Source organism: Streptomyces sp. NPDC001513 (assembly GCF_042894695.1).
GTDB lineage: Bacteria > Actinomycetota > Actinomycetes > Streptomycetales > Streptomycetaceae > Streptomyces.
The window spans coordinates 506,071-563,370 of sequence record NZ_JBIAVU010000004.1 but is presented as its reverse complement, the minus strand read 5'-3'; the positions used below and the strand labels follow the sequence as shown (position 1 = coordinate 563,370).

The following is a 57,300-nucleotide window of genomic DNA, read 5'->3' as shown; positions in this document are numbered from 1 at the left end:
CCGTCGCGGGGCTCATCTCCCGTGTCATGAACGCCCTCTCCCTCTCGCCGAACGAAGTGACCATGTTCGGCAGCTCCAAGGGCGGCAGCGCGGCCCTCTTCTTCGGGCTGAAGTACGGCTTCAGGAACATCGTGGCCAGCGTGCCCCAGTTCCAGATCGGAACCCGCGTCCACGAGGGCAACCCCGACGCGGTCCGGGTGATGATGGGCGAGGCGACGGAGCAGAACGTCCGCATCCTCGACTCGGTCCTCCCGGATCTGGTGCGCAGCGGCGCCAACCCCGCGGCGAACATCTACGTGATCACGTCACCCCAGGACGAGCAGTACGCACGTCAAGTGGAGCCGTTCATCCCGCTGTTCCAGGGGCGCGAGAACTTCAACTTCGTCTACAACGACTCTCCTCTCATCACCGACCACGGGAAGGTCACGCTGCGCAACCTCCCCACTCTGATCGGGCTGCTGAACCTCCTCGTCGAGGGCATCGCCCCACGGTTCGGCATGGTCCGCAACGGCTTCGAACAGCCGGAGCGCGACACGTCGGCCATCGACGCGTACCTGACGCAGACTTCCCTGGTGCAGAGCGGCGATGCCTTCCCCAAGCCGGTGGTGCTGACGCCGGCGCCGGAGGACCGGGTCCCCGCGAACACCGTCCGCTTCACCGGGACCGCCCGGGGCGCCGTCCGCGTCAGCTTCTGGCAGGACGGCAAGCACAAGGGCTCCGCCCCCGTCGCCGCCGACGGCACCTGGGTCTGGGAGCGCACCAGCCCGTGGCCCAAGGGGCGACACGTCGTCCGGCTCTTCGCCGCGGACGCGAACAACTACCAGACCGAGCGCGCCGAAGTGGTCTTCACCGCCGTCGAGCACGCCTCCGAGCCCCTGCCCGAGTACGTACCGGCGCCTGCGCCCCCGCCGAGGCCGGCCCAGCCCCTCGCGCTCTCGGTGACGGCCCCGGCCGCCCACCAGCAGGTGCAGGGCCCCGCCGTCGGCTTCGCCGGCTTCGCCCCCGGCGCCGTGCGCGTGGACTTCCAGGAGGGCGGCGTGACCCTGGGCACCTGCGAGGTGAGGTCCGACGGCAGCTGGGTCTGGGAGTCGGGCTGGGCCTGGAACGAGGGCGACCACTTCGTCGAGGCCATCGCGGTGGACGCGGTCGGCAACGCCTCCCCGTGGACGGCCGTCCCCTTCACCTCGGTGAACGGCTACACCGTGCCCGCCCAGCAGGGCAACTACTTCAACTCTCGCTACTGACGCCGGGATCGGCGGAGGAAGCGGAGGGAACGGAGGGAGTGGCCGACGGATCGGCGGCGGGACGACTCACCCGCATCACCAGCGGCCGGTGGTCGGAGGCCTTCGTGTCCACCACCTCGCATCCGGTGCGGGGCAGCAGCGTGAAGAGGTAGTCGATCTTCGTGCCGTCCTTGTGCGTGGCGCGGCCCTTGCGGGAGTCGCCCTTCTGATCGCACTCGCGGAACGTGTCGTAGGCCTCCGACGGCCAGATCCAGGCGGAGGTGTTCCGGCTGCCCACCGGCGGCGGAGCGTTGAAGTCCCCGCCGAAGACCGTACGGGAGTCGGTCGCCGCGGTGGCGAACAGCGAGCCCAGCTGGTCGTCGCGGAAGTCCCAGTCGGGGTGCTCGCCGTCGCTCTCCCGCAGCGACAGGTGCGCGTTGCACACCCGCAGCCCCTGGGCCGGGACCCGCGCGCACAGGATCCCGCGGTGCAGGCCCACCGTCGGCTGCTCGCTCGGGACCACCTCCACATCGGTGAGCCGGGAGGCCGCCAGCAGTCCGTAGCCGGCCTGGCCGCGCCCCTGCCCGGTGCAGTCGACGGCGGTGCGCCGGCCCGCCGCGTCCACGTCGGCGTACGGCTCGAAGACGGAGTGCCACTCCGGACCCAGGCGCACGGCCGAGGACAGCAGGTCCTCCGAGCACACCTCCTGCAGGAGCAGGACGCGTACGCCGGAATCGCCGACCAGGTCGCGCAGCTGCTGGAACTTGTCCTTCGGGCTGCCGGTCTCCTCACAGCCCCACTGCCGCACGCCGCACATGTTCCAGGTCGCGACGGAGACCTCGTCCCCGCTCCCGGCGCCCGGGAGCGGAGCCGGCGCCTGCGCGGACGTACACGCCACCACCGAGGTCAGCAGGCTCAGGGTCGCCGCCGCGCGGCCGAACCGGCGGCCGGACGGTCTCCGCCGGGTCTCCATGTGTCTTTCCATGCGGACATCATTGAGTATCCGCCGGTCAGACCGTGCATCGGCCCGGGTCTGAAGGGATGCGGGACGCGGAGAGTTCGCGCACCGTGGACATGTCGCTGAAGGGGATCAGCGCCTCGCCCACGATCTGGTAGGGCTCGCTGCCCTTTCCGGCGATCAGGACGACGTCCTCGGGACCCGCGGCCGACAGGGCGAACTCGATCGCCCGGCGGCGGTCGGCGAAGCGCTCGAAGGGGGTGCCGGTCGCCACGAGGCCCGGGGCGACCTGGTCCAGGATGGCCTCGGGGTCTTCGGTGCGGGGGTTGTCCGAGGTGAGGACACAGAGGTCGGAGTGGGTTCCGGCGATCCTCCCCATGTCGGCCCGCTTGGTGGTGTCACGGTCCCCGCCGCAGCCGAAGACGGTGACGACCCGGCCGCGCGCGAAACCGCGGATGGTGGTCAGGACCTTGTCGAGGGAATCCGGCGAGTGGGCGTAGTCCACGATCACGGAGGTGCCGAGCGGGGTCCGGAAGCGTTCGAACCGGCCCGGTACGGGAGGCATCCGGTGGAGTGCGTCGACCAGGGCGCCCAGGTCGTGGCCCAGGACGTGACAGGCGGCCACGGTGGCCAGCGCGTTGGCCACCGAGAACTTCCCCGGAACGGGGATCGACGCCGGATACGCGCGCCCGCCGTGGTGGAGGGTGAACCGCGTGCCGGCAGCGCTCACGGCGAGGCCGGTGGCCCGGTAGTCCGCCGGGGAGTCGATCGCGTACGTGGTCACCGCCCCGGGCATCATCGACCGGATCCCGGCGCCCACGGGATCGTCGGCATTGACCACGGCCTGCCGGCACAGGCCCTGGAACAGCCGGAGTTTGGCGTCCCGGTAGTTCTCCATCGTGCCGTGGTCGTCCAGATGGTCCTGGGTCAGATTGGTGAAGACGCCGACATCGATGAAGGTGCGGTCGACCCGGTGGGTCAGCAGGGCCATGGAGGTGGCCTCCAGCACCACGCTGCCGGCGCCGCGGTCGCGCATGCAGCCCAGCAGGTACTGCAGGTCCGGTGACTCCGGAGTGGTCAGCACCGAACGCGGCATCGGGATCGGCTCGTCGCCGATGCGGCTGCCGGCGGTCCCGATGACGCCCACCTTCGCGCCCTCGGAGATCCGCAGGGCGGACTCGACCATGTACGACACGGACGTCTTGCCGTTGGTACCGGTGATCGCCACCATGTCCATCTGCCGCCCGGGCTCGCCGAAGTACCGCGAGGTCACGACCGCGGCCGCCGTGCGGGTGTCGGGCACCCGCACGGCGCAGGCACCCGGGGGCCACACCGACGCCGGAAGCGTCGGCTCCCGGCCGTCGACGAGTACCGCGGCCGCTCCGCGGGCGAGGGCGGGCGACACGGCGTCCGGGCCGCCCTCCCGGTGCCCGGGCACGGCGATGAACAGCGAGCCCGGCATCACCCGATCCGCGTCGAAGGTCGTTCCGGCGGTGATCGACGTCGTCTCCGGGTCACCCCGGAGTACGTGGTGCTCCTGCCCGGCCAGCAACTCGCTCAGCTTCACAATGATCCCTTCGAGGGGGCTCGGCCCGGGCGTGCGGCCGTAGCCAGGCGGCAGCGCCGGCGGGTTGCCGGGAGGCTGCGGTGGTGATGTGGAGCGGGGCGATCGTCCGACGACAACAGGACGACGAGGTGGCTCGGCCCGGCAGGAGAGCCCCGACCACCGCGTGGAGCGGTGGCGCGCCGGGCGGAGGAAGAGGGGGGAGGGAGGAGAGCGCTAGCCGTGGCCGTGCAGGGCGACCCGACGGGTCTCGGGGGCCTCGGCGCCGGCCGCGGCGGAGGCGTGCCGCGCGCACTGCCTCGTCGAACCCATGCGACCCATGGCCCGAGTGTACGGCCGATCGGACGACGCGAACCCCACTCGGACGCGCCCGGACAGGGCCTAGGGTGGGGGCGTGGTGGCGAACGGGAGTGTGGGTGTGAGCGGTGACCGGGTGCTGTACGGGTGCATGGGCCTCGGCGGGAGCTGGGAGCCCGGTGCGTACGGGCCCGGCGACATCGATGCCGCCGAGGCGGCGATCTCCGCCGCGCTCGACAGCGGGATCACCGCCTTCGACCACGCCGACATCTACCGGCACGGCAAGGCCGAGGCCGTCTTCGGCGAGGTGCTCGCCCGCACGCCGGGGCTGCGCGAACGCATCACGCTCCAGACCAAGTGCGGGATCCGGCTCGGCGGCGCGGACCGCCCGGGGATCTACGACCTCCGCGCGGAGAGCATCGCGCGGCGGGTGGAGGAGAGCCTGACCCGGCTGCGCACCGACGTGATCGACGTGCTCCTGCTGCACCGCCCCGATCCGCTGGCGGACGTGGACTCGATCGCGTCGGCGCTGACGTCCCTGCACCGGCAGGGGCTCGTACGGAGCTTCGGCGTGTCCAACATGGGCGCCGCGCAGATCGCCCACCTCCAGGCGCGTCTCGACGTCCCGCTGGTGGCCAACCAGCTGGAGATGAGCCTGCACAGCCGCGACTGGGTCGAGGCCGGGGTGCTGCTCAACACGCCCGAGGCCGCGGCCAACGGCTTCCCGTTCGGCACGCTGGAGCACTGCCGCGATCACGGCATCCGCCTCCAGGCCTGGGGCGCGCTGGCGCAGGGACGGTTCACCGGCCGCGAGCAGACGCCGGCCGAACGGGCCACCGCGGAGCTGCTGGCCGAGCTGGCCCGGCGCAAGGGCACGACGCCCGAGACGGTGCTGCTGTGGTGGCTGATCCGGCACCCCGCCGGGATCGCGCCCGTCATCGGCACCGCCCGACCCGACCGGATCCGCGCCTGCCGCGACGCGGCCGTACGGGAGCCCGACCTCACCCACGAGGAGTGGTACGAGCTCTGGATCGCGGCCCGCGGGGTCCCGCTGCCCTGATCTCCGTACGCCGGCGCGGGGGTTATCCCCACCGGGGTCCGACATGCCTGCTGGATGGGACCCCGACGCGAGATCAACAAGGCTTGCGCCATGACGACTTACCCGAAGAAGGCCCTGCTCCTCACCCTCGCCGCGGCCTCCGTGGCCGCCGGCCTGACCACCGCGGGCGCCGCGACCGCCGCACCCGCGGCCGCCCGGCCCACGACGGCCGCCCCGCAGCTCCGTTGGCACGCCTGCGCCGATCCGGAGGTGCCCGCCGGCCAGGAGTGCGCCGAGCTGCCGGTCCCGCTCGACTACGCGGACCCCGACGGCCGGCAGCTCACCGTCGCCGTCTCCCGCATCCGCAGCGACCGCCCCGAGGCCCGCCGCGGCACGCTCGTCGTGCTCCCCGGCGGCCCGGGCGGATCCGGCGTACAGCGCCTCAAGCAGAAGGGCGACGCCCTGCGCCGGGAGCTCGGCGGCGCGTACGACCTCGTCGCCTTCGATCCGCGCGGTGTGGGCGCCAGCACCACCGCGACCTGCGGCCTCGCCCCCGAGGACCGCTACCTCACCAGCCTGCGGTCCTGGCCGGGCCCGAACGGCGAGATCACCGAGAACGTCGCCCGCTCCCGGCGCATCGCCGAGGCCTGCGCGCGCAACGGCGGCCCCGAGCTGCGCAGCTTCACCACCGCCAACCAGGTCCGTGACATGGACCGCTTCCGCGAGGCCCTCGGCGAGCGCAGGCTCTCCGCGTGGGGCACCTCGTACGGGACCTACGTGGGGGCCGTGTACGCGCAGAAGTACCCGCAGCGCACCGACCGCTGGGTCCTCGACAGCAGCGGCGACCCCGACCCGAAGCGGGTCGCCCGCGGCTGGCTGGCGAACATGGCGCAGGGCGCCGAGGACCGCTTCCCCGACTTCGCGGCCTGGGCGGTCCATCCCGACCGGGACCGGGACGGCCTGCGGCTTGCCGGGCGGCCGGAGGAGGTCGAGCCGCTCGTCGTGTCCCTCGCGGCCGCGCTGGACCGCGCACCGAGGGAATCGACGACCCCGGGCGTGCCCCTGACCGGCAACGGGCTGCGCCAGGCCCTGCAGAACGCCCTCTACAGCGACTCCGCCTTCGCCTCCTTCGCCCGGCTCGTCAAAGAGGCCGGGGACCCGGCGAAGAAGCCCGTTCTCCCGCGCGAGCTCGCCCAGCCCATCCCGGACCCGGACGCCGCGCTCATGGTCGCCGTCATCTGCAACGACGTGGCGTGGCCGAACGCGTCCACGGCCTCGTACCAACGCGCGGTCGACGCGGACCGTGCCCGCCACCCGCTGACGGCCGGCATGCCGGTGAACGTGCTGCCCTGCTCCTTCTGGAAGGACACTCCGGCGCAGAAGCCGACCAGGATCACCGACGACGGGCCGTCCGACATCCTCATGCTCCAGAGCCGCCGCGATCCGGCGACCCCGCTCTTCGGAGGCCTGAAGATGCGCGAGGCCCTGGGTGACCGGGCCCGCCTGGTGACCGTCGAACAGGGTGGCCACGGGCTGTACCTCGGCAACGGCAACGCGTGCGGCAATCGTGCCGTCACGGAGTTCCTGACCACCGGCAGGCGTCCGGCCAGGGACACGGACTGCGCGAACTCCGAGGCTGGAGACGCCGGATAGCCTTTGAATCGCAGGGAAATGGACGGTTACACCCAGCTGGACATCAGCTGAACATCTGTTACTGTGCCCGCGCTTGGTGTTCATCCATCGATCCGTCCTCCCCTCGCACGCCTCGCGTCCGAGGATGCTGCGAGGTGTCGCGTCCGTGCACAGCACTCCGTTCTCCCCGACCGAGGCCAGGTCCGCACGAGCCCGCATGGGCCTGTCCCCGACCCAGGTGGCCCACTTCATGGCCACCTGCGGCGCACCCGTCCACCCGCAGCTGGTCCTCGCCTGGGAGCAGGGCTCCGAGATCCCCACCGACCGCCAACTCTTCGCCCTGGCCGACGTCTTGTGGTGCGAAGCGACGGCGCTGATGGGCATCGAACCGCGCACCCTCGCCGAGCACCGGCTGGCCCGCCGGCTCACCGTGGAGCGGCTGGCGTACCGCATAGGCATGGACCCGACCGAGTACCGCGCGGCCGAAGCGGCGCAGCACTGGCACGGCGACGCCTGGCAGACCAGGGCGCTCGTGGAGGCCCTGGGCCTGTCCTTGCGCAAGCTCATCGGGATCATGGGCCGGGTGGACGAGCTGACGGAGCACCTGAGATCGGCCGTCGCCGGACGGTGGAAGGCGTACGTGGACCCGGTGGCGGAGATCGTCGTGGTGGACGCGACCAGCGTGGGGGACGCGCTGCGCACGATGCACGGGGAGTTCTCGCGGTTCTCGGAGCGGTACATGGGACACCTCGTCGCACGCAACGACGACGCCCGGCTGAAGGAGATCGCGGCGGAGCGCGCCGCCTACCTGCGCCGACTCGTCGACCACTTCTGGGAGTTGATCGGCGAGGAGGGCGAGGCCTCGCCGTTCCCGCTGGGCGGGCGCTGACGGGCCGCCTGCCACCGGCGGGCAGGCAGGTAGGCAGGCCGGAGCGGACCGGGAGGGTGGCCCTCGCCCCTCCCGGCCTCGCGGTGCCCCTGGACCGGGAGCCCGCTTCAGCGGGCGGGGTGCGCCCCGAACTCCGGTTCCGGCGCCCCGTCTTCCCCCATGCCGTCCCAGTCGATCTCCCTCGTGGTGCGGCGCGTGAAGACGTTGAAGAGCAGGTTCAGCGTGATGGCGGTGAGGGCGCCCAGCGTGATCCCGCTGTCGAGGACCGCCCGGAGGTCGTCCGGCATCCGGTCGAAGAACGGCGCGACCGTGGTCGGCAGCAGGGCGGCGCCGAGACTGACCGCCAGGATCAGGGTGTTGCGCTCCTCGCGCAGATCGGCCTTCCCCAGGATCTGCACGCCGACCGCGGCGACGATGCCGAACATGGAGAGCGCCGCCCCGCCCAGTACCGGGTGCGGGACCGAGGCGACGAGGCTGCCCGCCTTCGGCAGCAGCCCCAGCACGACCATGAACACACCGGCCGCGACGACCACGTACCGGCTCATCACCTTGGACATGCGCACGAGCCCGATGTTCTCGGCGAACGCCACGTACGGGAACGAGTTGAGGATGCCGCCGAGGACCGTCGCCGCGCCGTCGGCGCGCAGCGCCCGGGCCACGGTGTCGGCGTCGACCTTCTTGCGGGTGATCTCGCCGATCGCGTAGACGTCCCCGGTGGTCTCCACCATGGTGATCAGGACGACGACGAGCATGGCGACGATCGGGAGCAGCTCGAACCGCGGCATGCCGTAGTGGAAGGGCGTGGTGACCCCGAACCAGTCGGTCTCCCGCACCGCCGTGAAATCGGCGTCGCCGAAGAGCCAGGCGACCGCCGTGCCGACGACGAGCCCGAGCAGGACCGCCAGGCTGCTCAGGAACGGCTTGCCGATCCGGACCACGGCCAGGATGAACAGCAGGGTGCCCAGCGCGTAGGCGAGGTTCTTCGGATCCCCGTACGCGGGGGTGCCGATGAGGTGCGCACCGCCGGCGGCGTCCTGGAGGGCCACCGGGATCAGAGTGATGCCGATGATGGTGAGGATCGTGCCGATGACGACAGGCGGGAAGTACTTGACGAGCTTGCTGAAGAGCGGCGCGAAGAGGAAGGTCGCCATGCCCGCCGTGATCACCGCCCCGTAGACGACGAGGAGGCCGGCGGTACCGCCCCCGGCGCCCGTACCTATGGCGATCATGGGTGAGACCGCGGTGAAGGTGACGCCTTGGACCAGGGGCAGCCGGGCGCCGACCTTCCAGACGCCGAGGGCCTGGATGATCGAGGCCACGCCGCAGGTCAGCAGGTCCGCGTTGATGAGGTGGACGAGCTCCTGGCGGGAGAGGCCCAGCGCGTTCCCGAGCAGGACCGGGACGATGACCGCCGCCGCGTAGAACGCGAGGACGTGCTGGAAGCCGTACAGGGCGAGCCGGGGGATCGGGAGCAGCTCGTCGACCGGGTGCGCATGCGTGTGCGTGTGCGCGGGTGTGCGCGGTCGACGGGAGGACTGACGGGGCATTCGTGCCATCTCTGCCTTGCCTTCGCGAGGTAGGTGAATGAGAAGACAGCCGCCCTCCAGTCCTGGGTGACAGGACGAGGGCAGGCCGGCTCGTACCGAGCCGACGCCGGGCGGTGTTGCCGACGCCGCGTCGCTCTGCACTGCGTATTCATGTCCCGGGTGGGGGAGTGTCCTTCGATCGACGCATCGGATCCGTCTTTGATCTATGGATCCGAAGGGGGGATCGACCGAGGGCGCTCACCATAGCCAAAGGCGGTGTTTCCTCGCGAGTAACCTTCCGCGCGTATCAGCGGCGCAGCCGCAGGTCGGCGACGACGGGTCGGTGGTCGGAGGCGAGGGTCTCGGCGACGTGCGCCCCGCGGACGCCCACGCCCGCCGAAACGGCGATGTAGTCGATCCGCTTCACCGGCGTGCGGGCGGGATAGGTGGATGCGCGGGGATCCGCGTCCGTCATGTCGCGCCACAGCGGGGCGAGTTCGGACGCCGAGGGCGGGGCGTTGAGGTCGCCGAGGAGGACCTTCGGACCGGAGCCCCGCCGCATGATCTGCCGCATCTCGGCGACCTGCGTCGCCCGCACCGAGGGGTCGGCGCGGTGGTCGAGGTGGGTCACGTACACGCGCAGCGGTGCGCCCCGCACCCGCAGCGCCACCTCACCGAATCCGGGAGCCGGAGCTGGGGTGGGTGCCGGTGCGGAGTCCGCGGTCTGGGTCGACAGCCGGGTGATCCGGTGGTTCTCCGCGGCCAGGACGGGGTGCCCGGACAGGACGGCCACGCCGAACTCGCGCCCGCCGATGCGGTAGATCGGGGCGAAGGACACGCGCATCCCCAGGCGTCTGCCCAGCTCGTGCGCCGTGTCGAGCCAGCGACTGCGGTCGCCCCAGCGGACGTCCACCTCCTGCAGTCCGATCACGTCGGCGCGCAGGGCGCGCAGGACCGCCGCCTGCCGGTCCAGGTCGAAGACGCCGTCGGAGCCGATGCCCGCGTGGATGTTGTACGAGACCACGCGCACGGGGACCTCGCCCCCGATGGCCCGGGGCCGGGCCCGGTCCTGGGCCTGGACCGGGGAGGCGGCCGGCGCCGCCAGCAGCAACAGGGTCAGCAGCGCGGCCGGCAGCGCCCGGGCGACACCACGCGTCGGCTTCACCAGGCGACGGTAACCGACCGGACCCGCACCGTTCACGACCGTTCCTGCGCGTCGCGGCCGGATCGGGGAAAGCGGATGACTACCGTCCGCTCCATGAGGACTTCGCGCCGCGCGTTCCTGTCCGCGGCAGTGACGGGCGCCGCGCTGACGATGGCGGACGCCGGCGGTGCCGTCGCCGGCACCACGGACGGGCCGGACGCTCTGCTCGGCGCCATGGACCTGGCGCAGAAGGTCGGCCAGCTCTTCGTGGTACGGGTCCACGGGCACCGCGCCACCGCCCCCGACGCGGCGGACGAGCGGGCCAACCGGAGCCTGCACGGCGTCGCCGACGCCGCCGAGCTGATCGCCCGGTACCAGGTCGGCGGGATCGCCTACTACGCCTGGACCCGCAACATCCGCGACCCCCTCCAGGTCGCCGCCCTCTCCGCCGGCATCCAGCGGGCGGCGCTGGCACAGCCCGTTCCGGTACCGGTGCTGATCTCCACCGACCAGGAGCACGGCGCCGTCACCCGCATCGGGCCCCCGGCCGCCCTGCTGCCCGGCGCGATGGCACTCGGAGCCGCGGGAGCGCCCGCCGACGCCCGGTCGGCCGCCCGGATCGCCGGCACGGAACTGGCCGCGATGGGCATCCGGCAGAACTACGCGCCCGTCGCCGACGTCAACACCAACCCCGCCAACCCCGTCATCGGCGTGCGCTCCTTCGGGTCCGGCCCGAAGGCCGTCGCCGCGCTCGTCGCCGCCCAGATCCGCGGTTACCGCGACGCCGGAGTCGCGGCGACCGCCAAGCACTTCCCCGGCCACGGCGACACCGCCGAGGACAGCCACACCGGCCTGCCCGTCCTGGACCGCACCCGCGCCGAGTGGGAAGCCCTCGACGAACCCCCGTTCGCGGCCGCCGTCGCCGCCGGCGTCGGCTCGGTCATGACCGCCCACATCGTCGTCCCCGCCCTCGACCCCTCCGGCGACCCGGCCACCCTCTCCCACCGGGTCGTCACCGGCCTGCTCCGCGAACGCCTGGGCCACCGCGGCGTGATCGTCACCGACTCCCTCGGCATGGCCGGCGTACGCAAGAAGTACCGCGACGACGAGATCCCCGTCCGCGCGCTGCTGGCCGGCTGCGACCAGCTCCTCAACCCGCCCAGCCTGCCGCGCGCCCATCAGGCGGTGATCCGGGCCGTCCGTGCGGGCGAACTCACCGAGGAGCGCGTCGACCGCTCCGTCCTGCGCATCCTGCGGCTCAAGCAGGCGCTCGGCCTCCTCGACACCGTCCGGGGCCTCGGCGCGGGCCTCGGCTCGGTCGGCGGCGCGGCCGTCGGCGCGGTCGTCGGAAACCCCGCGCACCTGACGGCCGCGGACCGGATCGCCGAGCGCGCCACCACCGTCCTCACCAACCGGGGCGGCCTGCTCCCGCTCTCACCCGCCGGCCACCGCTGCCTGCTGGTCACCGGCGCCGACCCGGCCGCCCCGACGGGCGCGGGCACCGCCGCCGCGCCGACCACCGTGCTCGCCGAGGCCCTCGTACGGCTCGGCTTCACCGCGGCCGCCGCCCCCACCGGCCTCGCCCCCACCCCCGAGGGCATCGCGCGTGCCGAGGCCGCCGCCCGGGGCCACGACGCCGTGCTGGTGTGCACGTACAACCTCGGCGCGCACAGCGCCCAGCGCGCTCTGGTCGACCGGCTCACCGCGACCGGCGTCCCCGTCATCGCCGTGGCGCTGCGCAACCCTTATGACATCGTCCATCTTCCCGACGTGACGGCGAGCCTGGCCCTCTACTCGTGGAGCGACACCGAACTCCGGTCCGCAGCCCGGGTTCTCGCCGGCGCGGCAGCCGCCCGAGGACGCCTCCCCGTCGCCGTTCCACCGCTCTTCCCGCTCGGCCACGGCCTCCAATACCCATCCGTACTTGTGGGTACTGGGGCCGAATGGCGCCGGATTTGATAGTTCTGGACTGGTCCGGTGTGAGAATGCTGCGGGAAGGACACGGCATGTTCGATCTACTGCGCCCGGAGACCGTCGTGTGCCCCTTCTGTAAGGCCACCGCCGCCGACGGCGCGGTGCGGACCCTGCGGACCGGAGCCTGCTCGCTCTCGGTGACCTGGCACGCCGGCAACTGCCCGCACTACGCGGCCGACCGGATCCTCGCCGAGAAGGAAGGCTGAGCCCGGGCGGGCGTCAGGCCACGGCGCCGCTCGCCTCCGCCTCCCGGGCCGCCCGGCGGCGCAGCGCGTCCCCGTCGGTGTCCGCGTCGTAGGAGATCAGTTTCGGCAGCAGGGCGGCCAGCACCGCCACCGAGGCCACGCAGGCCAGACCGCCGCTCCAGAAGGCCGGCCGGGTACCGGTCCATCCGGCCATCGTGCCCGCCCGTACCTGGCCCAGCTGCGGGCCCACGCTGTACGAGAGCACCTCGATCCCCGCGAGCCGGCCCCGCAGCTCCTCGGGGATCGTCTGGTTCCAGATCGTGGCGCGCGCCAGCCCGCTCAGCATGTCGCCGGCGCCCGCCACCGCGAGGCACAGCAGGACGACCCAGATGCCGCCGGACGCACCCGCGGCCGCGATGGCCAGCCCCCAGACCGTCGCCCCGGCCACCACCAGCAGCCCGTGCCGCCGGATCCGGGACACCCAGCCGCTGGTCAGCCCCAACACCAGGGAACCCACCGCCCCCGCCGCGTACATCAGCCCCAGCGCCCACACCGCGTCCAGCTCGTCCGCGAGGAAGGGGAAGATCGCGTTCGGGAAGGCGAAGAGCATCGCCGCCAGGTCGACGGCGTACGTCCCCAGCAGCACGGGCCGGCTCCACGCGTACCGCGCGCCCTCGGCGATCCCGCGCAGCGACGGGCGCTCGGCGCCCCGTACCGGCGGCGCCGGACTGAGCCGCAGACACAGCACCACGGAGACGAGGAAGCCGACGACGGTGATGGAGTAGGCCGAGGCGTACCCGGCGTACGCGACGACCAGACCGGCCAGCGCCGGACCCGCGATCGCCCCGAACTGGTAGCGCAGCCCGTTGAGCGCGGCGGCCGCGGTCAGCTGGTCGTGCGGCACGATCCGCGCCATCAGCGAGTCCATGGCCGGCCGCTGGAGCCCGGCCAGCGCGGACACGCCGGCCGCGACCACGTACAGCGGCCACAGCAGCGGATCCGGCAGGGCCGCGTTCACCAGCAGCACCAGCGCGAGCACCCCGAGCCCGGCCTCGGTCAGCAGGATCAGCCGCCGCCGGTCGACCGCGTCGGCGAGGGCGCCCCCGTACAGCCCGAAGACCACCAGCGGAACCAGCTCCACCGCACCCATCGCGCCGACGGCCAGCGGCGAGTCGGTGAGGTGCTTGATCTGCAGCGGAAGCGCGATCATGGCCATGAAGGAGCCGAAGTACGTCACCGTCCCCTGGTAGAACAGCAGCCGGAAGTCACGACCGGACCGGAACGGGGCGAGGTCGGGCAAAAGGGTGGCCAGGCGGGAAGTACTCACGAGAGGCCATCGTCGACGTGCGCCCGCGCCCGCGCAAAGGGTTTTCCCCGCTCAGGCGCCGGACACGGGCCGCCGGAGCGCCCGCGGGCCCGCCCCGGACGGGCGAATCACGGGCCCCGCCCGTGGCAACGCGGGCGGGCGGTGGCATCCATGGACCATGCCGCCGGTGTCACCGTTCCTGCGTACGGCCGCGTCGTACGCCTGGCGCCTGCTGGTCGTCGGCGCCGCCGTCTACGCGGTCTTCGCCGTGCTGGGTCGCTTCCACGAGATCGCCGTGGCCGTCTTCCTCGGTCTCGTCGTCGCGGCGCTGCTGTGGTCGCCCACCGGGCGCCTCGCCCGCACGGTGCCCCGCACGCTCGCCGTCGCCGTGTCCCTCGTCGCCAGCGCGCTGCTGGTCCTGGGCGTCCTGACGCTCGTCGGCGAGGCCGTGGCGGGGGAGAGCACCACCTTGGCCCGGGAGTTCCGCCAGGGACTCGCCAGCATCGAGGCGTGGCTGGAGCGGCCGCCCTTCCGGCTGAACCCGCGCGCGCTCTCCGACGTCCAGTCCCGGATCGGCGAGTACCTCTCCAGCCACCGCTCCACGGTGCTCAGCCAGGCGGTCAGCGGAGCCGGGCGGCTGGTCCACGTGCTGACCGTCCTCGCCCTCGCCGTCTTCTGCTCGGTCTTCTTCCTGCACGGCGGCGACCGGCAGTGGTCGTGGTTCTGCGCGCAGCTGCCCGAGCCGGCGCGCGAGCGGGTGGCGATCGGCGGGCGGGCGGCGTGGCGAACCTTCACCGGCTACACCCACGGCATCCTGCTGGTCGCGGCGACGAACGCCGTCCTCGTCGGGGTCGCACTGTACTTCCTCGGGGTCCCGCTGGCCGTTCCGCTGGCGGTACTGGAGTTCTTCGCGGCCTTCATCCCCCTCATCGGCTCGCCGGTCGCCCTGGCCATCGCCGCGGTGGTCGCGCTGGCCGCGCAGGGGCCGCTCGTCGCGGCGATCGTGGTGGCGCTGATCGTGGTCATCGGCCAGATCGAGGGCCATCTGCTGCATCCGCTGGTGATGAGCCGGGCGGTGCGACTGCACCCCCTCGTGGTGGCGATCTCGGTGGTCGCGGGGGCCATCGCCGCCGGAGTGGTCGGCGCGGTGGTCGCGGTCCCGCTGGTCTCGGTGGTCTGGTCGGTGCACTCGGCCCTGCGCGCGGCCCGTCTTCCTGCACAATCGCCTGATGAGCGATGAAGACCCCTACCTCTGGTTGGAAGACGTATCCGGCGAGGCCGCCCTCGCCTGGGTCCGGGAGCGCAACGCCGAGACCGTGGAGGCGCTGACCGGCACCGCCGGGTTCAAGGTGCTCGAACAGGAGATGCGCGAGGTGCTGGACGACGACGGCCGGATCCCGTACGTCGTCCGCCGGGGCCGCCACCTCTACAACTTCTGGCAGGACGCCGACCACGTGCGCGGGCTGTGGCGGCGCACCACGCTCGAGGAGTACCGCACGGAGCGGCCGGCCTGGGAGGTGCTCCTGGACCTGGACGCACTGGCCGAGGCCGAGGACGAGAAGTGGGCCTGGGCCGGCAGCGGCGTCCTGGCCCCCGAACACCGGCACGCCCTGGTCATGCTGTCGCGGGACGGCGCCGACGCCTGCGTGGTGCGCGAGTTCGACCTGGAGACCCTGGAGTTCGTCGAGGACGGGTTCACGGTCGAGGAGGCCAAGACCCGGATCGGGTGGATCGACCACGACCAGGTCTGGATCGGGACCGACTTCGGCCCCGGCTCGATGTCCGCGTCCGGCTACCCCCTCCAGGTGCGCCGCTGGCGCCGCGGCACCCCCCTCGCGGCCGCGGAGCCGGTCTACGAGGGCCGGCCCACGGACCTGTCCGCCACCGCATGGCACGACGACACCCCCGGCTTCGAACGGGACTTCGTCCACCGCCAGATCGACTTCTGGAACAAGGAACTCTTCCTCCTCCCGGAGGACCCGGCCGGCCCGCCCCTGAAGATCGACGTACCGGACGACGCGGGCGCCTCCGTCCACCGGGAGTGGCTGACCGTCACCCCCAAGACACCCTGGCTCGGCCACCCCGCGGGAAGCCTGCTCGCCTTCGGCTTCGAGGCCTTCCTGGCGGGGGAGCGGGAGGCCGAGGTGCTGTTCACCCCCGACGAGCGCACCGCGCTCTCCGGATACAGCTGGACCCGCAACCACCTCATCCTCGGCACCCGCGCCGACGTCTCCTCGCGGATGGAGCTCCTCACCCCGGGGCCCGGCGGCTGGCAGCGGGCCCCGCTGCCGGGCGTACCGCCACTGTCCACCGCCTCGGTCACCTCCACCGACCCGGACGTGAGCGACGAGTACTTCCACCTCGTCTCCGGCTTCCTCCAGCCGTCCACCCTCCACCGGGGCACGGCCGGCGGCGACGGCGAGAGCCTCAAGCAGAGCCCGGCGCTCTTCGACACCGCCGGCCTCACCGTGCGCCAGTACTTCGCGACCTCCGCGGACGGCACGCGGGTCCCGTACTTCGTCGTGGGACCCGAGGACCGCCCCGGCCCCGGCCCCACCCTGCTCTACGGGTACGGCGGCTTCGAGATCTCCATGGTCCCGCAGTACAGCGCGCTCACCGGGCGGGCCTGGCTCGCGCGGGGCGGCACCTACGTCGTCGCGGGCATCCGGGGCGGGCACGAGTACGGGCCGGACTGGCACCGGGCGGCCCTCGGCGCGAACCGGGTCCGGGCGTACGAGGACTTCGCCGCCGTCGCCCGGGACCTCACCGCCCGGGACATCACCACCCCCGCCCAGCTGGGCATCGAGGGCGGCAGCAACGGCGGGCTGCTGATGGGCGCGATGCTCACCCGGGACCCGGAACTGTTCGGCGCGGTCGTCGCCCACGTGCCGCTGCTGGACATGCTCCGCTTCCACAAGCTGCTCGCGGGTTCCAGCTGGATCGCCGAGTACGGGGACCCCGACAGCCCGGCGGACCGGCCCCACCTGGAGCGGATCTCCCCGTACCACCAGGTCCGGGCGGACGGGCCGGCGTACCCGCCGCTGCTCCTGCTCACCTCCACCCGCGACGACCGCGTCCACCCGGGCCACGCCCGCAAGATGGCCGCCCGGCTGCGCGAGTTCGGGCATCCGGTCCTCTTCCACGAGCACCTCGGCGGGGGCCACGCGGGCGCCACCGACCACCGGCAGACCGCCTTCAACGAGGCCCTCGTCCACACGTTCCTGTGGGAGCGGCTGACTCCGTCGAATTGATTCGGTGCCGCCGGGGCCGTGCCGGAAAACGCCGTACGGCGCCCCGGGAGCGGGACCACTGGGGTCCGCTCCCGGAGCGCCGTACGGGCGGTTCAGCCGGCAGGTCCTGCCGGTGGGCCGGGCGTCAGTTCTTGGCGTAGAAGCCGAAGGTGTCGACGAGCAGGTCCGTGGACTGGTAGCCCATGTTCCAGAAGTCGATCACGTTGTTGACGCCGGAGCTCGCCTGGACCAGGTTCGGGACGGTCTTGCGGTAGGTCCAGTTGAGGTTGGAGGAGTTCGGCGGCGTCGGCCACGTCTCCCAGCCACCCTCGTAGGCGGCCCACGAGTTGGGGTCCGGGGAGACCGTCAGGAAGCCGGTGCCCTCGGGGTTGGTGACGGTGGCGTTGGTGACGAGCGCGGTGACGTTCGTGTCGCCGCCCGCGACCCGGCCGTAGATGTAGGAGCGGCCCTCGAGCGGGCTGCCCCACTCACGGGTGTCGAACCAGCGGCTCGGGGCGGTGCGGATCAGCGCGCTCTGGCTCTCGGGGCTGTAGTAGCCCACGACGTCGACGATCACGTGGGTGTCGGCTCCGGCACCGTTGCGGAAGCTGATCTTGCCGTCGGGGCCGATCGGGACGATGACCGAGTTGGCGATGGTCTGGCCCTGGCCGAAGTTCAGGTTCGACGAGGTCGGCGCCGGGCCGCCGGGGTAGACGGTCAGGTGGCCTTCCATGTTCGGCTCGTGGACGGTCACGTTGAGCGCGACGGCCGTGGCGGTCGCCGGGACGCCCGCGCGGCCGCGCACCGGGGTGTTGAAGGTGCCGTAGCCCGCGACCTTGCCCTGGCTGGTGCCGAGGCCCTCGCGGGTGTCGACGATACGGCTCGGCTCGAGCGAGGTGTAGCCGTTGGCGGCGGACTTGGAGAAGTAGCCGGTGACGTCGGCGATGAGGTCGAGCTCGCCCGCGCCGTGGTTGTAGATGTCCACGTAGCCGTTCTGGCCGACCGACGCGATCACCATGTTCGGGACGGTCTGCCCCGGGGTGTAGTTGACGTTCGACGTGGTCGGCACCTCGCCGCCCTCGGCGTACACGCGGACGTGTCCGTCCTTGGAGGGGTTGGTGACGGTGACGTTCAGGGCCACGGCGGTCACACCGGCCGGGATCTGCGCGGCGCCGCCGACCTTGATGCGGGCGGTCCCGAAGGCGGGCACCTTCTTCGCCGGCGCGCCGATGCCCGCGCGGGTGTCCAGCAGACGGGTCGGGGTGTGCGGGGTGAACTCGTTGCCCGCGGTCGCCAGGACGATCTGGTTGGTGCCGCGGACTCCGCTGCCGTCGACCAGGGAGACCTTGACGGTGTAGACGCCGGCCTTGGCGTACACGTGGTTCTCGGTCAGGTTGGTGGGGCCGTTGGCGCCCACCTGTATCTGGCTGCCGTCGCCCCACTCGACGAGCACGCCGAGCGCGGTGCCCGGGTCGCTGGTGACGGCGAGCCGCAGCTCCACGCCGTGGGCGCTGACGGTGTCGGCCTCCAGGGAGACCGTCGGCTCGGCGGCTGCGTCCGCGGCCTGCTTGTTGCCCTTGGCGGCCGGGTGGACCGTCTTCGAAGCGGGGCTGGAGGTGGTTCCCTCCTTGTACGCCTTGGCCGCGATCTTGTTCAGATCGAGGTCGGGAACGGACACCCCCCGGTGGTCCGTCCCCTTGGCTCCGTCCTGGCCCGTCGCGCTGGCGACGCCCGGGACGAGTCCGACACCGGCCGCGACGATTGCGGCGGTGGAAAGCATGAGTCGGCGATTACGCACCGGCCCCCCCATTTTTGTGTTTTTGAACATGCTCAGGTTTGACGCCTGCTCAGAGTACATATGTGCGATGTTTCTGGCCAGCGCTTTTCGGCGGTGAGGTGATCAAGGTGGGCGGGTGGCGCACCACCCCGACGGCTTGGGCCGTTCGCGCGTCCTTGTGATCCGTACGGGCTGTCCGCCCGCCCGTACGGATCACCCGGGGAAGCCGACGGCGGTCGCGCATGGTCGGCTGGCCACGGCCGGCCGCGGTCCCTGACGGCCGGTCACAGCCTCAGAAGGAGTCTCGGATGTCTCGTCGGCATGTCCCGGCCGTCATCGGCCTGGTGGCGGGCGCGCTGGTGACGGTCCCCGTCCCGGCCGCTCACGCCGCCATGGTGCAGGTCCGCTGTGCGGTGCCGGATCTCGTCGCGGCGATCAACGCCGCGAACGCCTCACCCGGACCGGACACGCTCCGGCTGGCGGACAAGTGCACGTACACGCTGACGGCGCCGGACCCCGTGCACCCCGGCAACGGGCTGCCGGTGATCACCGGGGAGATCACCATCGAGGGGCACGGCGCCACGATCAGGCGGGACGGGCGCGACCGCAAGGTGCCGAAGTTCCGGATCCTCTTCGTCGCCGGGACCGGAAACCTCACGCTCACCCGCACGACCGTGAGCGGCGGCTTCGCCACGGACTGCCCCGCGTTCCCCGATGTTCCGGGAATTGCCTGCGGCGGCGGCATCTCCAATGCCGGAACGATGAAGGTGACGCACAGCAGGTTCACCGACAACACGTCCCGATCCGACCTGTACGCCCAGGGCGGCGGCATCGACAACCCGGGAACGGGGAGCGTGAGCGAGACCGAGGTGAGCGGGAACCGCGTCGTCTACAGCGGCACGGACGTCGGCGGCGTCGCCGCGGGCGCCGCCATCGCGAACGACGGCCCGCTCACGGTCACCCGCTCCCGGCTGACCGGGAACACCGCGACCGTCACGAAGGCCAAGGAGAGCTTCGCCTTCGGGGCCGGCATCATCAGCTTCGCCGAGACGACCGTCGAGGACACCACCGTCAGCGGGAACCGGTCCTTCGCCCCCAGCGGGTTCGCCCGCGGGGCCGTGGCCAACGGCATTCCCGAGCCCGGCAGGCTGACCGTGACCGGCGGCGCCATCACGCGCAACACCTCCGACGCCCCGCACGGCTTCGCCCAGGGCGGGGGCATCGCGAACAACGCCCTCATGACGGTGACCGGGGTGGAGATCAGCCGCAACCGGGCGGTGGCCCACGGCGGCGACGCGCGCGGCGGCGGGGTCCGTCTCGGCCCCGTCGGCGCACTGGACCTGACCGACAGCCGCATCACAGACAACACCGTCGACGCGCCGAACGGCACGGCTCAGGGCGCGGGCCTCGACAACCCCGACGGCGGCGCCCTGACGGCCAGGCGCAACAAGGTCCTGCGGAACACCGCCACCGCGAAGGGCGGCACCGCCCAGGGCGGCGGCCTCTACACCGCAGGGGGTCCCGACGGCACCACCACACTGGAACGGAACACCATCACCCACAACCGGGCGGGCGACGGCGGCGGCATCTTCAAGGCGTCCGGAACCCTCACCCTGAACGGCGACGTCGTCCGCGACAACCGGCCGAACAACTGCAGCCCCGCCGGCGCCGTCCCGGGCTGCGTCGGCTGACCCCGCCCGCGCCCGGCCGGTCCTACCGGGCGCGGAGGTCCTCCACCCGCTTCTCGATCGCGGTGATCAGCGCCTCCACCCTGGCCTGGAAGATCTGCTCGTCCGTCACCTCGGCGAGCTGCGCGCTCAGTCGGGTGATGTTCGGGAATCCCTCCGCGTCGACCAGGCGGTACTCCCGGCTCCAGGAGGACTCGTCGGCCGCCCTGATGTCCGGGTCGAACAGCAGGTAGGCGGCGCGCTGGCCGACGTACGCGAGGAGCGAGTCGCCGACCATCCGGTAGTGGACGGCCGCCTCGGCGCCGTCGAGCCCGGCCTCCCTGACGGCGCCGAGGATGAGCTCGACCACCCGGAACTCGTTGGGCCGCCGGGTGGTCCGGCTGGCCATGGTCGATCCGACCACCGGGTACTTCAGCGCCACCTCCAGCGAGCCGTCGGCGAGCGCCCGCAGCCGGCCCTTCCAGTCGAGCCCGTCGGGGATGCTGTCGAGCACCTCGCCGAGCGTGCGGTCGGCGACGGAGAGCAGCAGCTCGTCCTTGTCGCGGAAGTGCCGGTAGATCGCGGTCGGGTCGGCGCCGAGCTCCTCGCCGAGGCGCCGGACGGTGAACGCGTCCGCACTGCCGCGAGCCGCGATGCGCAGGCTCGCTTCGATGATCGCGTCGGGTGTGAGCTGGCTGCCCGCGCGCTTGGACCGGGCGGGTGCGTCGGATGACTTCGGCATGGTGGGGCCAGTGTAACGATGTGGAACGGAGGCAGCGCAACACCGTTGACAACAATGTTGCGCTCCCGTTCACTCCTCCTCAACAAACAAGCCGTGCGGGTCTGCCCGCCGAGCCGGAGGATGCGTCGATGTCCAAGAACAGGCAGCGGGCCGACACCGTATTCGTGGGCGGGAAGGTCTTCACCGCGACCGGGCCGGCGCCGGTCGACGCCGCGGTCGCCATCGGGGGCGGACGGATCCTCGCCGTCACCGACGAGGCCGGCGTCCGCTCCCTCGCGGACGCGGACACCGAGGTGGTCGACCTCGCGGGCGGACTGCTCGTCCCGGGGTTCCAGGACGCCCACGTCCACCCCGCGGTGGCCGGCGTCCAGATGCTCGGCTGCGACCTGAGCGAGGAGCGCTCCGTCGACGGCTACCTGGCCGTGGTCGCCGCGTACGCCGGGGAACACCCCGGGGCGGCCTGGATCCGCGGCGGCGGCTGGTCCATGGACGTCTTCCCCGGGGGCACGCCGACGCGCGCCATGCTCGACGCGGTGGTGCCCGACCGGCCCGTCATGCTCACCAACCGCGACGGCCACGGAGCCTGGGTCAACACCCGCGCGCTCGCCCTCTCGGGCGTGGACCGCACCACCCCCGATCCGGCGGACGGCCGGATCGAGCGGGAGGCCGACGGAACCCCGGCCGGCACCCTCCAGGAGGGCGCCGTGGACCTGGTGGCCCGCCACGCTCCCATCGCGACGCCCGACGAGGCGCACGCCGGCCTGCTCGCCGCACAGGAGCACCTCTTCTCCCTCGGCGTGACCGCCTGGCAGGACGCCATGATCGGCGCCTTCCCCGGCAACCCCGACAACTACGGGGTCTACCTGCGGGCGGCGCGCGAGGGCTCTCTGCGCGCACGCGTCGTCGGCGCCCTGTGGTGGGACCGCGAACGCGGCCTGGAACAGATACCCGAACTGGAGGAGCGCCGCCGCACCGGACAGGTGGGCCGCTTCAACGCCACCAGCATCAAGATCATGCAGGACGGCATCGCCGAGAACTTCACGGCCGGCCTGCTGGAGCCCTACCTCGACGGCTGCGGCTGCGCCACCGCCAACTCCGGGCTCAGCTTCATCGACCCGGAGCTCCTCACCCAGGCAGTGTCCCTGCTCGACCGCTCGGGCTTCCAGCTCCACTTCCACGCGCTCGGGGACCGCGCCGTGCGCGAGGTGCTCGACGCCCTCGCCGTGGCCCGGGAGGCCAACGGCGCCAACGACAACCGCCACCACCTCGCCCACCTGCAGATCGTCCACCCCGACGACATCGCCCGCTTCGCGAGCCTGGGCGCGGCCGCGAACATCCAGGCCCTGTGGGCCGCGCACGAACCGCAGATGGACGAGCTGACGATCCCCTTCCTGGGACCTGAACGGGCCGCCCTCCAGTACCCCTTCGGCGACCTGCAGCGGGCCGGCACCCGCCTCGTCGCCGGCAGCGACTGGTCGGTGAGCAGCCCCAACCCGCTCTGGGGCATCCACGTCGCCGTCAACCGCGCGGTACCCGACGAGGCCCCCCACCCGTCCGGGACCTTCGAACCCCTGCCGCCCTTCTTCCCCGAGCAGGCGCTGACCCTCTCCCAGGCACTGACCGCCTACACCGCGGGCAGCGCCTGGGTGAACCACCTCGACGAGGTCACCGGAACCGTCGAGGCGGGCAAGTACGCGGACCTCGTCGTCCTCGACCGGGATCCCTTCGCCCACCCCGCCGAGGAGATCGCCGACACCCGGGTGCTCCGGACCTACCTCGACGGCGCACTCGTCTTCGCCGCGACGGACTGAGCACCGACCCACCGATCACGGACCCACCCATCACCGACCCACCCATCACGGACTGCCGGCGGACCGGGCAGTCACCGGCCGGGCCGCCACCGGCCGAACAGCACGAACCCCACCACGCTCACCCCTCAGGGAGCCAGACGATGTCATCAGCCACATCGGGATCGCCGCACCACCGCAGCAGCCGGATCCGCCACGCCCTGGCGACCGCCCTCGCGGCGGGCGCGTTGCTCGTCACCACCGCGTGCAGCGGCACCACGGGCGGACAGAAGGACGGAGCCACCGCCTTCGAGCTCACCGACGCGACGCCGGCCGCCACCGGCACCGTGGACTCCTTCACCTGGTCGATCTTCGCGGAGCCGACCACCATCGACTACGCCCAGTCCTTCGACTACCCGCCCAACCAGATCCTCGCCAACGTCTGCGAGAGCCTGCTCCGCTGGAACCCCGATCTGACGACCTCGCCGAACCTGGCCTCCTCGTACATCAACCCCACGCCCACCACCTGGGTCTACCAGATCCGCCCCGGCGTGCGCTTCCACGACGGGACCCCGCTCACCGCCGACGACGTCGTTGCCTCGCTGCGCCGCAACCTCGACCCGGAGACGGCCAGCGTCTGGGCCTACCCCTTCCGGAACGTGAAGTCGGTCGACCGCACCGGGCCGATGGAGGTCACCGTCACCCTGGCGCAGCCCGACTCCACCTTCAACAAGTACCTCGCCGCCAGTCCTGGCACGGTGGAGTCCGCCGCCACCCTCGCCAAGTCCGGCAAGGACTACGGCAATCCGCAGACCGGTGTGAACTGCACCGGCCCGTTCTCCTTCGGCTCCTGGACCTCCGGCCAGTCCCTCACCCTCAAGCGGTTCGACGACTACTGGAACCCCGCCCTCAAGGCCAAGTCCGGGCAGGTGAAGTTCGTCTTCCTGGCCGACGCGACCACCCGCGTCAACGCCTTCCAGAGCGGTGAGGTCGACGGCGGCTGGATGGTCCCGCCGAACGCCTACTCCCAACTGCGCGACACCCAGGCCGGGACCCTCTACTTCGGCCGCAACACCACCGTCGCCGACGAGGTCGTCGCCAACCTCAAGGGCCCCCTCGGCGACGCCCGGGTGCGCCGGGCCCTGCTGATGGCCATCGACCGCGAGGGCATCGTCAAGGCCGGCGCCGGCGGGGTCGGCGAGGTCGCCGACTCGCTCATCACCGACAACCTGTGGAACGAGGGGCCCGCCGCGAGCCGCGACGCCCTCCTCAAGGAACTCCCCACCTACCCGTACGACCCGGCCAAGGCCAAGGCGCTCGCCGCCGAGGCCGGAGTGAACGGCCAGAAGGTCGTGATCGCGACCAGCCCGCTGGACTCCCAGACGACGATCATCACGCAGGCCGTCGCCCAGGCCGCCACGGCCATCGGACTGAAGCCGCAGATCGACTCCGTCTCCGCGGAGAAGTACACGACGCTCTTCACCGACCCGGCCGCACGCGAGGGCATCGACCTCTTCCTCACCTTCTGGTACACCTCCATCACCGACCCGCTGGACATGTACGGCTCCCTGCAGACCGGCGCCTTCAGCAACTACGGCAACTGGTCCGACCCCGCCTTCGACAAGGCCGTCGACAAGGCGATCGCGAGCTACGACCCCGTCGAGCACATGGCCGCCAACGCCGAGGCCCAGCGGATAGCGATGCGCGAACTGCCCTGGCTGCCCCTCTACACCCAGCCCGTGAGCGTGTTCCTCGGCAAGCGGATCACCGGCGTCCAGCCGTCCATCGCCTACCTCTACTACCCGTGGGCGGCCGAGATCGGGGCGAAGGGATGACGGTCGCGGTGGCACGGGCCGGACGTGTGCTGCGCAAACTGGCCGGCATGGCGGCGACCCTCCTCGTCACCTCCTTCCTCGTCTTCTCCTCGCTGTTCCTGGCGCCGGGCGACCCCGCCTCCTTCCTCGTGAAGGGGCGCAGCCCCAGCCCGCAGGAACTCGCCGAGATCCGCCGCCAGTACGGCTTCGACGAGCCGTTCCTGGTCCGGTACTGGAACTGGCTGGAGGGCGTCCTGCACGGCGACTTCGGCCGCTCGTACCTGTTCCACCAGGACGTCTCCTCGGTGATCTGGTCGCGGCTGCCCGCGTCCATGCTGCTGATCGGCGTGGCGGCCCTGATGATCGCCGTGGTGGGCATCGGATCCGGCGTGGTGGGAGCACTGCGCCGGGGCACGCGGACCGACCGCACCCTGATGCTCCTGGTGACCGTGGGCGCCGCGGCGCCCGCCTTCGTCGCCGCGCTCCTGCTCAGGTCGGTGCTGGGCGTGCAGCTGGGCTGGTTCCCGACGATCGGGAACGGCGCCGGAGTCCTGGACCGTCTGCACCACGTCGTGCTCCCGGCCGCCGCCCTGTCCGTGACCTTCGTGGCACTGGTGACCCGGGTGACCCGCTCGGCGATGCTCGACGAACTGCGCCGCGAGCACGTCGAAGTGGCCCTCAGTCGGGGGACACCCCGCCGGACCGTCATCCGGCGCCACGTCCTGCGCAACGCCCTGGGACCCATCGTGACCGTCTCCGGGCTCCTGGTCTCGGGGATGCTCGTCAGCACCGCGATCGTGGAGACCGCCTTCGGGATGTCCGGAGTGGGCTCCCTGCTGGTGCAGTCGGTGGACCAGCTGGACTTCCAGGTCGTCCAGGCGATCGTCCTGCTGGTGGTGGCCGCGTTCGTCATGGTCAACGCCCTCGTCGACCTGGTGCACCCGCTGATCGATCCGCGCATGGCCGCGGCGGGGAGCGCACGATGACCGGACCCACCGCGCACACCGGGCCGGCGGCACAGGCCGCACAGCCCGCACACACCGCGCAGCCCGCCCCGGCCGCACCGGCGGCCAAGCGCCGTCGCGCGCTGACCCGGCTCCGTACCCTCGGCGGCAGCCGGCTCCAGCGGACCTGCCTGCTGCTCCTCGTCCTGTTCGTCCTGGTGGCGCTGCTCGCACCGTGGCTCGCGCCCCAGGACCCGACCTTCGGCCGCCTCGGCGACACCCTCCTGGGTCCGAGCGCCGACCACTGGCTGGGCACCGACCAAGGCGGCCACGACACCTTCTCGGCGCTGATCTCCGGTACCCGGACCAGCCTCGCCGGACCCCTCGCCGTGGTGCTCTTCTCCACCCTCCTCGGCACGGCCGTCGGCCTGTTCACCGCCTGGCGCGGCGGCTGGATCGACACCGTCACCGGCCGCGTGCTCGACGTCGTCTTCGCCTTCCCCGCGCTGCTCCTGGCGATCCTCGCGGTGGCCCTCTTCGGCAAGGGGATGACGGCGCCGGTCCTCGCCATGGCGATCGCCTACATGCCGTACACCGCCCGCCTCGTCCGCGGACTCGCCGTCCAGGAGAAGGCCCGCCCCTACATCGCCGCCTATCAAGTGCAGGGCCACTCCGCCCTGTTCGTGACCGTCCGCCGGATGCTGCCCAACATCGCCCCGACCCTGCTCGCCCAGTCGACGGTGAACTTCGGGTACGCCCTGCTCGACCTCGCCGCCTTGTCCTTCCTGGGGCTCGGCGTACAGCCGCCGACCCCCGACTGGGGCGCCATGATCAACCAGGGTCAGGCGGCCGTGCTCCAGGGGCAGCCGCTGTCCGCGATCGCGCCGGCCGTGGCGGTGGTCCTGGTGGTCGTCGCCTTCAACGTCGTCGGGGAGAACCTCGGCGACCGGCTCGCGGGGAGGGACTCCTGATGACACTGCTCGCATACGAAGGCCTCGGCGTCACCCTGCCCGGCATGGCCCGCCCCCTCCTGGACGGCGTCGACCTGCGGGTCCGCGCCGGGGAGGTCGTCGCCCTGGTCGGCGAATCCGGCTCCGGGAAATCCGTCACCGCCCGAGCCGCCCTCGGCCTGTTCCCGGAGGGCGCCGATATCGGCGGCCGGGTGCGGGTCGACGGGACCGACCTGGTCGGCGCCGACGCCGCGGCCCTGCGCGACGTACGGACCAACAAGGCGGCGATGATCTACCAGGACCCGCGGGCGGCCATCAACCCGGTACGCCGCGTCGGGGACTTCCTCACCGAACCGCTCCGCCTGGTCCACGGCTGGTCCAAGGCCCAGGCCGACGCCCGGGCCGCCGAACTGCTCGACGCGGTGGGCCTGCCCGACCCCGCCCGGCACCTGAACCAGTACCCGCACGAGCTCTCCGGCGGCATGCTCCAGCGCGTCGTGATCGCCGCCGCCCTCACCGCCGAACCGCGGCTGCTGCTCTGCGACGAGCCGACCACCGCGCTCGACGTCAGCACCCAGGCCGAGATCCTCGCCATCCTGGGGCGCCTCCAGCGCGAACGCGGCCTCGGCCTCCTCCTGATCACCCACGACATCGAGCTCGCGGCCGCGGTCAGCGACCGGATCTACGTGATGTACGCGGGCCGGATCGTCGAGACCGCGCCCGTGGGGGAGCTCTTCACCTCGCCCCGCCACCCCTACACGGCTGGCCTGCTCGGTTCCTCACCGCCGCTCGAGGGCCCGCTCGCCCGCCTCACCCCCATCCCGGGCGCCCCGATGGGACTGCTGGAGTCCGCGCCCGGCTGCGCCTTCGCACCCCGGTGCCGCTTCGCCGAGCCCGGCCGCTGCGACCAGTCCCCGCCCCCGCTCCAACGGCACGGCCCGGCCGAGGTCGCGTGCCACCGCACGGCCGAACTGGCCGCGGCCCCGCCGGCGCCTTCCCTCGCATCCCGCACGGAGGACAGTTGACCACCGACCCCACCGCACCCCTCCTCCAGGTGAGCGGACTCCGCAAGACCTACCGGACCGGCGGTGGCGAGGTCGTCGCGGTCGACGACCTGTCGTTCACCCTCCGGGCGGGCGGGGCCCTCGGCATCGTCGGAGAGTCCGGTTCCGGGAAGACCACCACGGCCCGGATGCTGGTCGGCCTCGAACGCCCCGACGCGGGCCGCATCCTCGTCCAGGGCGAGCCGCTGGCCGCGTCCGTACGGGGCCGACCGGCGCGGCTGGCCCGGGCCAAGGCCGTACAGATCGTCTTCCAGGACCCCTACCTCTCCCTGGACGCCCGGATCAGCATCGGCGCGACGATCGACGACGTGCTCCGCCTGCACGGGACCCGCGACCGCGCGGCGCGGGCGGACCGGGTCCGCGAACTGCTGGCCCAGGTCGGGCTCGGTGACCGCGAGGCGGCCGCCCTGCCCCGCCACCTCTCGGGCGGGCAGCGCCAACGCGCCGCGATCGCCCGGGCGCTGGCGGTGCAACCCGCCGTCCTGGTCTTGGACGAGGCGGTGTCCGCCCTGGACGTCTCCGTGCAGGCGCAGGTGCTCAACCTGCTGTCGGACATCCGGCGCGACACCGGCATCGGGCTGGTCTTCGTCAGCCACGACCTGGCCGTGGTCCGCTACGTATGCGACGAGGCCCTCGTCATGTACCGGGGCCGGACCATGGAACACCGCCCGGTCTCCGAGCTCCTCACCTCGCCCCGGGACCCGTACACCAAGCTGTTGCTGGCCTCCGTACCCCGGCCGGGCTGGGACCCCGACTCGATCAGCCGGCGCCGGCGCCGGCTCGATCCGTTCACGAACGGAGGCCACCGGCCGGCCGCGGCGACGTAGCCGAACCGCTCGGGAGGGGCGGCCGGGGAATCCGTACGGGGGATTTCCGGTGCCGGTCGCCGCCGGACGCCGGGTTGTGCCCCACCATCGGCGGATCGACCCCGGCCCGGGAGGACCCCATGAGCACCCCGTACGCGTCCGCAGCCCCGTACTACGCCCGCTACCGGCCCCCGTACCCCGCGGAGTTCTACGAGCTGCTCGCGGACCGGTTCGCGCTCGACGGGTCGCAGACCGTACTGGACCTCGGCGCCGGGCCCGGCCCGATCACCCTGGCCCTGGCTCCGCTGGCCGATCAGGTCTACGCCGTCGACCCGGAGCCGGCCATGCTCGCCGAGGGGGCCCGGCTCGCCGAGGAGCGGGGCCTTGCGAACACCGCCTGGCTGGTGGGTGACGCCGCCGGCATCGGCCGGCTCTGCCTGCCCCGGATCGACCTGTGCGTCATCGGCAGGGCCTTCCACCTGATGGACCGGGACCGGGTGCCGGCCGATCTGGACGGCATGCTCGCGCCCCGGGGCGGGATCGTCCTGGTCGACTTCGTGCCCCGGCCCGGCGTCCCGCGCCCACCCTGGGCGGCGGTCGTCGAGGAGGTGTGCGCGCGGTTCCTCGGCCCCGGCCCCGGCCCCGGCCCCGGCGGGGCGGACGAGTGGGACGACGCGGACCGGCCGGGCGGGCCGGAGGGCGCCGAGGCCGCAGAGGACGCCGAGGACCATCTCGCCAAGTCGCCGTTCTCCCGCGTCGAGACCTTCACCTGGGACCAGACCCTGCGCCACACCGTGGACCAGGTGGTCGGCCTCCGGTTCTCCTGCCCCTCCTCCGGCCCGGCCCTGTTCGGCGACCGCAGGGCCGCCTTCGAGTCCGAGCTCCGCCAGGCCCTGCTGGACCACGACCCCGCTGGTCGCTACAGCCGGACCGTCCGGATCCGGGCCGCCGTCGCGACGAGGCACCGGCCGTGACCGAGGGGCCGGTTCACGGGGAGGGTCGGGTCACTGGGCGGGTTCGGCAGCGGACGAACGGTGGGCCAACCATTCGGCCGCGCGCCGGCCACGGCGTTCGACGGGCAGCGCCCCGGTAGCTGCGGCCAGTCCGAAGGGCGGCATGTCGAATTGACTTCCTCTCCGCCCTAAAGGGCGGTGATTCCCGCCTGCCTGCCGGTGGTCACCGGCTGTGGCTTCGGGTGGGTTCCTGTTTCTTCGCGCTGTGCCGGGACGAGTCCCGGTCTTACCTGCGCTCCGCAGGCCGATGCCGCCAGTCCGGCGGCCTTGGCGACGTTGACCGCCGCATTGATGTCCCGATCGAGGACAGCCCCGCAGGCCCCGCACGTCCACACGCGGACGTTGAGGGGCTTGGGGCCGTCCTTGACGCCGCAGGCCGAGCAGGCCTGAGACGTGGGCTCGAACCGTCCGATGCGTATGAAGGTGCGCCCGTACCGGGCGGCCTTGTACTCCAGCATCGCGGTGAACGTCGACCATCCGGCGTCGTGTACGGATTTGGCCATGCGGGTGCGGGCGAGTCCCTTGACCGCCAGGTCCTCCACTGCAACCGCTTGGTTTTCGCGGATGATCTTGGTGGAGAGCTGGTGGTGGAACTCGCGCCGCGCATCGGCGGTCCGTGCGTGGGCGCGGGCGACTTTGATGCGGGCCTTTTCCCGGTTCGCTGATCCCTTCGTTTTGCGGGACAAGTCCCGCTGCGCCTTCTTCAACTTCTTCCCGGCCCGGCGCATGAAGCGGGGACTGTCGATCTTCGTGCCGTCGGAGAGGATCGCGAAGTGGGTCAGGCCCAGGTCGATGCCGACCAGGCTGTCCGTATCCGGCAGCGTCTCGGGGTCGGTCTCGACCACGAACGAGGCGAAGTGCCGTCCCGCACTGTCCCTGACCACGGTCACCGTGGACGGAATCGAGGGAAGGGTGCGGGACCACTTCACGGCCAGGTCGCCGACCTTGGGGAGCCGGAGCTTCCCCCCTGTCGTGATCTTCCATCCGGCGTTCGCGGTGAAGCGAATCGCCTGACGGGTGTCCTTCCGGGACTTGAAACGGGGTGCGCCCATGCGTGGGCGTTTGCCCTTGAGGCCGTCGAAGAAATTTCGGTAGGCGGTGTCCAGGTCCCTGAGGGACTGCTGCAACACGACCGATGACACCTCGCCGAGCCATTCCCGCTCGGGAGTCTTCTTGGCGGCGGTGAGCCGCTTGGACAGCTCGCCCGAGGGAACGAACGGCAGCCCGGTGGCGTGGGCGGTCTCACGGACGCGAAGCGCGTCGTTGAAGACGACCCGAGCGCACCCGAACGCCCTCGCCAGCGCCGTGCGCTGACCGACGGTCGGGTACACGCGGAAGCTGTACCGAAGCTGCATGCCGATCACCATACCCTTTGGTTTATGTCACCACGCTGGAACCCCAATCCCGATGTTCGCACTGGTCGTTACGTCGTCTACGACCTGCACGTCCATTTGGTTTTCGTTACGAAATACCGGCGCAACGCCATGACCGACGTCATGCTGAGGCGGTGCGAGGAGATCATGCGGGAGGTGTGCGCCGACTTCGAGGCTGAGCTGAAACAGTTCAACGGCGAGGACGACCACGTGCACCTTCTGGTGCACTACCCGCCGAAGGTCCAGCTCTCCAAGCTGGTCAACTCGCTCAAGGGCGTCTCGGCTCGGCTGCTGCGCAAGGAATACGACACGCACGTGCGCCGGTACCTGTGGGGCGGACGCTTCTGGTCCGGCTCCTACTTCGCCGGGTCCTGCGGCGGCGCGCCGCTGACCGTCGTCAAGCAGTACATCGAGAACCAGAAGCGCCCGACCTGACCGTCACCGCAAAGACGCAGAGAACTCCGACGCTCCGCGCCTCCGAGCCAAGGATGCGCTTCACCCCCGCCCTGAAGGGGCGGAGCACTGCGCAAGATCAGACGTAGATCGCCTCGTACGACGCCTCGGGCGCGATGTAGGACTCGTGCCACAGACCCACGTGCCCGTGCAGCTTGGACTCGCGTTCCTTGCGGTTCATGATCGACCATGCCTTGTGGTGGAGCATGTCCGGGGCGGCGGCGTAGGCGTAGAGCTTCTCCTTGGACTCCCAGTACTGGACCACGTAGTACGTGCGCGGCGAGGCGGTCAGCAGGACGCGCCCGAGCAGGCCCCGGCTCTTGTCCCGGGCCACTTCGCGGAGCATGCGCGGCATCGCCAGTACCACGGGCGGCCATTGGTGCGCGGCCCGGAAGTGGTTGACGCGTACCCCGATGAACAATACGACGACGTTCCCCTCAGCGACTGCGGTGGTACGACCCAGTAAGGGTTTCGCGAACACGTCGGCCTCCCGATCGCCTTGTTGGATAGTGTTGCTGTCCAACTGTCAGGTGGTTGGATCGTGACACTGGCCAAGGGAAGGTTCAAGAGTGCGGCTCGCGGAGTTGAGTGAGCGGAGTGGTGTGGCCATCGCGACGATCAAGTACTACCTGCGCGAAGGCCTGCTGCCGCCGGGCTGTCGCGTCAGCGCGACGACCGCCGACTACGACGAGGGCCACCTGCGGCGGCTGCGACTGGTCCGCGCGATGATCCAGGTCGGCAACGTCCCGGTGGCGACGGTCAGGAAGGTGCTCGAGCACGTCGACGACGATTCGCTGGGCCGGACCATCCGGCTGGGCGCGGCCCTCTGGGCGCTGCCCCAGGACGACGGACCGGACGAGGGTGCGGAGGGCGACGCCGACGAGGCCGTCATCGCCGCCCGCGCCGAGGTGGACCTGCTGCTCGACATGCTGGGCTGGACGACCACCCGGGAGCTGGGGGCGCTTTCGCCCGTCCACCGCTCGCTGGTGGTGGCGGTGGCCACGCTCAACCGGCTCGGCTACCCGTGGGACGCCGAGCTGATGGCCCCATACGGCCGGCTGATGCACCAAGCGGCGGTGCGGGACCTGGACTTCGTGGAGACCCACCCCTCCGAGACGGAGAAGGTGGAGACCGCCGTCGCAGCCACCATCCTCTTCCAGCCGGTGCTCAGGGCACTGCACCGCCTCGCCCAGGAGGAGGAATCAGCCCGCCGCTACGGCCTGTCATAACCCGCGACGAACCGGCCCGCGGGTAGCACCGGCAAGCGGGTCCCCGCCTCCGGCGCCGGTGTTCGGTGCCGTCGGGCGAGCGCGCCCTCTTGAACGTTTGACCCGATTGGCATGGCTTTCGATGATGCCTGAGCTCCATTGAAGGGTGAGTCCGGCGATGGCGGCGTTGAGGGCGCCGCAGAGGAAGCGGTGACTCCGCTGATCGGCTTCCGGACGACCTGTTCGGCCTGCCCTCGCGGATCCACTCGGTCAGCAGGAAGCCGCGCCGGTTCCGGTGGAGTTTGGCGACGGCTCGGGCGGGATCGCAGGCGCAGGCGATGTTGGGCCGGCGATCCGAACGTCGAGCAGGCGGTGGGCAAGGTCGGGCGGGAGGGCATCCTGTGGCCGTATGGTCCAGCTGGTGATCTTCTGGGGGCTGGGGATGTCGGCTCGGACGGGTTCGGCGTGCTGGCGCGGAGGGCGGCGAGGTGTTTGCGGACGTCTTGGCGGCTGCCGCGGTAGCCGCGTTCGCGGATCTCCAGGAAGAGCCTGCTGCCGCTGGTGTGGAGGCTTTCGGCGAAGCGAGTGGCCGAGTAGGGCTTGCACGGTTCTAGCACTTCGGCCGGTCGGCGTTCGTGGGGCGGAGGCCCGGAGCTGGTCGAGGTCGGTTTCGCGGAAGGGCCGGACGGTCTTGCGGTCGAGGTGGATCCGGCGGGCGATGGCGCTGATGGTCCAGCCGGTTCCGACGAGTTTGTGCAGGGGGGGCCCTGCCAGAACTTCCCGTACCCAGAGCCTGACCTGGGTCACGGAGCTCCGGGAAGAGCCAAAAATCGGGATCTGCATCAATCACGCCTCACACGGCTGTTCAGGCGGCGTCAGATGGCGGCGATGGGGGAGGGGCGTCCCGACAGGACCAGGTTGATGGTGTCCTCGGTCAGGTCGTTCAGGGTGATGTCGTAGGTACGTGCCATCTGTTGGAGGCGTGCGACGGTTCTGCGGACGGCTGCTGCATTGTCGGCGGCCCATTCGATGTGCAGGAGGTCTCGGTAGAGGACTTCGGATGTCTCCTCGATGTCGAGGGCGTGGAAGACGATCCGGCGGGCGGCGTCGAGGTCGGGTGTGTCGCCGTCGGTGTGCCAGCGGGCGAGGGTGTGGGCGGTGTCGGTGATCCGGGACAGCATTTCCTGGATCACCGGGTCGGCCCACGGCGGGGTCCGGCCGTCGAACGGCTTGCCCCGCACCAGCGCCATGGCGGTTTCCAGGTCAGCCATTCCGTCATGCGGTCCGGCGGCCAGGCCGCGGGTGGCTAGGTGTTGGAAGTGGTCCCAGTCGGAGGTGACGTCACAGTGGAAGGTGTACCCGGCGCCGTTCTTGGGGCGGGGCAGCAGCGGGTTTCCGTCGTCGGAGAGTCCGATCTCGTTGCGGAGTTCGGAGAGACGGGAGTGCAGGGTGCGTGTGCTCCAGGGGCTGACCGGGGCCATGGCCCGGCACAGGAACTCGGTGGTGCGTCCGGGGCGGAGGTGGATGAGAGCTGCGACGGCGGTGGTGCGTGGCGTGTGGGCGTGGGTGGAGCCGGTACCGCCGGTGATGCGGAGCGGCCCGAGCATGTCGATTCGCACGCCGGCGCTCTTGTCGGCCTGTGCGGCTGCTGACTGCGCGTCCGGATCGGCGTTTTGAGTGGTCGTCTGCCGGGGCAGGACCGGGGCCGGTTCGGCCGGGTCCTGCTCGGAGTCCTCTGCCGGGACGGTGTCGCTCGAGTCATCGGCGGGCGGGGTGGGGGCGACACCGGCGAGGAGTGTGGGGAAGGGGTTGCCGGGGTCCTGTGTGGCGTCGGCGCCGGTGACCCGGACGGACAGCGGCGCTCCGGCGGCGGCCGCCTGGCCGTGGTCCTCGGCGAACTCCCATGGACCGGTCGCGGCGGCCGGCTCCTCGATCGAGACCTGAAGGGCGTGGATGTACTCCCGGTACTGCTCGTCCGTGACGCGCTGGAGGGTGACCAGGGCCTCCAGCGGGGCCAAGGGAGCCTCGTGGTCGCGGGTGGTGTCGAGGATCTCGGCGTGGGGGAACGCGTGGCGTGCGCTCTCGGTGGCGGGCAGGACCACGGCTGTCTGCAGGTCGCGGGCGGCGGACAGGGCGTCTGCGAGCTGGATGACGGTGTCATCGGCGTGGTCCCCTGCGCTGATGAGGAGCCACGGCAGGACCTGTTCCCCGCTCTGGTGTGCCTCGAGGAGGAGTTCCCCGAGGTCGGCAGCTACGGCCGGCAGGTGCGGCATGGTACGGATCCGGCCCTGCGGCAGAAGGCCGGCGAGGCGGGTGCCCAGTCCGGTGGTGAGGATTTCGCTGTAGTCGGTCCACGCAGAGGTGCCCAGTTCCAGGGCGAGGGCGCGGGCTACTTCAAGGACTTCGTCTGGGGCGCCGTCTAGCAGCAGCACACGGCAGGTCGTGAGGTCGGCCAGGAGCAGGCCCGCTTCGTCGGCGCCCAGCGTGACCAGCCCGGGATAGGGGGCCTGGACCTCCTGCAGTTCTGCGGCGCTCGCCAGGGTGGCGGCAGGGTCCAGGATCCAGGTCCGGGTGTCGGGTCCGGCGGTGAACGGGGTGAGAGGCTCGGCGGGTTCGTCCAGCAGGAGTGTGATGCCGTCGGCGCCAGTGAGGTGGGCCCCGCGCAGGGCGGGCAGATCCCGCCCGGCCTTGGTGCTGTGATGGGCGAGCGTGCGCAGGACGTGGTCGAGGAGCTCGATGCCGGCGAGCTCCGATGCGGCGGCCACGGTCTGTTCGGTGTGGGTGGGCTCGATGTCCTGGGCGATCGTCTGCCCTGCGCGGCGCTGGCGCTGCTGCAGGATGCGCCGCACACCGAGGGCGCCGGCGAGGGACGCGGCGAGGAGCGTGCCGATCCCCCCGATCAGTGCCCAGTTGATGCCGGCGGCCTGGTTCGTCGCAGCCGGGGTGGCGCTCGCGCTTGGTGCGAGGGGCGGGGATGCGGGGGTGCTCGCGCTCGGAACATGGGTTGAGGCCGCGGGTGCGGGGGCTGAGGTGCTGGGGCCAGGAATGGGGGAGGCAGTGACGGGCGATGGTGTTGCGGTTGGTGGCTTCGTGGCTGTCTCCCCATCGGCCTTCTCCGGACCGGGCGTCGGGGCGGCCGTTTTGGGGGCAGGCAGCGAGGGGTGACGGGCCTGGGGGAGGGTGAGCTGCTGGCCGGGGTAGATGAGATTGGGGTCGCTGAACGTCCCCGCGCCGTCGGGCAGGGCTTCGCCCCGGTTGAGCTCGAAGATCTCCGTGTGCCTGTCGGGGTCCCCTAGTCGGTCGGCGGCGATCGAGGACAGGTTGTCGCCCTCCTGTACGCGGTATTCGACGCTGCCATCACCGGCCGCGCCTGCGGCACCGACCAGAGCCCGTGCACCGCCCGCGCTCTCCGCCGCTACGGCGGGGAGGGTGAGGATCCACCCAGGCTGGATGGGCTGTTCGGCCTGGAAGATGCTGCCGCCCGCCATGGTGCGGCCCCTGTTCAGTGCGGCGATCTCTTCCCATCGCTGGCCGTCGCCGAGGGTCTGCTCTGCGATCGACCACAGGCTCTCGGCCGGCTTCACGTCCCGCACCGTGTACGTCACCGGCGCGCTCCCGCGCTCAGCGGCCGACGCGGCCCCCATATCAGCGTCGCTCCCGGGAGCGACGCCGGGGACGGCGGAGGCGCTCACGCTCACCGGCGCCGCGATGGCGATGGCCGCGGTGGCCGGCGCGGCGAGGGCGGTGGGGGTGGGCAGAGCCAGCAGCACCGCGCCTACGAGTGTGGCGGCGGCCCTCTGTCCGACCAGCCCCCGGATCTGCGGGGCGGCGCGGCCGCGGAGCTGGGCGGGGATCTCCAGCAGCACCGCGCACGCGAACAGGGCCCAGCCGGCCCATCCGGCGACGGCGAGAGCGAGGAGGAACACCTGGCCGGAGTCGTCGGTGGAGAACAGGGAGCCGAGGGCTGCCACTCCCGGAGGCCCGACGATCGTCGTGGCCCACCACAGCAGGATCGGCAGGCCGGCGAGGAGCCCGGCCAGGACGGCGAGGCTGAGCAGGCCGCGGGCCACGGCGGCCGCCGTCTGCGCGCCGCCGCGCGCCGGACCGCGCGGCGGCTTGGGGGTGGGCTTCGTCATGAGCGGGGCCCTTCTGCTAGGTCGGCGGTTACTCGGGTTGGGTCACGCCGTGCAGGAGCCGGGCGCTGCCGTGTCCGTTCACGCTCATCGAGCCGATCCCGACGACGGAGAGGAACTTGGTGGCGTAGGACCCGTTGACGGTGACGGTCAGCTGGGTGCGGTCGGCGGAGAGGCCGACGGTGCCCTGGGTGCCGGTGCGGGAGAGGTAGGCGTACGCGGCGGCCTGGGCGGCTTCGGGGTCGACGCGTATCCCGTCGCCGGTGACGGCTGCGGCGGGGGCGATGGCCTGTCCGGCCGCGCGGGCGGCCTCCATGGCGACGGCGTCGGCGCGCTCGGTGGCGCGCAGTTTGCCGCCGCCGTCGATGGCGAGGCCGATGATGCCCAGCAGGGCGATGGTGACGATTGCGGTGTAGACGGCGATTCCGCCGTCGTCCCCTTGAAACCGCCGGCGGGCGGGTACCGGATGGGGCATGGCTTATCCCTCCCGGGAGCGGTAGGCGTCCACGACGGAGGTGAAGGTGCTGGTCATGGTCTTGGAGCCGGGCACGCCGGGCAGCAGCAGGTCGGACAGCGGCACTGTGCAGGAGATGGTCACGGTGACGGTTCCGACCTCGCCGAGCGGGACGGCCAGTCCGGAGGTGTCGACGCTGGTGCTGGTGGAGGCGCAGCGGATGCCCTGGTCGTTCAGGGAGCGGGCTGCGGCCTCGCCGGCTTCGGCCTGGGCGCCGGAGTAGGTGCGGGAGATGGAGGCTGCGCGGGCGGCGTCTTCGGCGGCGGCGTCGACTTTCGCGCCGGAGGTGACGATCCGCCCGCCGGCGATCGCCGTGCACAGCAGCATCAGCAGCAGTGGGGTGACGATCGCGGTGGCGATCGCCTCGCTGCCCTGGTCCTCGCGCAGCCGCGCACGCCAACCGCCCGCCGTTGTGGTTGTGGCTGTGGTCATGGTGTGGTCCACCGTTCGCGGGGCGCTGATGCGGACTGTGAGACGGACAGGCCGGAGAGGCCCGGCAGCATCGAGGGGGCGCTGCCGGTCACGGTCACGCGCACGTCGGTGGCTGTGCTGCCGGCCGTGCTGACCGTGGGCCCGCGCAGGCTGTCCCCCGCGATACGGCCGAGCTTTTCGCGGGCGCGGGCCGCCCCCGTGCCCTCGGGGGACTGGTAGGTGCGCGCCGCGGCGACGCCTTCGCGGGCCGCCGTCAGTGCGACGTTGCGGGCATGGACCCACATCGAGGCCTGCACCACGGCCACCGTGACCACGATGACGAACGGGAACACGATCGCCATCTGGATGGATGACTCCCCGCGATCCCCCCGGCCCCCGCTGGTATTGAGCCCCGGCTCCGCCTGGGCGTCGTCGTGTCGCATGTTCTCCTTCACCCCCGTTGCGTCCGTTGCTGCCCTTCGCTGTCCGCTCAGATCCCGGAGAGCTTGCCGTTGTACTTGGTGATGAGAACGCCGAGTGCCCCGGCGGTGGCGATGGCACCGGTGACGACGGCGACCCAGATGATGATCGTGGTGATGGAGATGTCGCCGCGGTCCTCGGTGCGGCCCTCCTTGATGTCCTCCCAGCGCGACTTGAGGGTGATGGCCAGTCGGATGGCGTGCTTGGTCATGTTCGTAACTCCCTTTGTGTGGGTCAGGTGTTGAGCATGCGGATGATGGCGGGGAAGGCGATCAGGAGCATGACCAGGACGGCGAGGAGTGCGCCGGGGGCGGTCATCTTCTCGCTGTCGGCGTTCGCTTCGGTCGCCTGCACGCTGAGGAGCTCGGTGCGGAGGTTCTTCGCGCGGGAGCGCAGGGTGGCGTAGACGGATGCGCCGTCGTCGGCGGACTGCCGCATGATCGCGGCCAGGTCGTCCAGCACGGGCAGGTCGAGTTCGGCTGTGAGGCGGGCCAACGATTCCCAGTGCGGCACTTTGTCGACCCGCGAGCGGGCCAGCGCCTGCTGGATGCGGACGAACGCCCACCCCTGGCCGGTCTGCGCGGCCTGTTCCATGGCCTGTTCGGCCGACACGTTCCCGGCCCGGCGCAGCGCGACCAGGTCGAGGTAGGCGGCCATGGCGTGCGCGAACTCGGCCCGGGCACGTTTGGCCTTGTCCCGCAAGGCCAGGTCGGGCGTGAACCACAGCAGAGCCCCGGCCACGATGCCGACGATGGCGGGCAGGTACAGGGGCAGGCCCAGCATGAGCAGCGGGATCGTGGACAGGGGCGGCAGCAGCAGGCCGGCGGCCGCCAGGGCCACCTTCGTGAGCAGGAACCGGGCTGGGGTGGTGCCGGTCAGGGCGAGGTCCTTGTGGGGGATCCGCACCCCAGGTACGTCGGTGAGGTGCTCGACCAGCCACTGCCCCCACCGCTCGTCACGGTCGGCCGCCGCGTCGGCGCGGGGCGGTGCGGGCTGGTTGAGGCGGCGCAAAGCCGGCCCGAGCGCGGGGGCGGGGCGCAGGACTTCACGGACCAGGAGGGCTGCGCCGGCGCCGATCGTTGCGCCGGCCAAAATCGCGGCCACGGGCATCATGCCGTCACCTCCGTGCTCTCGTGCTCGGCGCCGCCTTCGGGCATCGGGGCGGGGGTGACGGCGCTGCGGGGGTCGGCGATCAGGAAGCGGGGGACCGGCTTGGTGTCGGCGATCTGCCGCATCAACGCCAGAACGCCCACGAAGCCGGCCGAGAGGACGGCGAGGACCAGCTGCCCCAGCAGCGTTCCGTAGGGGGCGGTGTAGGAGGGGATGAGGAAGCCGGTGCCGATGACGCCCAGGGTGATGATGGTCATCCACCGCATCGTCGTGCGGGGCTTGGCCCGGTCCGCCTCGATCGCCCGCCTGCGGGCGACCTCCTCGTGTACCGACTCCGCCAGGTCGTCCAACACCTGCGCCAGGCCCGGGCCCCGGTCGGCGGCCGAGAGGACGAGCGCGGCTACGACCTTGTCGGCCGTCACATCGTCGAGGGCGTCCCCGAACAGGCGCAGCGCGTCAGCGGGGCGCCAGCCGACCTGGAGACGGTCGACGAGATCCCCGACCTCGCCGGCGATGTCGTCGGGGCAGCCCTTTCGGGAGATCTGCAGCGCCTCGTCCAGGCCGCGGCCGAGCCGGAGCACGTTGGCCAGGCGCTGGGTCCAGTCGCCTAGTGCCTCCAGCTTCCCGATCCGGGTCGTGGCCGACTTCGTGGGCGCCAGCAGCCACGGCACCCCGACCACGGCCAGGAACACCAGCGCCCCGGCCACGAACACCCCGGTCACCAGCCACAGCACCACACCGGCCAGCGCGCCGCCGGCCAGGCGGGTGCGGCGGGCCATTCCCTCGTCCCGGCTGGCCAGGCGCCGGCCGGCCCGGATGCGGGCAGCGACGGGCGGGCCCTTGGGGGCGGTGGTCCCGACGATTCCGATCACCAGCCCGACCAGTCCGCCGGCGAGGGCGAGTCCGGCCAGTACCCACATCAGCAGCGCGGTCACAGGCCTGCCTCCTCGTCGACGAGCAGCGGCAGGGCGGTGTTCCAGGCCCCGCTCGGCACGTTCAGCAGGCCGGCGTCGAATCCGGCGCGGCGCAGGTCGTTGATGCACCGCGGGTGCATGAGCGGAACCGCCCGGTGCTCGCCCCACTCGGGGCGCGGCCCGAAGATGGCGTTCGTCTCCGGCCGTCCGCCCTCTCCGATCCCGGTGACCTCCAGGACGTGGGAGACGAACCGGTGGCGGTGTCCGCCGATCTTCGTCTCGTCGATGGAGGAGACGAACACGATGAAGTGCAGCCCGTTCGCGGCCTGCCGGTAGGCGAGGGCCTCGGACATGTTGGCTTGGGCCAGGAGGTACAGCTCGGCGATCCGGTCGAACACCACCGACGGGTGGATGGCGTGCAGCGTGCACAGATTCCCGCCGGCACCGTTCGTCATGGCCTGGAGCATCGCCACGATCTCCGGCCCGCGGACCTCACCGACCACGATCCGGGTCAGCGTCATGCGCAGCGCCCGGTACATGAGGTCCATGAGCGTGATCTCACCGGCGGCCTGGCCGCCGACCATCTCGCCGTTGGACTCGCGTGCCTCCATCGGCACGACCTGACGGTGGTGCCCGTTCTCGTGGGCGAACAGCTCGTACTCGGTCTCCAGGGTGGCGAACCGCTCGTCGGGATCGATCTCCTTCAGCAAGGCGCGCAGTAGCGTGGTCTTGCCCGCTGCCTGCCCGCCCACCACCATGACGTTCTTCTTCGCCCGCACACAGGCACGCAGGAACGACTCCAGAGTGGAATCAAGCATTCCGCGATGGACCAGCTCGGGGAGGTCCGCGTGACGCATGCTGTGCCGGCGGATCGTGACGTAGGTGCCGGGGGTGACGTCGATGACGGCCTGCAGACGGGACCCGTCCGACAGCCGCAACGCCAGGAACGGGTCGGCGGTCGACAGGCTCCGCTCCGCCTGCCCCGTCGTACGGCGCGCGAGATCCCGCAGGAGCTCGCGCAGCTCCTCGTCGGAGTCGGCGACGGGTGCGACCTGGATGCGGCGGCCGTCGGTGAAGTCCAGCCACACGTCCTGGTAGCCGTTGATGAAGATGTTCTCCACCAGCGTGTTGTCCAGGTGCTGCTGGAGCCGGCCGGCCCGGAACTGCAGGTCGAACACGGCCTGCGAGATCGCCGCATCCTCACCCGGGCTCGTCGCCGCGCCGCGCTTGACGGCCTCGGCATCCGACCACACCGCCACCTGCTCGTTGATCAGGTGCCGGCCCTGCTGCTCCTGCGCGGCCAGGCTCATCCCCGGACGGGCCCGCAGCAGGTCGGTGAGCCGTTCCCCGACCTCCTTCTTGATCAGCCGCACCGCCGTGTAGTCCACCACCACCCGGGCAGCGGACAGTGCAGGCACAACCGGCAGAGCGGCACGCGGATCGGCGGGCCCCGAAGCAGCCGGCGCCCGCCGGGGCGAGGCAAGACGTGCCTGTAGCGAACCGGCAGTGACCTGCGGTTCACCGTGCAAGGGGCTAGCGCGCATGGCCGACCACCCGCCCTGTAACAAGCCCGGGCGGAGGCGGGGCCAGCCGGGAGCGGCGGATCGCCACCAGCTCCTGCACACGGACCGCGGCCGACCGCGCGGAGCGCATCAGCTCACCGGACTCGAACCGGCGGGGCTGCTCCGCCCCGTCGGACAGCACCTTGGCCTGCCTGGGCTGCCACGGCATCACCGCCGTGACCGGCACACCCAGTGTCTTGCGGACCTCTTCCTTGGAGAACGGCCCCTCGTCCACCAGGAGCATGCCCAGCTCGGCGCTCCCGCCGAGAACCTCACGCAGAGCCTCCAGACGCACCTGGGCACTTTGCAGACTCCGCAGCGTGTTGCGCGCCACCATCAACACGACATCCGCCTGCTGCGCCAGCACAGCGGACGCCCCGAACGCACCGCGCCGGCCCAGGTCCACCAGGACGTCGTGCCCGTGCTCCTCGATCCCGGCGAACAGGCGCGCCAGCGGCTTCCACACCGGCTCCATCGCCGAGGCGTGCGCGGGATCGTAGAGACCGGGCAACACCAGACGATCGCGGGTCCCCTCGTCGGTGACGTCCACCAGCTGACGCCAGAACGCCTCACCGAGCTGTCCCTGACGAGCCGCGATCGCCAAATTCCTCAGCCCGTGGGTATTGCCCAGGGTGCCCTGGAGCGCACCCGGCAGGATCGCCCCACCGTCCGGATCGGCCTCGGCCAGCACCACCCGGTGCCCCTCCGCGAGCGGCCACGTCATCAACAGCGCCATCGCGGCCGTGGTCACCCCCGGAGCCCCGAGCCCCCCGGCCAGCGCGATGACCGCCATCAGCTGCCCTCCTGCGGCGCCAGGATCAACGCGATCGCACCCGTGGCCACCCGCGCGGCCAACACAGACCCGTCCGCAGCCGGTACCGCCACATCCACCACCACGACGCCGGTCGCCGGCGCGGCCACCCCGACCGCGACCACCGTGGCGGCCAGGGTCTTCGGGGGTGCGGCCGGCTCGGCCGGCTTGCTCCCGCCACCGGCTGCCTGGGCCGCGTCCGGGGTGGAGACGATCAGCACCTTCTGACCGGGCGCGAGACGGCTCGCGGGCAGCTGCGCCGGCTTCAACGCCACACCCACCAGCTGCTCACCGACCTTGACCAGGGACACGGAGGTGACCTGCCCGGGGGACAGCAGCGAACCCGCCTTCAGCGCCACCGCGGCGCGCTGGCCGACCATGGCGTGCTTCTTCGCGACGGGGACCGCCTTGACGGCCGGGTCCAGAGCCAGGGACGCGGGCGCCAGATCCGCATCGGAGATCGCCGCCCCCACCGGCACATCGCGGGCCACCACCAGCACGGCAGAACGCTGCCCGGACGCGGTGAACAGCAGCGCCCCGGACAGGCCACCGGCTGCGATCAGCGCGACGGACAGGGCGATCAGCCCCGGGCGGCGACGTCGCTGACGCACAACGCGGGGTGCGGCCGCCGGCTCACCGCCGGGCCCAGGTACGGTCGCCCGGCCCGATGCCGAGGGCGTTGCGGTAGTACTCACGAGCTCTGCCTCCTGAACAGGAAAGGAAGTTCAGTCGCCCGGCCTGTTACTGGCCGACGACCTGGAGTTCTCCGATGCGCACCGGAACCTGCGAACTGCGGGTCGTGGTCAAATCGCCCTGCTGACCCCCACCGACCCAATGCACAGCCCAGGTAGTCGTCGCGGTCACCGTGTAGTCACCGACACGGGAGTAGCCCGCAATGCCGCACTGGCCACTGGCGGCACTGGGCGGCGTCAGCCCGAACGACGGGCTGTACGGGGTTCCCGGGAACGGGCAGGACACGGAGGAGCCGTTGCCGAAGTTCCACACGAGGTCCGCCACGGTCGCCGTGGCGGTCACCGTCACCCCGAGGGCGGTCGCGCTTGCCGACGTCGGCCCGGTCGTCTGCGGGCTGGGCCCGTTCCACACCCACACCGGAACCCCGACAGTGCCGAGGCCGCCCTGCTTGGGAGCGATACCGACATCAGCGCCGAGCAGCCGCATCTTCGTGACCGCCTCCTGCGCCAGAGCCTCCAGGTTCGGGCCACCGCCATAGCCGGGTGGAGGATTCTGGAACCACCGAAGGCCACCGGCCAGCGGCTGCCCCGGGCACTGCCCGTTGTAGACCGCGCCGTCTCCTGGGGTGTGTCCCTCCCAGACGGGATCATTTGCGGCCGGGGGCGGCTCCAGCAGCCGCCAGTAGCAGGAACTCGACGCGTCGAACCAGCCCGATTCCTCGTCGTAGCACGGCACCTCGAACTGCCCACCGGAGCCGTCACGCGCCATGCACGTCGTAGGCCCGCTGCCCCCGCCGCCATCACCCGGCTTACCGTCATCACCGGGCCTGCCAGGCTTCGGCGGCTTCTTTCCGCCAGCGTATACGTCGCAGTCTGTTGCGCCGGGCGGACAGCCAGCGCCGGGCTTGGGTTCGTCCGCTGCTGCGGGGACGGCGTACAGGGCCCCTGCGAGTAACAGGGCCACAGTGGCGATGCGTCCCGTGCTGCTCAGCACAACTGGTCCCGGGCGATGTCGAAGTCGCGGATTTGCCACGCACCGCCGATCTTGAGCGCCGTATACGTGGCAACATGGCGGCGGTTCTTGTCCATCGTCTCCACAGGCTCCCCGCTCTGCTTCTCAACCTGGATGTAGTCAGTGCTGTCGATGCAGTCGCTGATGGTTGCCTTCGGGGGTTCGGCAGCCGAATCCAGGGCTGTGACCTGAGGTGACAGGTTGGGCGCCCCCGTCATGACGAAACCGTTGTCCCGGTAGTAGATCTGTGTCGCCTGGACCTTCGCGTACGCCTTATCGGCGCCCACGGATTCCATCCCGGTGTTCTTCATCGACCCGGTGGAGTAAGCCTTCAGCGAGGCATCCCAGAACGCTCGGTAGACGCCGAGCAGCGCGGTCTTCTCGGCGGCCTGCGGGTCGGCGGACGGGCTAGGGGACGCGGTCGGGCTGGGCGGAGGTGGCGCGGCCTTGTTCGCCTTCGTGCAGCCGACGGTGACGGCCGCAACGGCTGTGGTGATGGCGGCGGCGGCGAGGAGCGTGCGCAACCGTGTGCTGCGGGTGTGGTGCTGGCGTGCCGTTGTCACGTGGGAACCCCCCCATGTCACCCTGCCGGTTGGGTAGATTGGACCGCCCAAGCAGGCAGCCGTCATCGCTGTTGCAACGTGTTCGAGTCGTCGCGCTGTGTTGGTACGCGCACCCTATGACGTCAACGGCTTAGTGCCTATGGGGTTCTTGGGGTGCAGGTGTTCAATCGCCACAGTTTGCCCGTAATGCCGTGCAGTCATATGCCAATTCACCTCCCTTCGGCGCCTGGGATTCCCAGCTGGCGGGACTGCTCGGCCGCGATATCGGGCGCACCGTCGCCGTGAACCAGCCACGTGGCTTGTTCTTTGCGTATGTGATGATCCATTGAGCGTCCCCGTGACGACAGCTCACAGTTGCGTCCAGCCACGCGGCTCGGCGGTGCCGGCAAGTGGTGTCCAGACGGGGCCGGACGGGCCGAGCCCTTCGAGGTCGTCCAAGGTGGCGGCGCCGAGTGGGACGTGTGCAGCGAATCGAGTGACGAGGTCGTGGTCGGCGGTCATGCGCCGCAGGTCCGCGATGCGGTTGGTGAGCGTGGCGCGGGGCGCTCCGGCGAGGACGAACAGGATGCGGGGGAAGCGTGGGTAGAAGCGCTGCCAGGCGAGTGGCGAGGCCTGGTCGGCCACGGTCCCGTGGCGGCCGGCGGTCTGGGGGGTGTAGTCGTGGAAGCGGGCGTAGGTGATGAGCTTGCGGGCGAGGCGCTCGCTGCTCATGGTCGTGCGGTCGATTTCCACGAAAGCCCGGTACTGCAGCCGGCGGGGCCGGGTCGCGGTGTAGTGGAGGACAGCGTCGGCGATGAGTCGTTCCTCCCCGCCGGTGTCGGGCAGGCGGTGGGTGACCTCGGGTACCCAGTCCAGGGGCCCGTACTCGTCGCCGCGGGACTGAGCGTCAGTGAGGAACGCCAGGTGGGCGCGGACGCCGGTGAGGGTGTGGGCCGCCCTCAGGGAGGCGGCGGCGGAGGAGGAAATGACGGTGGCCCGGCGGCCGCGGAGCTCGGGCCAGTTGCTGACCGTCTGTGCTCCGCTGGCGGTCAGGAAGTGCGCTTGCAGGCCGCTTCGGGCGCCCAGCACGGTGTGCGCGATCAGCCCCTCTGTCCGCAGGGGGCCGAGGACCTTGTGGATTTTCCGGGGAGGGGCGTGCGGCATGAGCATCCGGTGGAGTTGGGTGGTGGTCAGCAGGCGGTGCTGGGCGATCAGGGCGAGGGCTCGGTGAGCGTAGGTATCGGCCGTGTCGGGCTGGATCATGGTGGGGATGGTCATGCGTAGTGCTCCTCAACGTGGCTGTCGGGGGCTGGGGGAGTCAGGCTGGTGAGGAAGCCGCGTACCTGCTGCTCTTGGGCGAGGGCTAGTGCAGTCAGCTGTGACAGAGGGCGGGCGCCGGCGTTCACGTGCGAGGCCCGCAGCAGGGCTCCGGTCCGGGCCGGCCGTGCGAGGGGGCCGAAGACCTCCTCGAGCTCGGGGCCGCGGATCCGCAGGGGACCGATGCGCTTGCCGGCGACGGTGAGCGCGGCGTAGTGCCACCACCGTTCCAGGCCGGCCACGTCCTGGGGGGTGACGTTCCCCGCCCACTGGTTGGTGATCGGCGCGATCGCCTCGACGGAGCCGGCGGTGGTGGACAGGCAGGAGGCGTTCTGCAGCAGCGCCGCGCGGGTGGTGGGACTGAGCCGGTCCAGGAGTTGGGTCATGCCGTGCAGACGCCCGCCGAACTTGCGCAGCTGTTCGGTGATCTCGGCCAGGACGGCGGAGGCGCCCCCGTCCAGGGAGATCAGCTCGTCCAGGTAGAAGCGGAAGGGGCGCCGTTTGGCCATGGGCATGTCGCGGCGGGACAGGCTGGCGCGCAGGAAGTCGCGGACGATGAGGGAGATCAGCAGGCGATCGGTCGGCCCGGTGCCGGGCGGGCAGATCCATACGACGTGACCCTCGTCCATGGCGCGTCGGATGTCGTATCCGCTGACGGGGCACCCCAGGAAGGCTCGGATGGCGGGGTTGGCACCGAGTCGCTCCAGCGGGTTGAGGACGGTGGCCAGACCGTCTCGAGGGAGGTCGGGGAAGCTGCCGGTCCACCAGCGCACTGCCTCCGGACCGAGGGCACCCAACGTCAGGTACCGGAATGTCGGGTCGGTCAGGAGCGGCCGGATCTGGAAGACGGTGGCCTGCTGTTCGGCCGCGCCTGCCGCGACAGCGCGAGCGTTGACCGCGACCAGGGCCTCGACGGCCTTGGTCAGGATGGTGAGCGCACGCGGCGCGCTCACGTCACCCCATCCCAGGGCGGTGGAGATCGCGTCGATCACCGCGGCGGACACTTCGTACGGGCGTTGTCCGGCGGACATGTCGAGCAGATTCCAGCAGGCCAGCAGATCATCGCCGTCTCGGACGGTGAGGTCGAACAGGACGATCCGTTCCATGATCTCGTCGTGCGCCAGGTAGCGGGCGACGTCGGTGAAGCAGTCGCCGTGCGGGTCGACGAACGCCAGCCCGCGCCCGTTGTGGGCACTGGCGACGGCCTGGACCTGGGCCCGCATCGTCTTGCCCCAGCCGCCCTTGCCCGACTGCACTTCGAAGAGGGTGTCGTCCTCACGGGTGGCCAGCAGCCGCTCCCGCCCGTCCGGGCCCCGGTGCCAGCCCTGCGGCACCAAATCCCGCCCCGGCGCGTAGGTCGGCACGTCGCTCTCCAACAGCGGAAGATGCGCCGTGACAGTGGGGGGCTTGAGCAGCCCGGCGATTTCCTCCAGGTGGGCCCACCCGCCGCGGGCCAGCCGTATCAGCGCGTGCGTCCACCGCTCATCGAACCGAGCCCGCCACGGCCACCGGTCCGGGCCGAACCGCAGCGGCCCCAAGGACCAGCCGAGGGACGAGAGGCGGGAGGCCCCCGCGAACACGTCCATGGCGGCGCTGATGAGCGCCAGACGCTGCTCCGCGCGGCCCGCCGCATCGGAGGCGCACCGCACCAGGATCTGCACCCGGACCAGCCCGGTGTCCTGGGCCAACTTGCCCAGCACTATGTCCCGCTCGACACGGCGCGGCCGCGGCGACCTCACCATCTGCCCACGGTGGCTGCGCCACTCGGCCGGGTCCAGCAGCCGGCCCAAGGCAACGGGCAGGCTGACGGTGGACTCCTGGGTGAGCCACCGGGCTTCATGCCGCGCCTCGCGTCGCGCCGTCTCACGCGCCAGGCGCATGCTCTGCGCGCGGCGCACCGCGAGGTGCCAGCGGGAGGCGGGGGACAGGTCGACGCACACCTCGGCGAGGTCGCCGAGGCCGGCGTCGAGGGTGGCGACCGCGTCGATCAGCGGTTGCAGCGGGTCCGGGTCCAGGGGGACGTCCCGCAGCCGAGACCCGGGCGCGCCGTTCAAGGTGAGGACCGCGCGCACCACGTGGTCACGGCGCTTGTCAGCGATGGCGGCTGCGGGCATGGCCTGAACGCGGGCGCCGTAGGGGGTTTGGGCCAGCAGCGCGTGCGCCGTTGCCGGTGCCTCGACACGGTAGGTCAAGGGCCGGGTCCCGTCGGCGCGCAGCCGCAGCCGTACCGTGCGGGCCCGGCGGGGAACCCACCAGGGGCCGGAACCGGCGGCGCGGATGAGCTGCATCCCCTGGCGCCAGATCTGTTCCGGGCTCGGGTCGAATTGGGCGCTCGGCGCCAGCTCGACATGGGTGCGCTCAGCGAGTGCCTTGGCGGCCAGGCGCTGTTGCAGGGCCTCCCATCCGAGCAGCAGCGCGGCGCCGGAAAGGGCGAGCCACCAGGCCTTGGCGAGCACCCAGTCGCCGACCGTGCCGAGGGCGTCGATGATGTCTGTGGCGGTGCCGAGTCCTTCGGCCGATGTCACAGCGTTCGGTCCCATGATCCTTCTTCGTTTTGGGTGAAGTGGACGGCGGCGGTGCGGCCGTCCAGGAACGTCCCGGCCCGGTCGGCACCGGCCCACACCAGGCGCACCACTGCGCTCTCACGGCGGGTCGGCGCCGCGGTGTCGCGGCGGGCGGTCGCGGCCTGGATGCGGACCTGCGTGTAGCCGGCCGTCTCGGCCAGCCATGCCGTACGGCCAGCGGAAACCAAGTGCTGTGCGATGTCGGGCGGTAGATCCGGTGGGCTGGCGCGGTCGAGTGCCTGCTGGATGAGCGGGTCGGCGGCCGGACCTGATCCGGGCGGGGGCAACTCCCTCGTCGCCGCCAGCCGGCCGGGGTCGGCGACACCGGCCGACCGCGTGCCGCTCGGGCGCGGCGCGGCATCCGGGAGCTCGGACGACGGCACAGATACGGCACCCTCGCCGGACGGTGCGGGCGGGGAGGTACCGGACGCCGGGGCGGCCTTGGCAGGAACCTTGGGCGTGACGACTGCCGGTGCGGCGGATCGCGAGCTGGTCGCAGGGCGCGTGATCCCCGTGGACAGCAACCAGGATCCGGCGCAGGCGAGAAAGACGGCTGCGGCCACCAGACGGCCACCGGTCCACCAGAGGGTGTCCTTCACAGGAGCCGAGTCCCTCCCGCGTAGTCGGGCAGCGCGGTGACGGGGTCGATCCGGACTGGTTTCCCGGGCCGGGGTGCATTGATCATCTGTCCGTCTCCGAGGTAGATCGCGACGTGGTGGATGGTGGAGTCGTTGGTGGGGCTGTAGCCGTAGAAGACGAGATCGCCCGGCAGGAGTGCGGAGAGGCCGGCCGAGGCGGGGATGCGCTGGCCCACTCCGGCTTGGGCGGCGGCGGTGCGCGGGAGGTTGATCCCGGCCTGCGCGTACGCGTAGAGGGCCAGGCCCGAGCAGTCGAAGCCGGTCACGGTGCGGCCGTCCTGCCCGCCTGGTGAGCAGCAGATCCCGGTGGAGGGCCCGTCGGCGTCGCCACCACCCCAGGAGTAGGGGATGCCCTGCTGGGCGAGGGCGGCCTGGATGACGGCACCGACGTTTCCGCTGGGGATCTGTGGGGCCTTGCCCAGGGCGTCGTAGCGGTTGATGCCGGAGAGTACGTCGTCGACGTAGGCCCAGGATCGGTTGTAGGTGTGGATGGCGGCACGGAGCTGGTCGCGGTCAGCCAGGTTCCGGCCGTTGCCGCACAGGTAGACCGCGGCGGAGGTGGCGGCGTCGTCGGCGTTGTGCGGGCTGGTGACGGCGTCGCCGTTGCCGTCCTTGCCGTAGGCGCGGAAGGTTTCCGGGAGGAACTGGAAGGGTCCCACCGCCCGTTCGAACTCGGTGTCGCCGTCCCACTGGCCGCCGTCGGTGTCGCGGATGGCGGTGGTGTTGCCGCCGGCTCCGGAACCGTCCAGCCGGGGGCCGGTGATGGGCGGGGTGATGTCGCCGCCCGTGCTGACGGTGCGGCCCGAGGCGTGGTCGGACTCCACCCGGGCGATCCCGGCGAGGATCTGCCAGCGCATCCCCTTGCACGCGGGCACGTGCGCGCCGATCTGGGAGGCGCCGGTGAGGTAGGCGGACAGCATCCTCGGGGGGATCCCGGCCGCCGCCGCGTCGATGCCTGCACCCCCGGTGGGACTGTCCTGGCTGCGGGCGGCCGCCGCCAGCAGGACGGGACCGGTGCAGCACACCGTCGCCGCCAGGAGCAGCACGCCGAGGCAGCCCAGCTTCTTCCATCGCTTCACCGCTCCCCCTCCTCGCGGCGACGGCGCTCTGCCGCGCGGGCCTCGAAGATCCGACGCAGCCGCACCGCGTTCGCCTCGGCCTCAGCCTGTGCAGGGTCCGCCTGGCCCTGAGCCTGGGGCTGGGGCTGGGGCTGGGGCTGAACGGTGCTCGGCGCCTCTGCGCGTCTCCGGGCCACCTGACTACGGCGCCGGGAGGTGCCGCTCGCGCGTGCGACGGGCGGTGCGGACACTGCGGTGTCCGCACGCTGGTGGCTGACCGTGGTCCTCAGGCCGGACCGCGGTGTGCCGTCCAGCGGCGCCGTATGGATGGCCGCCGCGATCGCGGTGTCACGAACGGCTCCCACCGGGTCGTGGACCTGCCACGCGGTGGCCAGGACCTGTCCAGTGTGGTCGACGTCGTCCCGGATGGTGCGGCCGATATCTGCCCACTCGCCTGCGTCCTCGCGGACCTGAAGCCACGAGACCCGCAGTTGGGTTCGGGCGTCGTTGGTGAACTGCGAGGCTGCGGCTCCCGTCGCTTCCAGGTTGCGGGGGAGCCCGAGGGTCGCGCCGTAGGTGAGGCGGGCGGCGCGGGATGCGACACGGTAGCCGCGGAGCCTGCTGGCACGGGCGTGGATCCGGGATCCCAGCAGCGGCCGGTCACTGGCCGGATCGTGCAGGATCTCGCCCGACCACTTGTCCACCACCATCTCGCCGCCGCCTGACTGGCCGGCGGCCGTGCCGTTCGAGTACGCCCGCAGCCGGGCGGCTGCCGGATGGCCTCCGGGCTTCGGCCCCACCAGCGCGGCGTGCGCGCCACGTAGCGCGACGGCCAGCGGCGCGATCCCGCGTCGTCCCTCGGCCACCGCGTCGCCGATGAGCCGACCGGGAGACATCGGCATCCCCGCCCCGTCGCTGAGCGCCACCAGACTCCCCAGAGACCGCAGCCGGGCCCCGAACGCCCCATGCGCAGCGGAGAATCCACCGCCCAGCGAGCCTGGGCTGTTGCCCCCAGCCGATCCGTTCATGGCGAGAGCCGCGCCCAGCTCGGAAGTGTCGCCGCGCAGGTGGCTGCCGCCGATCTTCGAGTAGCGCATGCGGGTCGCCATGCGCTGCCCGAATCCGGCCGTCACCCTCAAGACCCTGCGGTGCATGATCAGAAATGCCACGGCCAGGGCGTCCACCAGCAGCAAGCGTTCCATCATCTGGTCGGGGCCGCTGTCGGCGAGCAGCGCGTCCACGGCAATGCCGAAGAGGGGCAGCGCCATCGCGGCCACGAACGCCACCAGGGCGGAGACGACGAACACGCCCAGCCACCGCCAAAGCAGCATCCGGGACGGGCCGGGCAGCATCGCCCACATCCATGCGATCGGCCCGCCAGCCGCGGCGGCCGCGTCCGCGCCCTGGGCGCCGAGCATCACCACCGCCATCGAAACGACCATGAGTGCCACGACGAGCACGGCGACCAGCAGAGCCAGGACCGACCACACCCGATCCCATGTCGGCGTCTGCGCGTACGCGGCCGCGGACTTGCCCACGGGACCCGCGCCTTCCAGCTCCTTGATCAGCCCCGGAAAGCCGGCCTTGCCGAGGACCGCCTCACGGCACCGCTTCTCACTAAGATCGTCGAGATACTTGCACTTCTCGGCCTGTTCCCCCCTCTTCTGCCCGTCCTCGCAGTACGTCTTCGACGGGCCGTCGAGCAGCCCGCAAGGGTCGTCCTTGTCCTCCGACGGTTGCGCCGCCGCAGCAGGGGACGCATTGCCCTTGATCCACTTCAGGTGGGCTTTGTAGGCGGCCGCGTCATCTGGCTTCTTGGGGTCCAGTACGCGCCCGTACTGCAGGAGCATGTACGGCTTGACGACCAGGGCGTCGGTCAGGGCGGCCTGGATCGGGGTGGTGACCGTCTTGGCGTCGGCTTGCTCTTTGACGCAGGCGTCGTGGGCTGGGCCGACGGCGGTGTCGCAGGGCCGGCCGCCGCGGGCTGGGGTGTCGAAGTAGGAGGAGGTGGTGATGGAGGCGACCTCGATGGCTGCCTGATGGGTCTGTTGCAGTGGCCCGTCCTTGCCCAGCAGGTAGTCAGGTCGGACGAACGCGCTGGCGGCGAGGGCGGCGATGACCAGGGATATGGCGATCTCACCGAGACCTGCGCCGACTTTGCCGCGCACGAACATCACGAGTCCGAAGACGAAAGCCCACGCGAGCAGCAGGCCTTCGAGGCCGAGGGCGCCCACGACATGCCGCTGGTAGGCATCGGCAAGGCGCTGCGCGGGATCGGTGAGGAGGTTCAGCAGCGGGAAGTCGAACACGAAGCGGATCAGCCAGCAGCACAGGCCCACCAGGAGCCGGATCAGGGTGAACAGGCCGCTCAGCAGGAGTCGCTGAGTTTCCCCGATGATGTCGAACGGCAGCTTGTCTCCCACGACGGCGTTTTCGACGCGTTCCCCGACAGAGACGGACGCGGTGGAGCTGTCGAGCTGGTAGCCGCTGAGCGGCACGCCTTCACGGGTGGGGATGTCCAGAGGGCCCAGCAGGCCCCCTCCCGGCCCGGATCCGTCGGCGGCCGCTGCCACCGCGGTGTTGGTCACCAGGAACACCACGGTCAGCAGGGCGACGAATCCTGTGGAGCGCAGGGTGCCCCGGTCGACCTCGAACCTGCCCAGCAGGCGCGTCATCGTGTGCCCTCACTGTCCGATGCGGGGGCGCGGCCGGGGGTGGTGAAGATGGCTTCCTGCAGGCGGGCCACGGGCGGGACGACGACCTTGATCCGGCCGACCTGCATGCGCGGATCGCGCAGCAGCATCTCGCCGTCCCGGCCCGGCTGACCTACCGGGGACAGCCCGGTGGTAACCAGCCGGATCAGGTCCTCGTCCTCGTCGTCCAAGCCGACGAAGCGCAGGCCTCTGGCTGCGCGGGCGCTGTCGGTGGTGCGGGCGAGGAAGCGGTAGGCGATCAGGCCGGCGTCCTTGCCCAGTTCCGTCTCGTCGTGGGCGCCGAGGAACACTCCGGCGCCGTGCTTGCGGCCGTCGTGGAGGATCTCGTGGACCAGTGCGGAACCCTCCGCGGAGGAGGTCAGCCAGTAGCACTCGTCCAGCGCGACCAGGCAGAACCGTCCCGGCTCGGCGAACGCGGCCTGCCGGGCGATGGCCGCGATCAAATACAGCACGGCCCGTCCGATCAGCGCCTCCAGAGGTTGCTGGCGTAGGACCTCGACGTCGGCGAACGCCTCCTTCGGCGGGAGGGTGAGGCCGGTGGTCGTCACCACCACCATGTCTGCGCCCAGGTCCCCGTCCAGGGTGACCGGTGGCAGGTCCGGGTCGAACACCATCGCGGCGAGCGGGTTGCCACGCACGATCCGCAGCAGGTCGGCCATGGTCGCCGCCGCATCCGCACGGCTGCTGCCGCCCCCGGTCGCAGCCAGCGCGGTCAGGACGTTGAGGACCTTGCCCATGGACGGCTCCGGCCCGCCGCAGACCTCCTCGACCGCGTGGTGCAGGACGGCGCCGACCGCGGTCATCGCCCCGACCCCCAGCTGCAGGGTCAGGTAGGACAGGGCGTAGTGAGCCCCGACCGGCCCGCCGAACACCCGCAGCGGATCAATGGAAATCCTGGCCTCGGCGGCGTCGATGACCTGGCAGCGCTCTCCCATCGAGGCGCGGGCGAAGCGAGCCCACTCACGGATCGGGGTCCGGTCGATGACGATGGCCCTACCGCCGCGGTCCGCGACCGCTGCGGTGACCAGCTTCTCCAGCACGCTCTTGCCGCTGCCCAGGTCCCCGATCACCGCGCTCGAGGCGGACGCGTTGACCTGGGGGGCGTCGGCCGGATTGAGCAGGACGGGGCGGATCGTGCCGCTGTCGAGATCGTGCCCGATCATCATTCCCGCCGGGTCCCCCACTCGCGACAGGGTCAGCGCACCGCCGGCGGCCCAGTCCTCGGAGAGCTGGTGCTGGGTGAACTGCCCCAGCTTCGGAGCCCGCACCGCACCGGGCAGCCCCATCGTGAACAGCTCCTCCTGCATCCCGTACGGGCGCTCCACCCGGTAGTCGCCGCCCGACAGGGCCGCCGACAGCTCCCTGGCTCGCGCATCGCACGTCACCGCGTCCGGCCCCCACACGCTGAGCACCGTGACCGACTGCACCTCGACCTCGACCGAGGTACGCGCCATCCGGGCATCCTGCTCGGCGAGGTCCCCGGCGGCGTCCGGCAGCGAATGCGGCATCCCCGTGGGTTGCGCCCCGTACTGCTCGGCTTGGTCCAGGAGCTCGCGCTTCTTGCGCTGCACCTGCTCCCGAGCCTTCTTCGCCGGTACCACGTGCAGGTTCACGGCGACATCGACAGGGAACGGCAGCCCTTCCAGCTGGGCCAGGACATCCGCGCTCTGCACCGACACCGCCGGTGGGAGCTCGGCGAGGACCAGGTGCGCCTGGTAGCCGGTGCCGGCCTCCGATTCGACCTGCAGCCACTTACGGCCCATGGGGGAGGCGGTACCCGACCGCCACCACGGCGTCTTGGCAGCCTTCGGCTCCTCGCCGCGTTCCCGGCCGCCTTCGGCGAGACGGATCTGCCCCAGGTCGGCGTACGAAGGGGAGGACAGCCTTCCACCGCGGACCCGGCTGCCGAACAGGGGGCTGTGCTCCGCATCCCCCAACAAGGGCTCCTGCGCGAGGCCGCGGTGGACGGCATGCTGGAGCATCCACACGATCTCGGCCGGGGACGCCGGGCGCAGACCGAGCCCACCGCCCAGGGAGGACTGCAGGCGCTCGGCCTCCTCCAGCGCGGCCCGGACCTCCGCCTCGGACACCGGCACCGGAGCCAAATCCAGGGCGGCAGACAGCTCTGCGTAGAGCGCACGGACCGAGGCGCCGACCGCCGGCCCCTTGGAAGCAAGGGGGATGGCCAGCCACAGCGTCCGCTCGTGCATCTCCTGACCGGTCAGCAGATCCACCGCCGCCCCGCACGTCTGCGCCCACGCGGGCAGCCGCTGCCAGTCGACGCCTGCGACCATGCGCTCGGCGATCTCGCCGGGGTCGCTGCCGGCCGCCAGTACGAACAGGCGCGGCTCCATGCCGGGCATCGACCTCACCAGGGAGGTGATCCTGCCCAGCAACTCCTGGTGGACCCGCGCAGGCAGGTAGCCGCCAGGCAACGGCCGCACCCGCCACACCGCCCACACCTGAGCCGACGTCGACCACAGCAGATGACCGTGGATGTGCCGAAACGGCGTCCTCATCACACCGCCCCCCGCCCCGCACCAGCCACCAGCCGCGACAGACCCGAACCCGCCGCCCCGGCGGCCAGGACCGACACAGGCACCACGGCCGGCGCCTCGGAAGGCTCAGAAGTGGCAACCTGCTCAGGCGCGCAGGAGATGACGAACCGGCACCGCAGGTAGGAGGGCGGCCGGTCCTTGGCGATCCGGCCACGGATCCGGCCGGCCGGATGTCGGGCCAGCAGCACCAGCACACCCACCAGCGCCGTGAACGGGTTCTGCCCCGCGATCTGCGCCCCACGTACAGCCCAGACGGAAGCGATCCACAACACCAGCGGAATCGGCCCCGCCCAGGACCAGAACGCATACGTCTTGATCAGAGTGAAGGCTCCACCGCCGAGCACCACCAGCTGAGCCGGCGTGTACGGGCCGAACGGCACCGTCCAGTCCCCGAGCTTGCCCAACACCCACGGATGCCGGCGCGCGCTCGTGTAGACCCGTGCGACACGAGGCCGCCCGGCCCCGCTCACAACACCCCGCCACTCGAAGTAGTGTCCGGGGTGACCACCACGGTGACCTGTCCGGCGCCCTTGGCAGGGTTGTTGATCTCGTTGGAGAAGATCGACGCCAGAGAATCACGCGAGTTGTAGAGGCCCAGAGCGATGACCAGCGCGATGAGCGCGCCGATCCCGGCCTTCAGGGAGAACTTCCGGGCGACGGTGATCACGACGACCAGCGTCAAAGCAGCTTTGAGCCCCTTGTCGGCCCAGTCGGCCAGGGTCCCGATCAGGGAACCACCCAACGTATCCAGCTGCCCGGCCAGCACCACGGAATGCAGCGTGTTCATCGCACACCACCCGAGACAGCCGCAGGGGAGGAAGCGATGGTGTCTGCGGGCGGCTCGGTGACACCGGCCTCCAGCGCGCTGACCTCCCACCGCCCGGCGCGGGCGGTCACCTCCGCCCGGTAGACCAGAGGCCAGCGAACCCCCTGCCGGTCCTCACCGATCACCCGGATCTGAACCTGCGCCTTCGACCCGTCCGCCGGCACCGCCGCACCAGCGGCTACCGCGGCGTCCGCGACCACGTTCTCGACGTCGACCCGCGCGTACGGCGCGGCCTTCGGCGCAGACACCCGCAGCCCCGGGGACAGGTAGCGCTCCAGGCCCCCGTTCTGACCACCGCCGAGGTAGGCACGCACGAACTCGCCCAGGGACGTCTCCAGCGAGCCGCCGGCGGGGACCCGGTGGATGAACCGCGAGGCGGGTACCGGCGGGGCATCGGGCGCGGCGACTTCGGCCGGTGCTCCGCTGATCGTGACCGGAGTGCCGTCCGTGCCGCCGCTCCCGGACACGGCGAAATACCGGACGAGCGGCGTGCCGGCGTTGGGATTGCCTGCGGCTGCGACCGGCTCGGTCTGGTCGCGGACGGCTGCGACCACCACGGTCCACGCGTTTGGTCCGACCGATGTACGGAGAGCGACCACCCGCGCCGCGGTCACCGCTGTATCGGTGGACCGGGGCCGCCTGGGCAGCTCCACATGTGGGGCGAGTGATCGTACGGGGGCCGCGACGCTGCTGTCGGGGTTGGCTGCGTCGGCGCGCAGCCACAGGTCTACGAAAATCTCCGCCACACCGCGAGGATCGGCCGGAGGCCGAGCTTCGGCGGGGCTCGGGGAGGGTGCGGCCTGGACCACGGTGGTCGGAGGGGCGTAGATAGCGACGGCCAGGGCGAGCGGGCCGGCGCTGAGAGCGCTCCACATCGCG

Annotated in this window: 47 protein-coding genes and 1 pseudogene (1 of these 48 only partly in view); 18 read left to right on the top strand and 30 right to left on the bottom strand. The window is 71.7% G+C overall.

What is annotated here, in order from left to right; genetic code table 11:
- Positions 1–1,244: the 3' portion of a hypothetical protein gene (locus ACFYZ4_RS11840; protein ID WP_390783804.1), read on the top strand. Its footprint begins 271 nt before the window's first position; the window shows 1,244 of its 1,515 coding nt (coding positions 272–1,515); its start codon lies off the left edge, out of view; its stop codon occupies positions 1,242–1,244.
- On the opposite strand, the gene ACFYZ4_RS11835 is transcribed toward ACFYZ4_RS11840, so the two are convergent.
- Complete coding sequence (locus ACFYZ4_RS11835; RefSeq protein ID WP_390783803.1) at positions 1,228–2,208, bottom strand: endonuclease/exonuclease/phosphatase family protein; 981 nt, start codon at positions 2,206–2,208, stop codon at positions 1,228–1,230. The two genes, ACFYZ4_RS11840 and ACFYZ4_RS11835, sit on opposite strands and share 17 nt — an antisense overlap.
- A gap of 25 nt (positions 2,209–2,233) precedes the next feature.
- Complete coding sequence (locus ACFYZ4_RS11830; protein WP_390783802.1) at positions 2,234–3,748, bottom strand: UDP-N-acetylmuramoyl-L-alanyl-D-glutamate--2,6-diaminopimelate ligase; 1,515 nt, start codon at positions 3,746–3,748, stop codon at positions 2,234–2,236.
- Positions 3,749–4,163: 415 nt separating this feature from the next.
- On the opposite strand from ACFYZ4_RS11830, the gene ACFYZ4_RS11825 reads away from it, so the two are divergent.
- From ACFYZ4_RS11825 to ACFYZ4_RS11815, 3 genes are all read left to right on the top strand, one after another.
- Entirely contained in the window at positions 4,164–5,102 is a 939-nt protein-coding gene (locus ACFYZ4_RS11825; RefSeq protein ID WP_390783801.1) for an aldo/keto reductase family oxidoreductase, read from the top strand.
- 90 nt (positions 5,103–5,192) lie between these two features.
- Positions 5,193–6,734 (top strand): alpha/beta hydrolase, encoded by a 1,542-nt coding sequence (locus ACFYZ4_RS11820; protein ID WP_390783800.1) that lies wholly within the window; start codon positions 5,193–5,195, stop codon positions 6,732–6,734.
- A gap of 145 nt (positions 6,735–6,879) precedes the next feature.
- The gene (locus ACFYZ4_RS11815; RefSeq protein WP_351291859.1) at positions 6,880–7,602 is read left to right on the top strand and encodes a helix-turn-helix transcriptional regulator; all 723 of its coding nucleotides are present in this window, start codon (positions 6,880–6,882) and stop codon (positions 7,600–7,602) included.
- Positions 7,603–7,709: 107 nt separating this feature from the next.
- Here ACFYZ4_RS11815 and ACFYZ4_RS11810 read toward each other — a convergent pair whose 3' ends face one another.
- Both ACFYZ4_RS11810 and ACFYZ4_RS11805 read right to left on the bottom strand, forming a co-directional pair.
- Positions 7,710–9,158, bottom strand: coding sequence for a nucleobase:cation symporter-2 family protein (locus tag ACFYZ4_RS11810; protein WP_390783799.1), 1,449 nt, complete (start codon positions 9,156–9,158; stop codon positions 7,710–7,712).
- 277 nt (positions 9,159–9,435) lie between these two features.
- The gene (locus ACFYZ4_RS11805; RefSeq protein WP_390783798.1) at positions 9,436–10,293 is read right to left on the bottom strand and encodes an endonuclease/exonuclease/phosphatase family protein; all 858 of its coding nucleotides are present in this window, start codon (positions 10,291–10,293) and stop codon (positions 9,436–9,438) included.
- A 93-nt stretch (positions 10,294–10,386) separates the two neighbouring features.
- On the opposite strand from ACFYZ4_RS11805, the gene ACFYZ4_RS11800 reads away from it, so the two are divergent.
- On the top strand, positions 10,387–12,231 hold the full coding sequence (locus ACFYZ4_RS11800; protein WP_390783797.1) for a glycoside hydrolase family 3 protein: 1,845 nt from the start codon (positions 10,387–10,389) through the stop codon (positions 12,229–12,231).
- Positions 12,232–12,278: 47 nt separating this feature from the next.
- Positions 12,279–12,452: a hypothetical protein gene (locus ACFYZ4_RS11795; protein ID WP_351291855.1), complete on the top strand. Its 174-nt coding sequence runs from the start codon at positions 12,279–12,281 to the stop codon at positions 12,450–12,452.
- Positions 12,453–12,465: 13 nt separating this feature from the next.
- Here the strand turns inward: ACFYZ4_RS11795 and ACFYZ4_RS11790 are convergent, their stop codons facing one another.
- Entirely contained in the window at positions 12,466–13,758 is a 1,293-nt protein-coding gene (locus ACFYZ4_RS11790) for an MFS transporter (RefSeq protein ID WP_390783796.1), read from the bottom strand.
- 157 nt (positions 13,759–13,915) lie between these two features.
- On the opposite strand from ACFYZ4_RS11790, the gene ACFYZ4_RS11785 reads away from it, so the two are divergent.
- The gene (locus tag ACFYZ4_RS11785) at positions 13,916–14,977 is read left to right on the top strand and encodes an AI-2E family transporter (RefSeq protein ID WP_384345080.1); all 1,062 of its coding nucleotides are present in this window, start codon (positions 13,916–13,918) and stop codon (positions 14,975–14,977) included.
- A complete protein-coding gene (locus ACFYZ4_RS11780; protein WP_390783795.1) occupies positions 14,967–16,988 on the top strand; it encodes a prolyl oligopeptidase family protein in 2,022 nt (673 codons plus the stop codon). Before ACFYZ4_RS11785 ends, ACFYZ4_RS11780 begins: the two co-directional genes overlap by 11 nt.
- A 124-nt stretch (positions 16,989–17,112) precedes the next feature.
- Here the strand turns inward: ACFYZ4_RS11780 and ACFYZ4_RS11775 are convergent, their stop codons facing one another.
- The gene (locus tag ACFYZ4_RS11775) at positions 17,113–18,747 is read right to left on the bottom strand and encodes a hypothetical protein (RefSeq protein ID WP_390783794.1); all 1,635 of its coding nucleotides are present in this window, start codon (positions 18,745–18,747) and stop codon (positions 17,113–17,115) included.
- A 305-nt stretch (positions 18,748–19,052) separates the two neighbouring features.
- Here ACFYZ4_RS11775 and ACFYZ4_RS11770 point away from each other — a divergent pair, with 305 nt between their 5' ends.
- Positions 19,053–20,435 (top strand): hypothetical protein, encoded by a 1,383-nt coding sequence (locus tag ACFYZ4_RS11770; protein ID WP_390783793.1) that lies wholly within the window; start codon positions 19,053–19,055, stop codon positions 20,433–20,435.
- 22 nt (positions 20,436–20,457) lie between these two features.
- Here ACFYZ4_RS11770 and ACFYZ4_RS11765 read toward each other — a convergent pair whose 3' ends face one another.
- Positions 20,458–21,153: a TetR/AcrR family transcriptional regulator gene (locus tag ACFYZ4_RS11765; protein ID WP_384345069.1), complete on the bottom strand. Its 696-nt coding sequence runs from the start codon at positions 21,151–21,153 to the stop codon at positions 20,458–20,460.
- A gap of 128 nt (positions 21,154–21,281) precedes the next feature.
- Here ACFYZ4_RS11765 and ACFYZ4_RS11760 point away from each other — a divergent pair, with 128 nt between their 5' ends.
- The 7 genes from ACFYZ4_RS11760 to ACFYZ4_RS11730 all read left to right on the top strand — a co-directional run bounded on the left by ACFYZ4_RS11760 (position 21,282) and on the right by ACFYZ4_RS11730 (position 29,492).
- Positions 21,282–22,964, top strand: coding sequence for an amidohydrolase (locus ACFYZ4_RS11760; RefSeq protein WP_390783792.1), 1,683 nt, complete (start codon positions 21,282–21,284; stop codon positions 22,962–22,964).
- A gap of 140 nt (positions 22,965–23,104) precedes the next feature.
- Positions 23,105–24,775 (top strand): ABC transporter substrate-binding protein, encoded by a 1,671-nt coding sequence (locus ACFYZ4_RS11755; RefSeq protein WP_390783791.1) that lies wholly within the window; start codon positions 23,105–23,107, stop codon positions 24,773–24,775.
- A complete protein-coding gene (locus tag ACFYZ4_RS11750; protein WP_384345059.1) occupies positions 24,772–25,740 on the top strand; it encodes an ABC transporter permease in 969 nt (322 codons plus the stop codon). The genes ACFYZ4_RS11755 and ACFYZ4_RS11750 overlap by 4 nt, the downstream gene beginning before the upstream one ends.
- Positions 25,737–26,669, top strand: coding sequence for an ABC transporter permease (locus tag ACFYZ4_RS11745; RefSeq protein ID WP_384345056.1), 933 nt, complete (start codon positions 25,737–25,739; stop codon positions 26,667–26,669). Before ACFYZ4_RS11750 ends, ACFYZ4_RS11745 begins: the two co-directional genes overlap by 4 nt.
- Complete coding sequence (locus tag ACFYZ4_RS11740; protein WP_351291833.1) at positions 26,669–27,673, top strand: ABC transporter ATP-binding protein; 1,005 nt, start codon at positions 26,669–26,671, stop codon at positions 27,671–27,673. Before ACFYZ4_RS11745 ends, ACFYZ4_RS11740 begins: the two co-directional genes overlap by 1 nt.
- A complete protein-coding gene (locus ACFYZ4_RS11735) occupies positions 27,670–28,539 on the top strand; it encodes an ATP-binding cassette domain-containing protein (protein WP_351291831.1) in 870 nt (289 codons plus the stop codon). The genes ACFYZ4_RS11740 and ACFYZ4_RS11735 overlap by 4 nt, the downstream gene beginning before the upstream one ends.
- A 119-nt stretch (positions 28,540–28,658) precedes the next feature.
- The gene (locus ACFYZ4_RS11730) at positions 28,659–29,492 is read left to right on the top strand and encodes a class I SAM-dependent methyltransferase (RefSeq protein ID WP_390783790.1); all 834 of its coding nucleotides are present in this window, start codon (positions 28,659–28,661) and stop codon (positions 29,490–29,492) included.
- A gap of 167 nt (positions 29,493–29,659) precedes the next feature.
- On the opposite strand, the gene ACFYZ4_RS11725 is transcribed toward ACFYZ4_RS11730, so the two are convergent.
- The gene (locus tag ACFYZ4_RS11725; RefSeq protein ID WP_390783789.1) at positions 29,660–30,886 is read right to left on the bottom strand and encodes an RNA-guided endonuclease InsQ/TnpB family protein; all 1,227 of its coding nucleotides are present in this window, start codon (positions 30,884–30,886) and stop codon (positions 29,660–29,662) included.
- Between the two features lie 24 nt (positions 30,887–30,910).
- Between ACFYZ4_RS11725 and tnpA the strand changes: the two genes are divergently transcribed.
- Positions 30,911–31,339 carry an IS200/IS605 family transposase gene (tnpA, locus tag ACFYZ4_RS11720; protein ID WP_390783788.1) on the top strand — a complete coding sequence of 143 codons (429 nt, stop codon included), beginning with the start codon at positions 30,911–30,913 and terminating at the stop codon, positions 31,337–31,339.
- Positions 31,340–31,442: 103 nt separating this feature from the next.
- Here the strand turns inward: tnpA and ACFYZ4_RS11715 are convergent.
- A pseudogene (locus ACFYZ4_RS11715) lies at positions 31,443–31,838 on the bottom strand (DUF4188 domain-containing protein); the annotation flags it as partial.
- 88 nt (positions 31,839–31,926) lie between these two features.
- Between ACFYZ4_RS11715 and ACFYZ4_RS11710 the strand changes: the two are divergent.
- Positions 31,927–32,586 (top strand): MerR family transcriptional regulator, encoded by a 660-nt coding sequence (locus ACFYZ4_RS11710; RefSeq protein WP_390783787.1) that lies wholly within the window; start codon positions 31,927–31,929, stop codon positions 32,584–32,586.
- A gap of 854 nt (positions 32,587–33,440) precedes the next feature.
- On the opposite strand, the gene ACFYZ4_RS11705 is transcribed toward ACFYZ4_RS11710, so the two are convergent.
- From ACFYZ4_RS11705 to ACFYZ4_RS11605, 21 genes are all read right to left on the bottom strand, one after another.
- Positions 33,441–36,701, bottom strand: coding sequence for a LysM peptidoglycan-binding domain-containing protein (locus tag ACFYZ4_RS11705; RefSeq protein WP_390783786.1), 3,261 nt, complete (start codon positions 36,699–36,701; stop codon positions 33,441–33,443).
- Between the two features lie 28 nt (positions 36,702–36,729).
- A complete protein-coding gene (locus ACFYZ4_RS11700; RefSeq protein WP_390783785.1) occupies positions 36,730–37,173 on the bottom strand; it encodes a pilus assembly protein TadG-related protein in 444 nt (147 codons plus the stop codon).
- A 3-nt stretch (positions 37,174–37,176) separates the two neighbouring features.
- Positions 37,177–37,644 (bottom strand): TadE/TadG family type IV pilus assembly protein, encoded by a 468-nt coding sequence (locus ACFYZ4_RS11695; protein WP_390783784.1) that lies wholly within the window; start codon positions 37,642–37,644, stop codon positions 37,177–37,179.
- Positions 37,641–38,066 carry a TadE/TadG family type IV pilus assembly protein gene (locus tag ACFYZ4_RS11690; RefSeq protein WP_390783783.1) on the bottom strand — a complete coding sequence of 142 codons (426 nt, stop codon included), beginning with the start codon at positions 38,064–38,066 and terminating at the stop codon, positions 37,641–37,643. Before ACFYZ4_RS11690 ends, ACFYZ4_RS11695 begins: the two co-directional genes overlap by 4 nt.
- A gap of 47 nt (positions 38,067–38,113) precedes the next feature.
- Positions 38,114–38,314 (bottom strand): hypothetical protein, encoded by a 201-nt coding sequence (locus ACFYZ4_RS11685; RefSeq protein ID WP_390783782.1) that lies wholly within the window; start codon positions 38,312–38,314, stop codon positions 38,114–38,116.
- Between the two features lie 23 nt (positions 38,315–38,337).
- Positions 38,338–39,216 carry a type II secretion system F family protein gene (locus ACFYZ4_RS11680; RefSeq protein WP_390783781.1) on the bottom strand — a complete coding sequence of 293 codons (879 nt, stop codon included), beginning with the start codon at positions 39,214–39,216 and terminating at the stop codon, positions 38,338–38,340.
- Positions 39,213–40,133: a type II secretion system F family protein gene (locus ACFYZ4_RS11675; RefSeq protein ID WP_390783828.1), complete on the bottom strand. Its 921-nt coding sequence runs from the start codon at positions 40,131–40,133 to the stop codon at positions 39,213–39,215. The genes ACFYZ4_RS11680 and ACFYZ4_RS11675 overlap by 4 nt, the downstream gene beginning before the upstream one ends.
- A gap of 11 nt (positions 40,134–40,144) precedes the next feature.
- Entirely contained in the window at positions 40,145–41,671 is a 1,527-nt protein-coding gene (locus tag ACFYZ4_RS11670) for a CpaF family protein (RefSeq protein WP_390783780.1), read from the bottom strand.
- Positions 41,661–42,482 (bottom strand): hypothetical protein, encoded by an 822-nt coding sequence (locus ACFYZ4_RS11665; protein WP_390783779.1) that lies wholly within the window; start codon positions 42,480–42,482, stop codon positions 41,661–41,663. Before ACFYZ4_RS11665 ends, ACFYZ4_RS11670 begins: the two co-directional genes overlap by 11 nt.
- Positions 42,482–43,195, bottom strand: a complete 714-nt coding sequence (locus tag ACFYZ4_RS11660) for an SAF domain-containing protein (protein ID WP_390783778.1) — start codon at positions 43,193–43,195, stop codon at positions 42,482–42,484. Before ACFYZ4_RS11660 ends, ACFYZ4_RS11665 begins: the two co-directional genes overlap by 1 nt.
- Before the next feature lie 46 nt (positions 43,196–43,241).
- Entirely contained in the window at positions 43,242–43,961 is a 720-nt protein-coding gene (locus ACFYZ4_RS11655; protein WP_390783777.1) for an ATP/GTP-binding protein, read from the bottom strand.
- 218 nt (positions 43,962–44,179) lie between these two features.
- Positions 44,180–44,767, bottom strand: coding sequence for a hypothetical protein (locus tag ACFYZ4_RS11650; protein WP_390783776.1), 588 nt, complete (start codon positions 44,765–44,767; stop codon positions 44,180–44,182).
- Positions 44,768–45,115: 348 nt separating this feature from the next.
- Positions 45,116–46,024 carry a replication-relaxation family protein gene (locus ACFYZ4_RS11645; protein ID WP_390783775.1) on the bottom strand — a complete coding sequence of 303 codons (909 nt, stop codon included), beginning with the start codon at positions 46,022–46,024 and terminating at the stop codon, positions 45,116–45,118.
- A complete protein-coding gene (locus ACFYZ4_RS11640) occupies positions 46,021–48,603 on the bottom strand; it encodes an ATP/GTP-binding protein (RefSeq protein WP_390783774.1) in 2,583 nt (860 codons plus the stop codon). Before ACFYZ4_RS11640 ends, ACFYZ4_RS11645 begins: the two co-directional genes overlap by 4 nt.
- Positions 48,585–49,010 carry a hypothetical protein gene (locus ACFYZ4_RS11635; RefSeq protein WP_390783773.1) on the bottom strand — a complete coding sequence of 142 codons (426 nt, stop codon included), beginning with the start codon at positions 49,008–49,010 and terminating at the stop codon, positions 48,585–48,587. The genes ACFYZ4_RS11640 and ACFYZ4_RS11635 overlap by 19 nt, the downstream gene beginning before the upstream one ends.
- 212 nt (positions 49,011–49,222) lie before the next feature.
- Entirely contained in the window at positions 49,223–50,344 is a 1,122-nt protein-coding gene (locus ACFYZ4_RS11630; protein WP_390783772.1) for an NlpC/P60 family protein, read from the bottom strand.
- Positions 50,341–52,998 (bottom strand): hypothetical protein, encoded by a 2,658-nt coding sequence (locus tag ACFYZ4_RS11625; protein ID WP_390783771.1) that lies wholly within the window; start codon positions 52,996–52,998, stop codon positions 50,341–50,343. The genes ACFYZ4_RS11630 and ACFYZ4_RS11625 overlap by 4 nt, the downstream gene beginning before the upstream one ends.
- Positions 52,995–55,556 carry an ATP-binding protein gene (locus tag ACFYZ4_RS11620; protein ID WP_390783770.1) on the bottom strand — a complete coding sequence of 854 codons (2,562 nt, stop codon included), beginning with the start codon at positions 55,554–55,556 and terminating at the stop codon, positions 52,995–52,997. The genes ACFYZ4_RS11625 and ACFYZ4_RS11620 overlap by 4 nt, the downstream gene beginning before the upstream one ends.
- Positions 55,556–56,002 (bottom strand): hypothetical protein, encoded by a 447-nt coding sequence (locus ACFYZ4_RS11615; RefSeq protein ID WP_390783769.1) that lies wholly within the window; start codon positions 56,000–56,002, stop codon positions 55,556–55,558. The genes ACFYZ4_RS11620 and ACFYZ4_RS11615 overlap by 1 nt, the downstream gene beginning before the upstream one ends.
- Positions 56,003–56,061: 59 nt before the next feature.
- A complete protein-coding gene (locus ACFYZ4_RS11610) occupies positions 56,062–56,382 on the bottom strand; it encodes a hypothetical protein (RefSeq protein ID WP_390783768.1) in 321 nt (106 codons plus the stop codon).
- The gene (locus ACFYZ4_RS11605; RefSeq protein ID WP_390783767.1) at positions 56,379–57,167 is read right to left on the bottom strand and encodes a hypothetical protein; all 789 of its coding nucleotides are present in this window, start codon (positions 57,165–57,167) and stop codon (positions 56,379–56,381) included. Before ACFYZ4_RS11605 ends, ACFYZ4_RS11610 begins: the two co-directional genes overlap by 4 nt.
- Positions 57,168–57,300: the final 133 nt, after the last annotated feature.

Bases quoted from the DNA above. Each gene is read 5' to 3' on its own strand.
- ACFYZ4_RS11835 (WP_390783803.1), bottom strand. From the start codon at position 2,208: ATGGAAAGACACATGGAGACCCGGCGGAGACCGTCCGGCCGCCGGTTC.
- ACFYZ4_RS11820 (WP_390783800.1), top strand. From the start codon at position 5,193: ATGACGACTTACCCGAAGAAGGCCCTGCTCCTCACCCTCGCCGCGGCC.
- ACFYZ4_RS11810 (WP_390783799.1), bottom strand. From the start codon at position 9,158: ATGGCACGAATGCCCCGTCAGTCCTCCCGTCGACCGCGCACACCCGCG.
- ACFYZ4_RS11800 (WP_390783797.1), top strand. From the start codon at position 10,387: ATGAGGACTTCGCGCCGCGCGTTCCTGTCCGCGGCAGTGACGGGCGCC.
- ACFYZ4_RS11795 (WP_351291855.1), top strand. From the start codon at position 12,279: ATGTTCGATCTACTGCGCCCGGAGACCGTCGTGTGCCCCTTCTGTAAG.
- ACFYZ4_RS11785 (WP_384345080.1), top strand. From the start codon at position 13,916: ATGCCGCCGGTGTCACCGTTCCTGCGTACGGCCGCGTCGTACGCCTGG.
- ACFYZ4_RS11780 (WP_390783795.1), top strand. From the start codon at position 14,967: ATGAGCGATGAAGACCCCTACCTCTGGTTGGAAGACGTATCCGGCGAG.
- ACFYZ4_RS11775 (WP_390783794.1), bottom strand. From the start codon at position 18,747: ATGCTTTCCACCGCCGCAATCGTCGCGGCCGGTGTCGGACTCGTCCCG.
- ACFYZ4_RS11770 (WP_390783793.1), top strand. From the start codon at position 19,053: ATGTCTCGTCGGCATGTCCCGGCCGTCATCGGCCTGGTGGCGGGCGCG.
- ACFYZ4_RS11765 (WP_384345069.1), bottom strand. From the start codon at position 21,153: ATGCCGAAGTCATCCGACGCACCCGCCCGGTCCAAGCGCGCGGGCAGC.
- ACFYZ4_RS11760 (WP_390783792.1), top strand. From the start codon at position 21,282: ATGTCCAAGAACAGGCAGCGGGCCGACACCGTATTCGTGGGCGGGAAG.
- ACFYZ4_RS11755 (WP_390783791.1), top strand. From the start codon at position 23,105: ATGTCATCAGCCACATCGGGATCGCCGCACCACCGCAGCAGCCGGATC.
- ACFYZ4_RS11750 (WP_384345059.1), top strand. From the start codon at position 24,772: ATGACGGTCGCGGTGGCACGGGCCGGACGTGTGCTGCGCAAACTGGCC.
- ACFYZ4_RS11745 (WP_384345056.1), top strand. From the start codon at position 25,737: ATGACCGGACCCACCGCGCACACCGGGCCGGCGGCACAGGCCGCACAG.
- ACFYZ4_RS11740 (WP_351291833.1), top strand. From the start codon at position 26,669: ATGACACTGCTCGCATACGAAGGCCTCGGCGTCACCCTGCCCGGCATG.
- ACFYZ4_RS11730 (WP_390783790.1), top strand. From the start codon at position 28,659: ATGAGCACCCCGTACGCGTCCGCAGCCCCGTACTACGCCCGCTACCGG.
- ACFYZ4_RS11725 (WP_390783789.1), bottom strand. From the start codon at position 30,886: ATGCAGCTTCGGTACAGCTTCCGCGTGTACCCGACCGTCGGTCAGCGC.
- tnpA (WP_390783788.1), top strand. From the start codon at position 30,911: ATGTCACCACGCTGGAACCCCAATCCCGATGTTCGCACTGGTCGTTAC.
- ACFYZ4_RS11705 (WP_390783786.1), bottom strand. From the start codon at position 36,701: ATGACGAAGCCCACCCCCAAGCCGCCGCGCGGTCCGGCGCGCGGCGGC.
- ACFYZ4_RS11700 (WP_390783785.1), bottom strand. From the start codon at position 37,173: ATGCCCCATCCGGTACCCGCCCGCCGGCGGTTTCAAGGGGACGACGGC.
- ACFYZ4_RS11695 (WP_390783784.1), bottom strand. From the start codon at position 37,644: ATGACCACAGCCACAACCACAACGGCGGGCGGTTGGCGTGCGCGGCTG.
- ACFYZ4_RS11690 (WP_390783783.1), bottom strand. From the start codon at position 38,066: ATGCGACACGACGACGCCCAGGCGGAGCCGGGGCTCAATACCAGCGGG.
- ACFYZ4_RS11685 (WP_390783782.1), bottom strand. From the start codon at position 38,314: ATGACCAAGCACGCCATCCGACTGGCCATCACCCTCAAGTCGCGCTGG.
- ACFYZ4_RS11680 (WP_390783781.1), bottom strand. From the start codon at position 39,216: ATGATGCCCGTGGCCGCGATTTTGGCCGGCGCAACGATCGGCGCCGGC.
- ACFYZ4_RS11675 (WP_390783828.1), bottom strand. From the start codon at position 40,133: ATGTGGGTACTGGCCGGACTCGCCCTCGCCGGCGGACTGGTCGGGCTG.
- ACFYZ4_RS11670 (WP_390783780.1), bottom strand. From the start codon at position 41,671: ATGCGCGCTAGCCCCTTGCACGGTGAACCGCAGGTCACTGCCGGTTCG.
- ACFYZ4_RS11665 (WP_390783779.1), bottom strand. From the start codon at position 42,482: ATGGCGGTCATCGCGCTGGCCGGGGGGCTCGGGGCTCCGGGGGTGACC.
- ACFYZ4_RS11655 (WP_390783777.1), bottom strand. From the start codon at position 43,961: ATGGCGCGTGACGGCTCCGGTGGGCAGTTCGAGGTGCCGTGCTACGAC.
- ACFYZ4_RS11645 (WP_390783775.1), bottom strand. From the start codon at position 46,024: ATGACCATCCCCACCATGATCCAGCCCGACACGGCCGATACCTACGCT.
- ACFYZ4_RS11640 (WP_390783774.1), bottom strand. From the start codon at position 48,603: ATGGGACCGAACGCTGTGACATCGGCCGAAGGACTCGGCACCGCCACA.
- ACFYZ4_RS11625 (WP_390783771.1), bottom strand. From the start codon at position 52,998: ATGACGCGCCTGCTGGGCAGGTTCGAGGTCGACCGGGGCACCCTGCGC.
- ACFYZ4_RS11620 (WP_390783770.1), bottom strand. From the start codon at position 55,556: ATGAGGACGCCGTTTCGGCACATCCACGGTCATCTGCTGTGGTCGACG.
- ACFYZ4_RS11610 (WP_390783768.1), bottom strand. From the start codon at position 56,382: ATGAACACGCTGCATTCCGTGGTGCTGGCCGGGCAGCTGGATACGTTG.